Annotated in this window: 47 protein-coding genes and 1 pseudogene (2 of these 48 cut by a window edge); 18 read left to right on the top strand and 30 right to left on the bottom strand. The window is 72.0% G+C overall.

The window, feature by feature from the left end; translation table 11 throughout:
* The 4 genes from ACPXCS_RS19415 to ybaK form a co-directional block, all read left to right on the top strand.
* Window positions 1-315, top strand: the 3' end of a protein-coding gene (locus ACPXCS_RS19415; RefSeq protein WP_425945481.1) for an oxidoreductase. 1,263 nt of this gene lie to the left of the window's left edge; the window shows 315 of its 1,578 coding nt (coding positions 1,264-1,578); the start codon falls outside the window, past its left edge; it ends in the stop codon at window positions 313-315.
* 121 nt (window positions 316-436) lie between these two features.
* On the top strand, window positions 437-1,483 hold the full coding sequence (locus ACPXCS_RS19410) for a hypothetical protein (RefSeq protein ID WP_425945764.1): 1,047 nt from the start codon (window positions 437-439) through the stop codon (window positions 1,481-1,483).
* A gap of 11 nt (window positions 1,484-1,494) precedes the next feature.
* Complete coding sequence (locus tag ACPXCS_RS19405) at window positions 1,495-2,235, top strand: LON peptidase substrate-binding domain-containing protein (protein WP_425945480.1); 741 nt, start codon at window positions 1,495-1,497, stop codon at window positions 2,233-2,235.
* A 22-nt stretch (window positions 2,236-2,257) separates the two neighbouring features.
* Window positions 2,258-2,758, top strand: a complete 501-nt coding sequence (ybaK, locus tag ACPXCS_RS19400) for a Cys-tRNA(Pro) deacylase (RefSeq protein WP_425945479.1) — start codon at window positions 2,258-2,260, stop codon at window positions 2,756-2,758.
* A gap of 214 nt (window positions 2,759-2,972) precedes the next feature.
* Here the strand turns inward: ybaK and ACPXCS_RS19395 are convergent, their stop codons facing one another.
* From ACPXCS_RS19395 to ACPXCS_RS19380, 4 genes and pseudogenes are all read right to left on the bottom strand, one after another.
* A complete protein-coding gene (locus ACPXCS_RS19395; protein WP_425945478.1) occupies window positions 2,973-3,677 on the bottom strand; it encodes an AAA family ATPase in 705 nt (234 codons plus the stop codon).
* Between the two features lie 56 nt (window positions 3,678-3,733).
* Window positions 3,734-4,555, bottom strand: a complete 822-nt coding sequence (locus ACPXCS_RS19390) for an ABC transporter permease (protein WP_425945477.1) — start codon at window positions 4,553-4,555, stop codon at window positions 3,734-3,736.
* 145 nt (window positions 4,556-4,700) lie between these two features.
* Window positions 4,701-5,576: pseudogene (locus ACPXCS_RS19385) on the bottom strand (ABC transporter ATP-binding protein); the annotation flags it as partial.
* 222 nt (window positions 5,577-5,798) lie between these two features.
* Window positions 5,799-7,010, bottom strand: coding sequence for an NYN domain-containing protein (locus ACPXCS_RS19380; RefSeq protein ID WP_425945476.1), 1,212 nt, complete (start codon window positions 7,008-7,010; stop codon window positions 5,799-5,801).
* Between the two features lie 223 nt (window positions 7,011-7,233).
* Between ACPXCS_RS19380 and ACPXCS_RS19375 the strand changes: the two genes are divergently transcribed.
* The gene (locus ACPXCS_RS19375) at window positions 7,234-7,398 is read left to right on the top strand and encodes a hypothetical protein (RefSeq protein ID WP_425945475.1); all 165 of its coding nucleotides are present in this window, start codon (window positions 7,234-7,236) and stop codon (window positions 7,396-7,398) included.
* Window positions 7,399-7,497: 99 nt separating this feature from the next.
* Here the strand turns inward: ACPXCS_RS19375 and dnaE are convergent, their stop codons facing one another.
* The gene (gene dnaE, locus ACPXCS_RS19370) at window positions 7,498-11,037 is read right to left on the bottom strand and encodes a DNA polymerase III subunit alpha (protein WP_425945474.1); all 3,540 of its coding nucleotides are present in this window, start codon (window positions 11,035-11,037) and stop codon (window positions 7,498-7,500) included.
* A 215-nt stretch (window positions 11,038-11,252) separates the two neighbouring features.
* On the opposite strand from dnaE, the gene ACPXCS_RS19365 reads away from it, so the two are divergent.
* The 4 genes from ACPXCS_RS19365 (at window position 11,253) to ACPXCS_RS19350 (ending at window position 16,026) form a co-directional block, all read left to right on the top strand.
* The gene (locus tag ACPXCS_RS19365; protein ID WP_425945473.1) at window positions 11,253-12,581 is read left to right on the top strand and encodes a DUF2252 domain-containing protein; all 1,329 of its coding nucleotides are present in this window, start codon (window positions 11,253-11,255) and stop codon (window positions 12,579-12,581) included.
* A gap of 69 nt (window positions 12,582-12,650) precedes the next feature.
* The gene (locus ACPXCS_RS19360; protein ID WP_425945472.1) at window positions 12,651-13,346 is read left to right on the top strand and encodes a hypothetical protein; all 696 of its coding nucleotides are present in this window, start codon (window positions 12,651-12,653) and stop codon (window positions 13,344-13,346) included.
* 98 nt (window positions 13,347-13,444) lie between these two features.
* Entirely contained in the window at window positions 13,445-14,263 is an 819-nt protein-coding gene (locus ACPXCS_RS19355) for a thioredoxin domain-containing protein (protein WP_425945763.1), read from the top strand.
* Window positions 14,264-14,355: 92 nt separating this feature from the next.
* The gene (locus ACPXCS_RS19350) at window positions 14,356-16,026 is read left to right on the top strand and encodes an alkaline phosphatase D family protein (RefSeq protein ID WP_425945471.1); all 1,671 of its coding nucleotides are present in this window, start codon (window positions 14,356-14,358) and stop codon (window positions 16,024-16,026) included.
* 8 nt (window positions 16,027-16,034) lie between these two features.
* Here the strand turns inward: ACPXCS_RS19350 and ACPXCS_RS19345 are convergent, their stop codons facing one another.
* Window positions 16,035-16,604 carry a dienelactone hydrolase family protein gene (locus ACPXCS_RS19345; protein ID WP_425945470.1) on the bottom strand — a complete coding sequence of 190 codons (570 nt, stop codon included), beginning with the start codon at window positions 16,602-16,604 and terminating at the stop codon, window positions 16,035-16,037.
* 107 nt (window positions 16,605-16,711) lie between these two features.
* Between ACPXCS_RS19345 and ACPXCS_RS19340 the strand changes: the two genes are divergently transcribed.
* Entirely contained in the window at window positions 16,712-17,854 is a 1,143-nt protein-coding gene (locus ACPXCS_RS19340; RefSeq protein ID WP_425945469.1) for a mechanosensitive ion channel family protein, read from the top strand.
* A 124-nt stretch (window positions 17,855-17,978) separates the two neighbouring features.
* Here ACPXCS_RS19340 and ACPXCS_RS19335 read toward each other — a convergent pair whose 3' ends face one another.
* The 5 genes from ACPXCS_RS19335 to ACPXCS_RS19315 form a co-directional block, all read right to left on the bottom strand.
* The gene (locus ACPXCS_RS19335; protein ID WP_425945468.1) at window positions 17,979-19,565 is read right to left on the bottom strand and encodes a Na+/H+ antiporter; all 1,587 of its coding nucleotides are present in this window, start codon (window positions 19,563-19,565) and stop codon (window positions 17,979-17,981) included.
* 73 nt (window positions 19,566-19,638) lie between these two features.
* Window positions 19,639-20,130 (bottom strand): GNAT family N-acetyltransferase, encoded by a 492-nt coding sequence (locus tag ACPXCS_RS19330; RefSeq protein ID WP_425945467.1) that lies wholly within the window; start codon window positions 20,128-20,130, stop codon window positions 19,639-19,641.
* Window positions 20,127-21,071: an RluA family pseudouridine synthase gene (locus ACPXCS_RS19325; RefSeq protein ID WP_425945466.1), complete on the bottom strand. Its 945-nt coding sequence runs from the start codon at window positions 21,069-21,071 to the stop codon at window positions 20,127-20,129. Before ACPXCS_RS19325 ends, ACPXCS_RS19330 begins: the two co-directional genes overlap by 4 nt.
* Window positions 21,072-21,135: 64 nt before the next feature.
* Window positions 21,136-21,807, bottom strand: a complete 672-nt coding sequence (gene lspA, locus ACPXCS_RS19320) for a signal peptidase II (RefSeq protein WP_425945465.1) — start codon at window positions 21,805-21,807, stop codon at window positions 21,136-21,138.
* An 88-nt stretch (window positions 21,808-21,895) separates the two neighbouring features.
* Window positions 21,896-23,143, bottom strand: coding sequence for a TraR/DksA family transcriptional regulator (locus ACPXCS_RS19315; protein WP_425945464.1), 1,248 nt, complete (start codon window positions 23,141-23,143; stop codon window positions 21,896-21,898).
* Window positions 23,144-23,752: 609 nt separating this feature from the next.
* Here ACPXCS_RS19315 and ileS point away from each other — a divergent pair.
* Entirely contained in the window at window positions 23,753-26,896 is a 3,144-nt protein-coding gene (gene ileS, locus ACPXCS_RS19310) for an isoleucine--tRNA ligase (protein WP_425945463.1), read from the top strand.
* 215 nt (window positions 26,897-27,111) lie between these two features.
* Here the strand turns inward: ileS and ACPXCS_RS19305 are convergent, their stop codons facing one another.
* The 16 genes from ACPXCS_RS19305 to rsmH all read right to left on the bottom strand — a co-directional run bounded on the left by ACPXCS_RS19305 (window position 27,112) and on the right by rsmH (window position 45,078).
* The gene (locus tag ACPXCS_RS19305) at window positions 27,112-28,233 is read right to left on the bottom strand and encodes a DivIVA domain-containing protein (RefSeq protein ID WP_344542267.1); all 1,122 of its coding nucleotides are present in this window, start codon (window positions 28,231-28,233) and stop codon (window positions 27,112-27,114) included.
* Between the two features lie 53 nt (window positions 28,234-28,286).
* A complete protein-coding gene (locus tag ACPXCS_RS19300; protein WP_351355446.1) occupies window positions 28,287-28,571 on the bottom strand; it encodes a YggT family protein in 285 nt (94 codons plus the stop codon).
* A 60-nt stretch (window positions 28,572-28,631) separates the two neighbouring features.
* On the bottom strand, window positions 28,632-29,273 hold the full coding sequence (locus ACPXCS_RS19295) for a cell division protein SepF (RefSeq protein ID WP_094052512.1): 642 nt from the start codon (window positions 29,271-29,273) through the stop codon (window positions 28,632-28,634).
* Between the two features lie 129 nt (window positions 29,274-29,402).
* Entirely contained in the window at window positions 29,403-30,122 is a 720-nt protein-coding gene (locus ACPXCS_RS19290; protein WP_425945462.1) for a YggS family pyridoxal phosphate-dependent enzyme, read from the bottom strand.
* A 6-nt stretch (window positions 30,123-30,128) separates the two neighbouring features.
* Complete coding sequence (gene pgeF, locus ACPXCS_RS19285; protein WP_425945461.1) at window positions 30,129-30,860, bottom strand: peptidoglycan editing factor PgeF; 732 nt, start codon at window positions 30,858-30,860, stop codon at window positions 30,129-30,131.
* A 10-nt stretch (window positions 30,861-30,870) separates the two neighbouring features.
* The gene (gene ftsZ / locus ACPXCS_RS19280) at window positions 30,871-32,064 is read right to left on the bottom strand and encodes a cell division protein FtsZ (RefSeq protein ID WP_425945460.1); all 1,194 of its coding nucleotides are present in this window, start codon (window positions 32,062-32,064) and stop codon (window positions 30,871-30,873) included.
* A 288-nt stretch (window positions 32,065-32,352) separates the two neighbouring features.
* A complete protein-coding gene (locus tag ACPXCS_RS19275; RefSeq protein ID WP_425945459.1) occupies window positions 32,353-33,147 on the bottom strand; it encodes a cell division protein FtsQ/DivIB in 795 nt (264 codons plus the stop codon).
* Between the two features lie 26 nt (window positions 33,148-33,173).
* A complete protein-coding gene (gene murG / locus ACPXCS_RS19270) occupies window positions 33,174-34,271 on the bottom strand; it encodes an undecaprenyldiphospho-muramoylpentapeptide beta-N-acetylglucosaminyltransferase (protein WP_010039354.1) in 1,098 nt (365 codons plus the stop codon).
* Window positions 34,272-34,277: 6 nt separating this feature from the next.
* Complete coding sequence (gene ftsW, locus ACPXCS_RS19265; RefSeq protein ID WP_425945458.1) at window positions 34,278-35,642, bottom strand: putative lipid II flippase FtsW; 1,365 nt, start codon at window positions 35,640-35,642, stop codon at window positions 34,278-34,280.
* A gap of 135 nt (window positions 35,643-35,777) precedes the next feature.
* Window positions 35,778-37,220 carry a UDP-N-acetylmuramoyl-L-alanine--D-glutamate ligase gene (murD, locus tag ACPXCS_RS19260; protein WP_425945457.1) on the bottom strand — a complete coding sequence of 481 codons (1,443 nt, stop codon included), beginning with the start codon at window positions 37,218-37,220 and terminating at the stop codon, window positions 35,778-35,780.
* Complete coding sequence (gene mraY / locus ACPXCS_RS19255; RefSeq protein WP_425945762.1) at window positions 37,202-38,293, bottom strand: phospho-N-acetylmuramoyl-pentapeptide-transferase; 1,092 nt, start codon at window positions 38,291-38,293, stop codon at window positions 37,202-37,204. The genes murD and mraY overlap by 19 nt, the downstream gene beginning before the upstream one ends.
* Entirely contained in the window at window positions 38,293-39,708 is a 1,416-nt protein-coding gene (locus ACPXCS_RS19250) for a UDP-N-acetylmuramoyl-tripeptide--D-alanyl-D-alanine ligase (protein WP_425945456.1), read from the bottom strand. The genes mraY and ACPXCS_RS19250 overlap by 1 nt, the downstream gene beginning before the upstream one ends.
* 28 nt (window positions 39,709-39,736) lie before the next feature.
* Window positions 39,737-41,257, bottom strand: coding sequence for a UDP-N-acetylmuramoyl-L-alanyl-D-glutamate--2,6-diaminopimelate ligase (locus ACPXCS_RS19245; RefSeq protein ID WP_425945455.1), 1,521 nt, complete (start codon window positions 41,255-41,257; stop codon window positions 39,737-39,739).
* 180 nt (window positions 41,258-41,437) lie between these two features.
* Window positions 41,438-43,399: a peptidoglycan D,D-transpeptidase FtsI family protein gene (locus tag ACPXCS_RS19240; RefSeq protein WP_425945454.1), complete on the bottom strand. Its 1,962-nt coding sequence runs from the start codon at window positions 43,397-43,399 to the stop codon at window positions 41,438-41,440.
* Window positions 43,400-43,404: 5 nt separating this feature from the next.
* A complete protein-coding gene (locus tag ACPXCS_RS19235; RefSeq protein WP_311687643.1) occupies window positions 43,405-43,854 on the bottom strand; it encodes a septum formation initiator family protein in 450 nt (149 codons plus the stop codon).
* A 267-nt stretch (window positions 43,855-44,121) separates the two neighbouring features.
* A complete protein-coding gene (gene rsmH / locus ACPXCS_RS19230) occupies window positions 44,122-45,078 on the bottom strand; it encodes a 16S rRNA (cytosine(1402)-N(4))-methyltransferase RsmH (RefSeq protein ID WP_425945453.1) in 957 nt (318 codons plus the stop codon).
* A gap of 306 nt (window positions 45,079-45,384) precedes the next feature.
* Here rsmH and ACPXCS_RS19225 point away from each other — a divergent pair, with 306 nt between their 5' ends.
* From ACPXCS_RS19225 to ACPXCS_RS19210, 4 genes are all read left to right on the top strand, one after another.
* Window positions 45,385-45,996 (top strand): beta-class carbonic anhydrase, encoded by a 612-nt coding sequence (locus tag ACPXCS_RS19225; RefSeq protein WP_425945452.1) that lies wholly within the window; start codon window positions 45,385-45,387, stop codon window positions 45,994-45,996.
* A 278-nt stretch (window positions 45,997-46,274) separates the two neighbouring features.
* Window positions 46,275-47,315, top strand: coding sequence for an AAA family ATPase (locus ACPXCS_RS19220; RefSeq protein ID WP_425945451.1), 1,041 nt, complete (start codon window positions 46,275-46,277; stop codon window positions 47,313-47,315).
* Entirely contained in the window at window positions 47,315-48,676 is a 1,362-nt protein-coding gene (locus tag ACPXCS_RS19215; RefSeq protein WP_425945450.1) for a DUF58 domain-containing protein, read from the top strand. Before ACPXCS_RS19220 ends, ACPXCS_RS19215 begins: the two co-directional genes overlap by 1 nt.
* Entirely contained in the window at window positions 48,676-51,069 is a 2,394-nt protein-coding gene (locus ACPXCS_RS19210; RefSeq protein ID WP_425945449.1) for a transglutaminase TgpA family protein, read from the top strand. Before ACPXCS_RS19215 ends, ACPXCS_RS19210 begins: the two co-directional genes overlap by 1 nt.
* Window positions 51,070-51,740: 671 nt before the next feature.
* On the opposite strand, the gene ACPXCS_RS19205 is transcribed toward ACPXCS_RS19210, so the two are convergent.
* From ACPXCS_RS19205 to ACPXCS_RS19195, 3 genes are all read right to left on the bottom strand, one after another.
* Window positions 51,741-52,142, bottom strand: a complete 402-nt coding sequence (locus ACPXCS_RS19205; protein ID WP_094052497.1) for a DUF3040 domain-containing protein — start codon at window positions 52,140-52,142, stop codon at window positions 51,741-51,743.
* 279 nt (window positions 52,143-52,421) lie between these two features.
* Window positions 52,422-53,237, bottom strand: coding sequence for a methyltransferase (locus ACPXCS_RS19200; protein ID WP_425945448.1), 816 nt, complete (start codon window positions 53,235-53,237; stop codon window positions 52,422-52,424).
* A gap of 160 nt (window positions 53,238-53,397) precedes the next feature.
* On the bottom strand, window positions 53,398-53,961 hold the full coding sequence (locus tag ACPXCS_RS19195; protein ID WP_425945447.1) for an SAV_6107 family HEPN domain-containing protein: 564 nt from the start codon (window positions 53,959-53,961) through the stop codon (window positions 53,398-53,400).
* Window positions 53,962-54,113: 152 nt separating this feature from the next.
* Here ACPXCS_RS19195 and ACPXCS_RS19190 point away from each other — a divergent pair, with 152 nt between their 5' ends.
* The 3 genes in view from ACPXCS_RS19190 to ACPXCS_RS19180 are tightly spaced (at most 47 nt apart) and all read left to right on the top strand, a layout consistent with a single transcriptional unit that may run on beyond the window.
* Window positions 54,114-55,034, top strand: a complete 921-nt coding sequence (locus ACPXCS_RS19190; RefSeq protein ID WP_425945446.1) for an ATP-binding cassette domain-containing protein — start codon at window positions 54,114-54,116, stop codon at window positions 55,032-55,034.
* Window positions 55,006-57,090: a YhgE/Pip family protein gene (locus ACPXCS_RS19185; RefSeq protein WP_425945445.1), complete on the top strand. Its 2,085-nt coding sequence runs from the start codon at window positions 55,006-55,008 to the stop codon at window positions 57,088-57,090. The genes ACPXCS_RS19190 and ACPXCS_RS19185 overlap by 29 nt, the downstream gene beginning before the upstream one ends.
* Window positions 57,091-57,137: 47 nt before the next feature.
* On the top strand, window positions 57,138-57,671 hold the 5' portion of the coding sequence (locus ACPXCS_RS19180; protein ID WP_311687616.1) for a TetR/AcrR family transcriptional regulator. It continues 96 nt past the right edge of the window; the window shows 534 of its 630 coding nt (coding positions 1-534); its start codon is at window positions 57,138-57,140; the stop codon falls past the right edge of the window.

Here is a 57,671-nt window from a genome sequence, read left to right as displayed (position 1 = left end):
TACGCGCAGGACTGGACGGTCGCCTACGGGTACCGGCCGGGGCGGGCCGCGGTGTGGATGGCGGTGCTGTGGGCGGCGGGCTCGTTCGCCTTCGCCCAGGCGGGCCATCCGCCGATGAAGCGCGGCGAGCACCCGGAGTGGGACCCCGTCCTGTTCTCCCTCGATCTGCTGCTGCCGGTCATCGACCTGGGCCAGGTGGGCTTCTGGCAGCTGCGCGGGGGCTGGCAGTGGCTGGCGGCGGCGATGATCCTGCTGGGCTGGGTCCTGGCGACGACGGTGGCGGCGGGAGCGACCCGGCTGTTGCGGCGTAACTGATGGTGCGGATGTGACCCCCGTGACTGAACTGTCACGCCTTTACCTTCTCTTGACCGACCGCCGTACAACTTTCCGCGACTTCCCGGAACGATCTGGCGCCGTCATGACCAGCGGACTTTCAATGGTCGGCACCATGGCCATGCAGCTGCCGTTCATCCGCCCGGGCCGGATGACAAGGACCGCCCCCCACTCCGTCGCCGGGCCCCACCCCGACGACGAGGTGCTGCTCGACGCGCCCGACGCACGGCTGAGCCCGGCGCTGGTCGCCGCCGCCCGGGGCGATCACGGACCCGCCGCCGGGCTGCTCCTGGCCACGCGCGCGGCCGCCGAGTGGGAGCGGCGCGACCGGTACGTGACCCGGCTGGCCGCCTTCGCGCGCTCGCGCCCCGAGTGGCTGGACGCCTGGCTCGCCACCGCCCCGCAGGACCCCGACGCGCTGCTGGTGGGGGCCCAGCTGGCGGTGGACCGCGCCTGGCAGTCGCCGGCCCGGGCCGAGCTGCTGCGCGAGGTGAGCCCGCTGATCACGGCGGCGGCCCGGGGCGACCAGCGGGACCCGGTGCCGTGGCGGCTCGCGCTCGACCACGCGCGGGGCGCCCAGGCCGGGCACAAGTACTTCGAGGAGCTGTGGGCGGCGGCCGTCCGCCGCGCCCCGCACCACTACGGCTGCCATGTGGCGGCCCTGCGCTACCTGGCCACCTCCTGGCACGGCTCCCACCACGAGTGCTTCGACTTCGCCGACCGGGCCGCGCAGGACGCGCCCGCCGGCGCGCTCGTGCAGGCGCTGCCGCTGCGGGCGGCCTTCGGCTACCTCACCGACGACTGCGGGCCCGCCGACTGCGGACCCGAGGTGCCGCGCGAGCGGCTGGACGCGGCCGCCGACCGGGCCATCGCGCTGTCCCCGCTGCTGCCGGCCGCCGACCCCTGGCCCGCCCGGATGCGCAACCTGCTCATCTACGTCCTGGTGCGCCTGGAACGCTGGCCGGACGCCGCCGAACAGCTGCGTCTGAACGGCCCCTACGCCACCTCGTTCCCCTGGGAGCGGGTGTCGGACGACCCGCTCGGGCACTTCCTGCGGATCCGGGACGACATCCGGTCCGCGGCGGCCGCGGAGCCGTCCCGGCATCCACGGAGTGAACGCGGCGGACGAGACCGCACCGGCGACCATTAGGCTTTTGCGTCGTGACCACCGTCCGGCTCCCCCTCTTCCCCCTGAACTCGGTGCTGTTCCCGGGGCTCGTGCTCCCGCTCAACGTCTTCGAGGAGCGGTACCGCGCCATGATGCGCGAACTGCTGAAGACCCCGGAGGACGAACCGCGCCGGTTCGCCGTCGTGGCGATCCGCGACGGCCACGAGGTGGCCCCGAGCGCGCCTGGCATGCCCGACCCGACCGCCCTGCCCGAGCGGGGGCCCGCTGCCGGCTTCGGCACGGACCCGGCCAACGCCTTCCACAAGGTGGGCTGCATCGCGGACGCGGCCACGATCCGGGAGCGCACCGACGGCTCCTTCGAGGTGCTGGCGACGGGCACGACCCGGGTGAGGCTGCTGTCGGTCGAGGCGTCCGGCCCGTTCCTGACGGCGGAGCTGGAGACGCTGACGGAGGAGCCCGGCGACGAGGCCGCGCCCCTGGCCGAGGGGGTGCTGCGGTCCTTCCGGCAGTACCAGAAGCGGCTGGCCGGGGCGCGGGAACGCTCCCTGACGACCGGCGCCGAGCTGCCCGACGAGCCGGGCGTGGTGTCGTACCTGGTGGCCGCGGCGATGATGCTGGACACCCCGACCAAGCAGCGCCTGCTCCAGGCCCTCGACACCGCCTCCCGGCTGCGCGACGAGCTGAAACTCCTTCGCTCCGAGACGGCGATCATCCGTAGTCTGCCGTCGTTGCCGGCGTCGGACCTGACGCGCGGCACGACCAGTCTCAACTGAACGTCCCGAGCGAGCGGATCGCATGGCGAAGAAGTCGAAGAAGCAGCAGTCCGGCGGCACCCCCGCGACGGTGGCCCTCACGGCGGCGGGAGCGGAGTACACGGTCCACGCCTACGAGCACGATCCCGCGCACCCCTCCTACGGCGAGGAGGCGGCCGAGGCGATGGGCGTCTCGCCCGACCGCGTCTTCAAGACCCTGGTCGCGGACGTCGACGGCGCGCTGACGGTCGCGGTGGTGCCGGTGGCGGGCCAGCTGGACCTGAAGGCCCTGGCGGCGGCGGTGGGCGGCAAGCGCGCGACCATGGCCGACCCGGCCCTGGCGGAGCGCACGACGGGCTACGTCCGGGGCGGCATCTCGCCGCTCGGCCAGCGCAAGAAGCTCCCGACGGTCCTGGACGCGTCGGCATCGGCCCACGCCACGATCTGCGTGTCGGCGGGACGGAGGGGCCTGGAGGTGGAGCTGGCTCCGCGGACCCTGGCGAAACTGACGGACGCGGTACTGGCGCCGATCGGACGCGCCTAGGTCCTGTCCGCACCGGCCCTTCGTCCGCCCGGAGAGCGGGCCGCGCGGCGTCCGGTGCGCGCCCACGGCGTGCCGGGCGCAGTCCCTCGTACGGGGCCGTACTCGGGACCGAGCCCGGTGCGGCGGGAGTGCGTGCCGGGCGTCGCGGGGCAGGAGGGGCGTTGCGGACCCGGTCCGGCCCGCGGGCCGTGCCGGGCGCTGCCGGGGTGGGTGCTCAGGCAGCCGGCTTGGTCGGATAGGCCTCGTGCGCGAACTCCGGCTCGGGATCCCGCGGCCCGAACAGTGCCGTGAGCCCCAGATGCACCACCAGCGCGGCGAGCGGCCAGGCCAGCAACGCCCCCTTGGCCCCGAGCTTCAGCGGCGCGGAGAACGTCACGCCCCGCCCCACCTCGCGCGCCTGCGCGACGACGTCCTCCGCGGGCCCGAGCCACACCCCGATCCGCCAGGCCAGCAGCGACCCGAGCAGTCCTCCGACGGCGAGGCCCACCACGAGCGGCACACCGCCGCGCCGCCGCAGCAGGAACACCACGAGCGCGCTCACGAGCCCGAAGCCCAGCCCGAGCAGCGTGAACGTCCCGTCCACCCCGACGGCCTGCTCCCCCTCGGTGTCCTTGAGGTAGACGACCCAGTTCCCGTCCGTCACGTCCCCGACGAGCGGCACGTGCGGCGCGAGCCACCACCACAGCACGCCCAGCAGCACCCCGCCGAGCGCCACGGCCACGGCGACCAGCCCGGCCTCCCGCACCTCGGTCTTCATCCCGGGGCCGTCCTGTCCGTACGAGCCGTGCCCGGTGTACTCGGCGTACTGAGAGCCGGGAGCCGGAGCCCCGGAGGCGCCGGGCGCCCCGGACGGCGGCTGCCACGAACCCTGTGCGGAATGCTCATGCGGTGGCGGCGGCGGAGTCAGCGGTGCGGTCACCCTGCCATCGTGCCAGGCCCGCCTGTGCGCCGCGTCACCGGACGACGCCTCCCCGCTCACCGGACGGCCGCCCGCCGGTACGCCCAGGTCGCCACGGCCAGCGAGACGACACCCACCAGACCGCACACGGCGAGGTCGCCGAGCACGAACGCCCAGTCCGGGTCAGGCCCGAACGTGCGCGCGAAGGCCTCGACACCGTACGTCGACGGCAGCAGGTCCCGCGCGAAGCGCACGGCCTCGGGCATCCGGTCCGCGGGCAGCACGCCCAGCAGCAGCGCGGCCGACATGCCCAGCTGTCCGAGCAGCGTGGCCAGCTCCGGCCGGGGCGCGAGCAGCCCCAGCGCGGCCCCGAGCCCGGCGAGCGCGGCGCCCGCCAGCGGGATCACGGCCAGGAGGATCCACAGGTGGGCCAGCGGCAGCCCGAACAGCACACAGCCGAACACCGCCGTCACGACGGTCCCGGGCACGGTGAAGGACGCGTAGGCGCCCGCCGCGCCCAGCACCACCGCCGCGGGCGGCACGGGCAGGGTCGCGTAGTGGTCGAGCCCGCCGCTGGCGCGCAGCTGCCCGAAGTACTGCGCGAGCAGGTTCAGCGCGACGAAGGCCACCACGAGCACCGACGACCCGGCGACGACCGCCTGCGCCTCGGCCCCGTCGTCCACGACCCCGCGCATCAGGATCATGATCCCGACGGACTGGAAGGTCGCCACGAACAGCAGCGGGATCCGCGCGACCCGCGCCCGGGACAGCTGGGCCCGGTACACGGCCGCCAGCGACGGCCACAGCCGCGCCCGGGGCCCGAGCTCGGCCGCGCCCGCGGCGGGCTCCTCCACGGCCAGGGCACTGCCCGGCAGGACATCGGCGGGTACGACACTCACGTCGCGCTGCTCCCCTTCGTCGGGTCCACTGCGGCAGTCGCCCTGTTCGGTACGTACGCGGCGGCCCGCACGCTCACCACCACCGCGTACCGGGCCTCCGCCTTCCGGGCCCCCGCACTCGGGGCCTCGGGATTGCTCACGTGCCTCACGCCTTCACCAGCCCTTGCTGTGCGGCACCGCCCAGCGCCAGGTAGACGTCCTCCAGGCTCGGCGTGGCCAGCGTGAAGTCGTCCAGGGCGGCGAACGCGGCCCCTCCGGTGACGGTCGCGACGACCGCCCGGGCCTCCTCGGGCCCGAGCCGCAGCGTCCAGCGGCGGCCCGACTCCACGGCCCGGTCGCGCAGGGCGGCCACCTCGGGCACGTGCAGCGGGGCCACGTCCCGCCACACCAGGTCGACCCGCACCTCACCGGCGACCTGCTCCTTGAGCCCGGCGGGCGTGTCACAGGCGATCACCCGCCCCCGGTCCAGGACGGCCACCCGGTCCAGTACGGTCTCGGCCTCGATGACGTTGTGGGTGACGAGCAGCACGGTCGTCCCGCGCTCGGCCCGCCGCCGGTCGACCGCGGACCACACGGCCCGCCGCGCCACCGGGTCCATACCGGTGGTCGGCTCGTCGAGCACCAGCAGCGGCCGCTCCCCCACCAGGGCGGCGGCGAAGCACGCCAGCCGCCGCTGACCGCCGGAGAGTTTCTTCAGCGGCCGCCCCGCGAGCGGGGTGAGGCCCAGCTCGTCGAGGACGGCGTCGCGCTCGGCGCGCGCCCGCCGGACGTCCAGGCCGCGCAGCCGTCCGGTGGTCTCGGCGGCGAGCGACACGGTCAGTTCGTCCAGCGCGGTCGACTCCTGGCCGAGATAGGCGAGGATCCGCGCGGCCCGCTCGGGGTGGCGCACGATGTCGTGCCCGAGGATCTCCACGCTGCCGCCGTCGGGCCGCATCAGCCCGGTGAGCTGGCGCACGAGGGTGGACTTGCCGGCCCCGTTCGGGCCCAGCAGGCCGAAGATCTCGCCGCGGCGGATCTCCAGCCGTACGTCGTCGGTGGCCCGGACCTCGGGAGTGGCGGGCGCACCGCGCCGGCCCCGGACGGCCGGGTAGGTCTTGGTCAGCCCGCGCACCGCGCACACGATGTCGCCATCGTGCCGAAATGCCTGTGCCGCGCGCGTACTCACAAGGGACGAGACTACGGGGTCGGCGGCCCCGGTCCGCCCTCGGGTCGGCCGACGGCGGGAAATCCGCCGGCGAAGTCGTCAGTCGCCGACGGGGGTGTGCTCCACGCCCGTGCGCACACCGATCTCCTTCCAGAAGCCGGCCCGGATGGCGTAGCGGTCGCGCTCGTCGATCTGGTCGTCCTTGTGGGCGAGCAGCCCGAACCGGGCGGCGTAGCGCAGCAGCTCGCCGTCGACCCGGTGCGGGATGCGCGGGTACATCCCGGACAGTTTCTGCAGGTGACCCTGGTCACCGAGGCGTTCCACCCAGCGCCGGGCGAAGACCTGGCCCACCTCGAAAGGGTCGCCGCCGACCGTGGTGATGTCCTCCTCGCGGTCGGCCCAGCGCTGCTCGGCGGTGGTCAGCTGGGCGAGCGTCGGCATCGAGGCGGCCTCGGGGGGCTCGGCCGCGGGCCGGTCGACCCAGCCTTTGTCGGAGGACCAGCGGAGGGTGGCGGAGGCGGGGGGCTGGGCGGGCTGGGGGCCGGGGGCGCGCAGGGCTGCCAGGTCCTTGGGCGTGGGGACCCCTTTGGCGGCGGGCACCCGTTCCTCGCTGCCGTTCTGCTCGGGGCCGGGCCCGGGGTGCGGGGGCTGCGGGGCGGGCCGCTCGGGCGGGGCGGCGAGGGCCGAGTCGGGCAGCGGCGCGGAGAGGATCGCGGCGATCTCGGGCCGGGGCGCGGGCTGCGGGGCGCACACCCCCGTGAAGTCCTTGGCCCGGACGGCCTTGGTGATCCACGTACGGTCCAGGACGCGCCGCTCGTCGGCCTCGGCGACCAGGTCCTCGGACTGGTTGTAGTCGCCGTCGGCGGCCTGGACGGCCCACAGGTGGACGGCGACGCCGTGCTCCTTGGCGGCCATCATGCCGGGCAGCAGGTCACCGTCGCCGGTGACCAGGACGACGTCGGAGCAGGCGCGGTTGCGTGCCAGTTCGGTCAGCTCGGCGTGCATGGCGGCGTCCACGCCCTTCTGCGCCCAGCGGCCGTCGCTGCGGGTCAGGGCGCCGAGCCGGACGGTGACCCGGGGCATCACGCGCAGCCTGCGGTGCTCGGGCTGCGGGACGCGGTCGGGGGCGCCGTCGAACCAGTAGATGCGCAACAGCGGCTGCTGTGTGTCGGACTCGGCGCGCTCACGCAACCCCTGGATGAGGGCTGTGTGGTCGACCGTGATGCGGGACCGCGAAGGCTCCCCGGCGAGGAGACTCGCCGCGGCTCCCAGCAGATACCCGGCGTCCACCAGGACGATGCAGCGGTCCACGCGACTCACCCTCTTCCCAGGCGGTTTGCTTCGGGGCTCGCTTCGAGTCTGCCCGACGGCGCGGAGGTTAACGGCCGGAACTCGATCTTCGGCGTGGCGTTTCGCCCCGTCCTGCTCCGACTCCCCCTGTCACGCAGGGTAATTGTCCGACATGCGATCGTTGTCCGTCTGTGTGAATCTGGTCCCGGCCCTGGCCCCTAGATCCCCCACAGGAGGCATCACCATGGCCAAGAACAAGAACCGTGACCGTAAGCAGCAGCGTCCGACCGAGCGCGGGCAGCGGGCGGACCGCAGCCCCGCCGCGGAGGCGGAGCCCCAGACCGAGGTCGAGCTGACCCCCGGCGACGTGGCGACCCGCAAGCGGAAGCGCAGCTTCGGCCACAACTGACATCTGGGTGACGGGTTTTGAGACCCACGCACCTGCGTGAGGGGCGTACCAGGTACCGGGTACGCCCCTCAGGCGCGTCGAGAGCCGCCGCGGCCCCGGTCAGCCCGCCAGGCAGGACGGGCCGAGCAGCACCTTCAGGTCGCCGAAGAGCGCCGGGTCGGGCTTCACCCGGTGCCGGTCCAGGCGCAGCACGGTCGTCTTGGTCGGCCCCTGCAGCCTGATCCGGACCTCGCTGTCGCCCTTGTGGTGGCTGAGCACCTCGCCGAGGCGGCTGACCAGCGGCGGGGTGACCCGGGTGGCCGGGATGGTGAGGACCACGGGCGCGTTGGTGCCCGCGTTGGACAGGTCCGGGACCATCAGCTCCATCGCGACCAGCCGCGGCACGTCCTCGCGCTTGTCCAGGCGGCCCTTGACGAACACCACGGCGTCCTCGACCAGTTGGGTCGACACGAGCTGGTAGGTCGCGGGGAAGAACATGCACTCGATCGAGCCGGCCAGGTCCTCGACGGTGGCGATCGCCCAGGCGTTGCCCTGCTTGGTCATCTTGCGCTGCAGGCCCGAGATGATGCCGCCGATGGTGACGACCGCGCCGTCCGCGTGCTCACCGCCGGTCAGCTGGGAGATGCCCGCGTCGGCCTTGTCGGACAGGATGTGCTCCAGGCCGAACAGCGGGTGGTCGGAGACGTACAGACCGAGCATCTCCCGCTCCTGGGCGAGCAGATAGGTCTTGTCCCACTCGTCGGTGGAGAACTCCACGTCGAGCCCGAAGCCCGGCTCGCTGGTCTCGGCCTCGCCCATGCCGCCGAAGAGGTCGAACTGTCCCTCGGCCTCCTTGCGCTTGACCGCGACCACGTTGTCGATCATCGGCTCGTACTGGGCGGTGAGGCCCTTGCGGGTGTGGCCCAGGGAGTCGAAGGCACCGGCCTTGATCAGCGATTCGGTGGTGCGCTTGTTGCAGACCACCGCCTCCACCTTGTCCAGGTAGTCCGGGAAGGACGTGTACTTCCCCTTCGCCTTGCGGCACCTGATGATCGACTCGACCACGTTCGTGCCGACGTTGCGGACGGCGGACAGGCCGAAGAGGATCACGTCGTCGCCCTGGGCCGCGAAGTTGGACATCGACTCGTTGACGTTCGGCGGGAGCACCCGGATGCCCATGCGGCGGCACTCGTTGAGGTAGACGGCCGACTTGTCCTTGTCGTCCTTCACGGACGTCAGGAGCGCGGCCATGTACTCGGCGGGGTGGTTCGCCTTGAGGTAGGCCGTCCAGTACGAGACGAGTCCGTACGCGGCGGAGTGCGCCTTGTTGAACGCGTAGCCGGCGAAGGGGACCAGCACGTCCCACAGGGCCTGGATGGCCTCGTCGCTGAAGCCCTTCTTGCGGGCGCCCTCCTGGAACAGGACGAAGTTCTTCGCCAGTTCCTCGGGCTTCTTCTTGCCCATCACGCGGCGGAGGATGTCGGCCTCGCCGAGCGAGTAGCCGGCGATGATCTGGGCGGCCTTCTGCACCTGCTCCTGGTAGACGATCAGGCCGTAGGTGACGTCCAGGACCTCCTTGAGCGGCTCCTCCAGCTCGGGGTGGATGGGCGTGATCTCCTGCTGGCCGTTCTTGCGCAGCGCGTAGTTCGTGTGGGAGTTCATGCCCATGGGGCCCGGGCGGTACAGGGCCGACACGGCGGAGATGTCTTCGAAGTTGTCCGGCTTCATCAGCCGGAGCAGGGAGCGCATGGGGCCGCCGTCGAACTGGAAGACGCCGAGGGTGTCGCCGCGCTGGAGCAGTTCGAAGGTCGTGGGATCGTCGAGCGGGAGGCTCAACAGATCGATGTCGATCCCCTTGTTGGACTTCACCATCTTGACGGCGTCGTCCATGATCGTCAGGTTGCGCAGGCCCAGGAAGTCCATCTTCAGCAGGCCGAGCGACTCGCAGCTCGGGTAGTCCCACTGCGTGATGGTCACGCCGTCGGTGTGCCGGACCCAGACGGGCACGTGGTCGGTGATGGTCTCGCTGGACATGATCACGCCGGCGGCGTGCACGCCCATCTGCCGCACCAGGCCCTCGACGCCCTTGGCGGTGTCGATGACCTTCTTCACGTCCGGCTCGTTCTCGTACATCGCCCGGACCTCGCCCGCCTCCGAGTAGCGCGGGTGGTTCGGGTCGGTGATGCCGTCCAGGTTGATGCCCTTGCCGAGGACGTCGGCGGGCATGGCCTTGGTGATGCGGTCGCCCATCGCGTACGGGTAGCCCAGCACGCGCGCGGAGTCCTTGATCGCGTTCTTGGCCTTGATGGTGCCGTACGTGCCGATCATGGCGACCTTGTCGGCGCCGTACTTCTCCGTCACGTACCGGATCACCTCCACGCGCCGGCGCTCGTCGAAGTCGATGTCGACGTCGGGCATGGAGATGCGCTCGGGGTTGAGGAACCGCTCGAAGATCAGACCGTGCGGGATGGGGTCGAGGTCGGTGATGCCGAGGGCGTAGGCGACGATCGAGCCGGCCGCCGAGCCCCGGCCGGGGCCGACCGCGATGCCCTGCTTCTTGGCCCACATGATGAAGTCGGCGACCACGAGGAAGTAGCCCGGGAAGCCCATCGAGATGATGGTGTCCATCTCGTACTCGACCTGCTTCATGCGGTCGTCCGGGATGCCGTCCGGGAAGCGGCGGTGCATGCCGCGCAGGGTCTCCTCGCGGAACCAGCTGACCTCGGTGTACCCCTCCGGGATGTCGAACTTGGGCATGAGGTCGCGCTTTTCGAACATGCCCGTGGTGTCGACCATCTCGGCGATCAGCCGGGTGTTGGCGCAGCCCTCCTGCCAGGCGTCCGAGGAGTCAATGGCGTACATCTCGTCCGTGGACTTCAGGTAGTAGCCGGTGCCGTCGAACTTGAAGCGGTCCGGGTCGGAGAGGTTCTTGCCGGTCTGGATGCACAGCAGCGCGTCGTGGGCGGTCGCCTCGTGCGCGTAGGTGTAGTGCGAGTCGTTGGTGACCAGCGGGGGGATGCCGAGCTTCCTGCCGATCTCCAGCAGGCCGTCGCGGACCCGGTGCTCGATCTCGATGCCGTGGTCCATCAGCTCCAGGAAGTAGCGGTCCTTGCCGAAGATGTCCTGGTAGTCGGCGGCGGCCTTCAGGGCCTCGTCGAAGTGGCCGAGGCGCAGCCGGGTCTGGACCTCGCCGGAGGGGCAGCCGGTGGAGGCGACGATGCCCTCGGACCACTGGGCGATGGTCTCCTTGTCCATCCGGGGCCACTTCTGCAGCCAGCCCTCCGCGTAGGCGTCGGAGGACAGCCGGAAGAGGTTGTGCAGGCCGGTCCTGTTCACCGCCCACATCGTCTTGTGGGTGTAACCACCGGAACCGGAGACGTCGTCCCGCTTCTGGTGCGGCTGGCCCCACTGGATCTTGCGCTTGTTGCGGCGCGACTCGGGCGCGACATACGCCTCGATCCCGATGATCGGGGTGATCCCGGCCTTCTGCGCGGAGTGGTAGAAGTCGTACGCCCCGTGGAGGTTGCCGTGGTCGGACATGGCGATGTGCGTCATGCCCATCTCGTTGCACGCGTCGAACATGTCCTTCAGCCGCGCGGCACCGTCCAGCAGCGAGTACTGGGTGTGGACGTGCAGGTGCGTGAACGGCGGCTTTGACACGGCTGCGGCCTCCAGGAGAAACACGGGTCGAATGGGGTCCGACAGGCTGCGGACAGTCTGGGGGACAGCGTCGAAGTCTATGCCTCTGCAGTGACACGCGGAGGCCTGACCCGCGTACCTTCGTGCGGGGGCCGCGGGCACTCGCGCACACCCCCGCACGTTAGGCAGAGGGCGGACCTGCCGCCCGAGACGCATGCACCAGGAGGCACCCAGCGATGTCGTTCCCGCAGCTCGACGACGAGCACCGCGGTGAGGAGATCCTCGCCGTCTTCGACACCGCCTTCGGCCAGCTGCTGGCCGCCGACCCGGCCGCGTTCCGCGTGAAGTTCCGGAAGATGGCGGCCTCGGCCTTCGCCTTCTACCGGGGCACGGCGTGCCTCTTCTACCACGACCTCGACCGCCACGGGATCCTGAGCGGCCCCTACCTCGACGAGCGGACCTCGCGCGTGTGGATCCACGGCGACCTGCACGCCGAGAACTTCGGCACCTACATGGACGCCAACGGCCGCCTGATCTTCAACGTCAACGACTTCGACGAGGCCTACGTGGGCCCCTTCACGTGGGACCTGGCCCGCTTCGCGGCGTCCATCGCGCTGATCGGGTACGCCAAGGCGCTCAGCGACGAGCAGATCACCGAGCTGGTGGGGGTGTACGCGGCCGCCTACCGGGAGCGGATCCACGCGCTGGCCACGGGAGCCAAGAGCGACGAGGTGCCGCCGTTCACGCTGGACACCGCGCAGGGCCCGCTGCTGGACGTGCTGCGCGACGCCCGCTCGCTGACCCGCTTCGGGCTGCTGGAGTCGATGACGGAGATCCGCGACTTCGAGCGCCGCTTCGCGCCGGGCGGCGGCTCGGTCGAGCTGGACGCGGCCACGCGCTACAAGGTCCTCGCGGCCTTCGACGGCTATCTGGAGACGCTTCCCGACAGCTCCCTGGCCCGCCCCGACTCCTACCGCGTGAAGGACGTCGTCGGCCGTCGCGGCATCGGCATCGGGTCGGCGGGGCTGCCGTCGTACAACATCCTCCTGGAGGGCCACAGCGACGCCCTGGAGAACGATGTCGTGATCTACATCAAGCAGGCCCAGACCCCGGCCGTCTCCCGGCACATCACGGACCGGGCGATCCGCGACTACTTCCAGCACGAGGGGCACCGCACGGTCATCTCCCAGCGCGCCCTCCAGGCGCACGCCGACCCGTGGCTGGGCTGGACCGAGCTGGACGGCGCGGGCCAGCTGGTCGCCGAGGTCTCGCCGTACGCGGTGGACCTCGACTGGGGCGACATCGACGACCCGGAGGAGATCGCCCAGGTGGTGGCCGACCTCGGCCGGGCGACGGCCACGATGCACGCGGCGGCGGACGACCAGTCCGGCGAGTCCCTGGTGCCGTTCTCCACGGAGCGGGCCATCGACGCGGCGATCGCGGCCGACGAGGAGGGCTTCGCGCCCCTGCTGGTCGACTTCGCCCACGGCTACGGCGCACGCGCGCGTGCCGACCACCAGACCTTCGTGGACCTGTTCCGCAACGGCCGGATCCCGGGTCTGTGACGGGAACGGCTCACACAGGCATCCTTTAGGGGTCCCTTACAGGGCCCCGTGACAGACTCTTCTCTCGCTATGGACATATCCGGGATCCCGCTCAGAGCCGTACGCGCGGCGCTGTTCACGGCCGTGGTCGTGACGCTCAGCACCGCGTCGCACGTCCTGCTGTCGCGGGTCCCGCTGCCGGTGGGCACGGTGGCGGCGGTCGCCGCCGCGGTGTTCGTCCCGGCGTACGCCCTGGCGGGCCGCGAGCGCTCCTTCGGGCGGATCGCCGCCCTGCTGATCCCGCTGGAGCTGGCCGCCGACACGGTGTTCACCACGGGACAGCACGCCTGCTACGGCCGCGCGGGCGGCCCGGTCGCGGGCCCGCTGCGCTCGGTCGGCCTGGACGTCCTCTGCGGCGGCGGCGAGGTCGGCACACCGCTCGCCCGGATGGCCGGGGCCACCGGCACGGACCGGCTCGCGGCCGTGGTCGCCCACGCCGACCCGGCCACCGCCTGGGTGCTGCTCGGGGCGCACCTCGGCGTCGGCCTCACCGCCGCCGTCTGGCTGCGCCGCGGCGAGCGGGCCCTGGCCCAGCTGCTGCGGGCGGTGACGGCGACGACGTTCCGGCCGCTGCTGCTGGCCGTCGCCGCGGTGACGGTACGGCGGCGGCCGGCCGGCCACCGGCTGCCCGCGCGCCCCGCCGGCCGCACCTCCACCGCCCGCGACCTGGTTCTCGCGTACTCCCTGGGACGGCGTGGACCGCCGTGCTCCCCCGCCCACGCCTGAGGCACCCGCCGTCCCGCACGGCACGTACGAGCACGAACAGTCCCCTTTCACGCATGTCCGCACACGACGTGTGCGCGTCCCCCACGGAGAACATCACCATGAGCAAGCGGAACAGCCAGGTGGCGAAGACGGCGGCCCGCGAGCGGCTGCGCATCGAGCGCGAGCGCGAGGCGAAGCGGGCGAAGGCCAAGCGGCAGATCGTCGTGGCCTGCTCCATCGTCGGCGTCCTGGCGATAGCCGGCGGCATCGGCTATGCGGTCGTGCAGGGCAACAAGCCCACCTACTGGGAAGCCCAGAAGGACGCCAAGGTCGTCGCCCCCGCCAACACCACGGGCACCGACGGCACCACGGTCGTCATCGGCAAGGACTCGGCGAAGAAGACCCTCAAGATCTACGAGGACCCGCGCTGCCCGGTGTGCGCCCAGTTCGAGCAGACCGTCGGTCCGACCGTGAAGAAGGACATCGACGACGGCAAGTACAAGATGCAGTTCATCGGCGCCACCTTCATCGACGACAAGGACAACGGCGAGGGCTCCAAGAACGCGCTCAGCGCCCTGGGCGCCGCGCTCGACGTCAGCGACCAGGCCTTCCTCGACTACAAGGCCGCGCTGTACTCCGCGAAGTACCACCCGGAGGAGACGACCGACGAGTTCAAGAAGGACAGCTACCTGATCAAGGTCGCGAACAGCGTCCCGGAGCTGAAGGACAACAAGAAGTTCCAGGACGCGGTCGAGAAGGGCACCTACGACGCCTGGGCGATGGCCATGTCGAAGACCTTCGACGACAACAAGGACGGCGTCACGGGCACGCCGGGCTTCGTCATGGACGGCAAGCAGCTCACCGCCGACGGCCAGGGCACGCCGCTGATGACGGTGGCCGACTTCAACCGGGTCGTGGGCGAGGCCCTGAAGAAGTGACGGCGGGCCGGGGACCGGCCGGCATGTGAAGAGCGGGCGAACTTCCGGAGTTCGCCCGCTCCCTCGCATACCGACCAGTAACCTGATCGCTCGTGACCAGTCGATACAGATCATCGAACACGTCCGAGGGCCTCAACTCCCTCACCCCGCGCCGCCGTACGGTCGTCAAGGCCGCGGCGGCGACTGCTGTCCTGGCCGGGCCGCTGGCGGCAACCCTGCCCGCGCGCGCCGTCGACCAGGCCCCCGCCTTCCTGCACGGCGTGGCCTCCGGTGACCCGCTCCCGGACGGCGTCCTGCTGTGGACCCGTGTCACGCCCGTGCCGGAGGCGATACCCGGCTCCGGGACCGGCCCGGACACCGAGGTGAGCTGGACGGTCGCCCTGGACAGGGCGTTCACCGACGTCGTCGCCAAGGGCTCCACCCTGGCCACCGCCGCCTCCGACCACACCGTGAAGGCCGACATCCGCGGCCTGCGGCCGGGCACGGACTACTGGTTCCGCTTCTCCGCCGGCGGCACCGACTCCCCCGCCGGCCGCACCCGCACCGCCCCCGCGCCCGACGCGGCCGTCACGGGCCTGCGCTTCGGCGTGGTCTCCTGCGCCAACTGGGAGGCCGGCTACTTCTCCCCGTACCGCCATCTCGCCTCCCGCGGCGACCTGGACGCCTGGCTGCACCTCGGCGACTACATCTACGAGTACGGCACCGGCGAGTACGGCACCCGCGGCACGGTCGTCCGCCCGCACACCCCCGCCCACGAGATCGTCACGCTCGCCGACTACCGCGCCCGGCACGCCCGTTACAAGACGGACCCGGACCTCCAGGCGCTGCACGCGGCGGCCCCGGTCGTGGCGATCTGGGACGACCACGAGTTCGCCAACGACACCTGGTCGGGCGGCGCCGAGAACCACACGGAGGGCGCCGAGGGCACCTGGTCAGCCCGTCAGGCCGCGGCCAGGCAGGCCTACTTCGAGTGGATGCCGGTACGGCCCGCGATCGCCGGCACCACCTACCGCCGGCTGCGCTTCGGCAAGCTGGCCGACCTCTCGCTGCTGGACCTGCGCTCCTTCCGCTCGCAGCAGGTCAAGGTCGGCGACGGCGAGGTCGACGACCCGGAGCGCACCCTCACCGGCCGCGCCCAGCTCGACTGGCTCAAGGCGGGCCTGAAGGCGTCCGACACCACGTGGCGGCTGGTCGGCAACTCCGTGATGATCTCGCCGTTCGCCATCGGCTCGCTCTCCGCCGACCTGCTCAAGCCGCTGGCCAAGCTGCTGGGCCTGCCGCAGGAGGGCCTTGCGCTCAACACCGACCAGTGGGACGGCTACACCGACGATCGCCGCGAGATCCTGGCGCACCTGCGCGCCCACGCGATCCGCAACACGGTCTTCCTCACCGGCGACATCCACATGGCGTGGGCCAACGACGTGCCGGTCGACGCCGGCACGTATCCGCTCTCCCCGTCGGCCGCCACGGAGTTCGTCGTCACCTCGGTCACCTCCGACAACCTCGACGACATCGTCAAGGTCCCGGAGGGCACCGTCTCCGCGGTCGCCGCGCCGGTCATCCGCGCGGCCAACCGCCATGTCCACTGGGTCGACACCGACCGCCACGGCTTCGGCGTCCTGGACCTCACGGCCGAGCGCGCGCAGATGGACTACTACGTCGTCTCCGACCGCGCCCGGCGCGACGCGACGGCCACGTGGTCCCGCTCCTACCGCACGCGCAGCGGCACGCAGAAGATGGAGCGCGTGTACAAGCCGGTCTGAGCCGCCTCTCAGAGACTGTCGAGGAAGCCGAGGGCCACCCGCCAGGTGGCCTCGGCCGCCTCGGCGTCGAAGTCCGGCAGGTCGGGGTCGGTGTAGAGGTGGCCCGCCCCGGCGTACCGGTACACCTCGACGTCGGCGCCCGTGCGGCCCATCTGGAGGTACCAGGCGCTCAGCCAGTCGTCCGTCTCGAACGGGTCCGGCTCGGCCACGTGCAGCTGGACCGGCAGCCCGTCCGCCGTGGCGCCCGGCGCGATGTCCGACGTGCCGTGCAGGAGCAGCAGGCCGCGGGCCTTGTCGTCGCCGAGGGCGAGGGTCTGGGCGACGGAGGCGCCGAGCGAGAACCCGGCGTACACCAGCCCGCGCTCGGAGTAGGGCGCGGCGGCCAGCACGGCCCGCTTCAGCAGCTCCTCCTTGCCGACGTTCTCCTTGTGCTCCATGCCCTCCTCGACCGTCTCGAACGTACGGCCCTCGAAGAGGTCGGGCGTCCACACTTCGTGACCGGCCGAGCGCAGCCGGTCAGCGGCCTGGTGCACGGCGGGACGCAGGCCGAAGGTCGAGTGAAAGAGCATGATGTTCATGAGGCCATGGTGCCAGCCGGGTGTGACGGGCCGGGATCGCGGCAGTACCCAGGACGCCGCGGAAGTCACATGTTCATGCACCCGGCGAGCCGGTTAGGTTCGGGGGCATGGAGAACCTGCTACGACCGCTGATCGTGGTCGGTGGCTCGGTCGTGCTCACGCTGGTGATCGGCTGGGCCACCGACTTCCTGCTGCGCAAGGCCGACCAACGGCATCACGAGACCCCGCTGTGGGGTCTGCTCCGCCGTGCCCGCATCCCGTACCAGCTCGTGCTGTGCGCCGCCCTGCTGAGAGGGTCCTACCACGAGGCGGACCTGCTGCGAAGCAACGAGGAGGCCGTCGGCCGGGTGCTGACCCTGGTGCTGATCGGGTCGACCGCGTGGCTGATCATCCGGATCGCGGCGGCGATCGTCGAGACGTCCTACAGCCGCTACGCCCACGCCCGGGCCCACCGGGACCCGGCCCGGGTCCGCCGGGTGCGCACCCAGGTGACGCTCATCATGCGGGTGGTGTCCGCGATCGTCGGCGTGGTGGCGGCGGCGAGCATGCTGCTGACCTTCCCGGCGTTCAAGGCGGCCGGCGCCTCGCTGCTGGCCTCGGCCGGCATCCTCGGCATCGTCGCCGGTGTCGCCGCGCAGTCCACGCTGAGCAACATGTTCGCGGGCTTCCAGATCGCCTTCGGCGACATGGTGCGCATCGGGGACACCGTGGTCGTGGACGGCGAGTGGGGCACGGTCGAGGAGATCACGCTGACGTTCCTGACCGTGCGCACCTGGGACGAGCGCCGGATCACCATGCCGGTGTCGTACTTCACGTCCAAGCCGTTCGAGAACTGGTCGCGTGGGACGCCGCAGATGACCGGCATCGTCTTCTGGCACGTCGACCACTCGGCGCCCGTGGACGGCATGCGCGAGAAGCTCCGCGACATCCTGCGCGAGTGCCCGGCCTGGGACGGCCGCGCCTACGACCTGTCGGTCACGGACACCACCCCGAGCACGATGCAGGTGCGCGCCCTGGTGACGGCCAAGGACGCCGACGACATCTGGACGGTGCGGGTCGCCGTCCGCGAGCAGATGATCCGCTGGCTGGCCGACGAGCACCCGTACGCCCTGCCCAGGGTCAACACGGCGGACGCGGCCCTGCCGCCGTCCCGGAACGGCCACCAGCCCTCCCGCAACGGCGACCGCGCGTCCTCGGACGGCGTCCCGGTCCAGCGCCGCTACCACGGCTCACCCCGATCTGACCGCTGATCGGACCGCTGAAGACACCCGGACGGCTGCCCGCGACGGCGGGCAGCCGTCCCTCGTCATCACGCCACCCGGCCGCCGACGGGGCGACCGGGAGCCCGGCCCCGCCGCACGGACGGGGGGAGTCTCACCGCAGACTCCGCACGTCGAGGTGGCGCAGCACCCGGTCCACCACCTCCGGATCCGCCCCCGGCTCGCTCCGCGCCGCCAGCACCTCGTGCCGCGCCGCGCTCAGCATCTCCTGCTGGATCCGCCGCATCCGCTTCAGCTGCCGGGCCCGTTCCCGATGCGCCTCACGCCGTTCGTCCTCCGCCACGTCCGGGCTGATCCGCACCCCGATGTCGAAGGCGCGCCGCAGCATCTGCTCGGACAGCTCCTCCGGCAGTTCCTCGGTCTCCTCGATCTCCCGCAGGCGCCGCTTGGCCGCCTGCGCCGCCCGGATCGCCAGGGCCTTGGCGAACTCCTTCTCCGCGTCCGTGTCGGCCTTCACCCCGAGCCGCCGCACCAGCCACGGCAACGTCAGCCCCTGCACCACCAGCGTGACCATGATCACCCCGAAGGCGATGAAGATGATCTCGTCGCGGTTGGGGAACGGCGCCCCGGAGTCCGTCTCCAGCGGGATCGCCAGCACCAGCGCGACCGAGGCCACACCCCGCATCCCGGACCACCACATCACCACGGTCTCGCGCCAGCTGACGGGGATGTCCTCGTCGTAGTCCCGCCGCGCGTGCAGCCGTTTGGTCAGCCAGGTCGCCGGCAGCAGCCACAGCAGCCGTACGAACACGACCACGCACACCACCAGCGCCGCCCACCCGAGCAACTGGCCCCACCGCCCGGCCGCGGTGCGGAGGGCGTTGTGCAGCTCCAGCCCGACCAGCCCGAAGGCGACCCCGGTGACGAGCGTGTCGACGATGTTCCAGAACGTGTGCCCGGCCAGCCGCGTCATGACGTCGTCGGCGTCGGAGCCGTACTCCGCCAGGAACAGCGCGGTGGTGAGCACGGCGAGCACCCCCGAGCCGTGCAGCTCCTCGGCCATCACGTAGGAGGCGTACGGCACCAGCAGGGTCAGCCCGATCTGCAGGGTCGCGTCGTCCAGCCGCTCCATGAGCTTGTTCGCGCCCCAGCCCAGCGCGAGCCCCACCGCGATCGCCACGACGGCCGACAGCACCAGGTCGAGCCCGGCCTGCCAGGGCGAGAACGTCCCGCTCACGGCGGCGGCGATCGCCACGTGGTACAGGACGATGGCCGTCACGTCGTTGAAGAGCCCCTCGCCCTCCAGGATCGACACCAGCCGGCGCGGCAGCCCCAGCTGCCCGGCGACGGCGGTCGCGGCGACCGGGTCCGGCGGGGCCACCAGCGCACCGAGCGCGAACGCCGCCGCGAGCGGCAGCCCCGGCACGATCGCGTCGGCCGCGGCGGCCACACAGGCCATGGTGACGAAGACCAGCGCCACGGCCAGCAGGAAGATGGGTCTCTTGTTCGCCGCGAACTGCCGCCAGGAGGTGCGCCGCACGGCGGCGTACAGCAGGGGCGGCAGCAGCAGCGGCAGGATCAGGTCCGGCGGGATGTCGACGTTCGGGACGAAGTCGAGCAGCGCGAGGACCACGCCCAGCAGCGTCATCAGCACCGGCGCGGGCACCTGCAGCCGGTCCCCGAGCGGGACGCTGATCACGGCCCCGAGCAGCAGCACGAACAACAGGGCCAACTGATCCAAGGTCAGCGCTCCGGGAGGTCAGACGGTCACACGGCTGATCTCAAGCCTGCCACGCCACTGCCGCCACAAACCGTTAGGCGCTCGCCGCGGCGGGCCGGAGCGCACGCCGCATCCCCTGGTGCGGAATCCCGGCCTCCAGGTATTCCGGCCCGTAGGCCGCGTAGCCGAGCCGCTCGTAGAAACCGAGCGCGTGCGTCTGGGCGTGCAGGTCCACGGCCGCGAGCCCGCGCGCGCGTGCCGCGTCCTCGATGGCCCGCACCAGCGCGGCCCCGACCCCCAGCCCGCGCGCGTGGGCGGCCACGGCGAGCCGGCCGAGGGAGCCCACGGACGCGTCGGCCCCCGTCTGCGCCACGGCCGCCTCCCCGACCAGCAGCCGCCCGGTCCCGAGCGGCACACCGTCCTCCCGGACCGCCAGCACGTGGACGGCCCCGGCGTCGTACACGTCGTACTCCAGGTCCTCCGGCACGCCCTGCTCGCCGACGAAGACCTCCTTGCGCACCGCGAAGCACGCCTCGCGGTCGGCCGGGTCCTCGGCGACCCGCACCGCGTATCCGGGCCCGCTCACGCGTACGTCTCCTCCCGCACCTGGTCCAGGGCCTGCTGCAGGTCCTCCGGGTAGTCGCAGGAGAACTCCACCCACTGCCCGTCCCCGGGGTGCTCGAAGCCGAGCCGCACCGCGTGCAGCCACTGGCGGGTCAGGCGCAGCCGCTTGGCGAGCGTCGGGTCGGCGCCGTACGTCAGGTCGCCGACGCAGGGGTGCCGGTGGGCGGCCATGTGGACGCGGATCTGGTGGGTGCGGCCGGTCTCCAGCTTCACGTCCAGCAGGGACGCGGCGCGGAACGCCTCGATGAGGTCGTAGTGCGTGACCGACGGCTTGCCCTCGGCGGTGACGGCCCACTTGTAGTCGTGCTGCGGGTGCCGTCCGATGGGCGCGTCGATGGTGCCGCTGGTCGGGTCCGGGTGGCCCTGGACGAGCGTGTGGTAACGCTTGTCGACCGTGCGCTCCTTGAACTGGCGCTTGAGCGAGGTGTACGCGTACTCCGACTTGGCCACGACCATCAGCCCCGAGGTGCCCACGTCGAGCCGGTGCACGATGCCCTGGCGCTCCGCGGCCCCGGACGTCGAGATCCGGTACCCGGCGGCGGCCAGGCCGCCGATCACGGTCGGCCCGGTCCAGCCCGGCGACGGGTGCGCGGCCACGCCGACCGGCTTGACGATGACGACCACGTCATCGTCGTCGTGCACGATCTCCATGCCCTCGACCGGCTCGGCCACCACCTGCACCGGCGCGGGCGCCTGCGGCATCTCGACCTCCAGCCAGGCCCCGCCGTGCACCCGCTCCGACTTGCCGACCACCGACCCGTCGACCGTGACCTTCCCCGCGGCGGCGAGCTCGGCCGCCTTGGTACGGGAGAAGCCGAACATGCGGGAGATGGCGGCGTCGACGCGCTCGCCCTCCAGGCCGTCGGGCACGGGCAGGGTACGGATCTCGGGAAGCGTGCTCACCCGTCGAGTATGCCGGACGGGCCCGGCACCCCCGTACGGCGCCTGTGGACAACCGCCCGCGCGCTCAGTCCTTGTGGACGGTGCCGTCCGGGTCGAGCCCCTTGAAGGACAGCAGCACGATCAGGATGCCGCCGCACACGATCGCCGAGTCGGCCAGGTTGAACACCGCGAAGTGCTTGGGCGCGATGAAGTCCACGACCGCGCCCTCGAAGACGCCCGGCGCCCGGAAGATCCGGTCGGTGAGGTTGCCCAGCGCACCGCCGAGCAGCAGGCCGAGCGCGATCGCCCAGGGCAGGCTGTAGAGCTTGCGGGCGAGACGGGCGATCACCACGATCACCGCCGCCGCGATCACGGTGAAGATCACCGTGAAGGCCTCGCCGAAGCCGAAGGCCGCGCCCGCGTTGCGGATCGCCTCGAACCTCAGCCAGTCCCCGATGATCTCGACCGGCGGGTGGTGCTCCAGCTTGGCCACCACGATCAGCTTGCTGATCAGGTCCAGGGCGTAGGCGAACAGGGCCACCGCGAACAGCACCGCGATCCGGCGCCTGCCCCGGGCCGGCCCGGCCGCGGTCTCCGGCTCGCCGGTGCCGGACGCCCCGGCGGCCGCCGCGCCCGTCGGATCGGTACCGGACTCGCCGGCCCGCGCGCCGGTGCCCTCGGCACCGGGCCGCTCCCGTCCGTCCCCGGCCGCGTCCGGTGTGTCCGGCGTACCGATGATGCGCTCCGCCTCTGCCACGTGAGTCCCTCAACCTAGGTGCCTGACTGAGCACGAGGGTACGTCACGCCCTCCACGGCGCACGTGCTCAGGAGGCATTCGGCGCGGGTCAGTACCGGCGTTCCTGCTTCTGCTTGCACTCCACGCACAGCGTGGCCCGCGGGAAGGCCTGCATCCGCGCCTTGCCGATGGGGTTGCCGCAGTTCTCGCACAGGCCGTAGGTGCCGGAGTCGAGGCGGTCCAGGGCGCGCTCGGTCTGGTCGAGCATCTCGCGCGCGTTGGCGGCCAGGGCCAGCTCGTGCTCGCGCGTGATGTTCTTGCTGCCGGTGTCCGCCTCGTCGTGGCCCGCGCCGTCCCCGGAGTCCCGCATCAGGCCGGCGAGCGACCGCTCCGAGGAGCTGATCTCCTCCCGCAGCCGCGCCTCCTCGGACATCAGCTCCGACCTGGCCTCCTCGACCTCCTCGACCGTCCAGGGGTCCTCGCCGGGGCGTACCGCGAGCTCACCGGGGTCCGCCACGCCCGCCCGTGCCTTTGGAACGGCGGTTTTCGCCGCCGTGGCCGCGCCAGGGGTCTTCTTCGCACCCACCGTCGTCGCTCCCGTCTGCGGTGCGGCCTCGGCCGCACCCGCCTTCTTGGCCGTGCTGCTCCCGGCCGTGTCCTGTGTGACCGCGCCGGTCCGGGCGGTGCCCGCCCCGGCCGCGCTCCTCGTGGTGGTGCTCCCGCCTCCGGCGCCCTGCCCGGCGACGCCTTCGACGCCCTTCCTCACGGCCGCGCCCCCACCGGCCCTCCCCGTGCCGCCCGCGGCCTTCCCGCCTTCCGCCTCCTCGGCCGGAGCCTTCCCCGCCACGGCCTTCTTCGCGCCTGCTTTCCCACCGGGCACCTTCTCGGCCGCCGCTTTCCTGGAGCCGGCCTTCTTGGAGGCAGCCTTCTTAGCGGGCGCCTTCCCGGCCGCCGCTCTCTCCGCGGCCACCTTCCCGGCCGTCGCCTTCTTCGCGGCCGCCTTCCCGGCAGCCGCCTCCTTGGCAGGGGCTTTCCCGGCGGCAGCCTTCTTGGCGGAGGTCTTCGCGGCCGACGCCCGACCGGCCGGAGCCTTCCCGGCCGGAGGTGCCGCCGCCGGAGGCGTGGCCGCCGGGGCCTTCTTCGCCGGTGCCTTCCTGACGTTCCCGACGGCCGCCTTGGTCTTCTCGACCGCGGCCTTCGTCCCCCCGGCCGCCTTCTTCACCGCCCCCTTCACCGCCCGCCCCGCCGAGCCGGCCTGCGTGGACTTCTTCGCGCCCACGTCCTTGGCCGCACCGCCGGAGGCGTCCGTCGGCCTGCCGGACGCCGGCTGCTGTACGGCGGTCTTCTTCGCCACCATGGCCGCGGCCCCTTCACATATTGTGATCTTGCTCGCGCATCGTGCTGGGACGATAAATCGACTCGAGTCCCGCGGCAACGGGGCACACCGCCCGATTCGCCCGCCTCGCGCACGCCGCGCGGCGAACATGCATCGGTTGTGCCCCGCTCCCCGTCCGGTAATCCGCCGGGCCGGACGTCCCAGGATCCGAACACCCATACCACCCGATTGAGGTCATCAAACCCATAAGCCGCCTCACCGACCCCGCCCCCCGGCGGCCCCGAAAAGCGGTCGGCCGCTGTCCGCGCGGCGCCGTACACTGGGCGGAGCGAAAAGCGTGGATGGGGACGAGTAGCGGCGTACGCAGCCCAGAGCGACCCGGGGACGGTGGAAGCCCGGGGGCGAGCGCGACGTGAAGATCACCCCGGAGCCGCCGGAAGAACACCGCAGCCCAGGCAGCGGCCAGTAGACCCGGCATCGCGACCCCAATGAGGGGGCTCGCCGGCGCACACCCCGTGCCGGAGGGCCAAGGAGGGTGGTACCGCGGGAGCGCGCCGAAGGCGGCGCAGGCAGACGTAGCTCTCGTCCCTCCGGACGGAAGGCAGCAAGTCCGCCGGAGGAAGCCCGCTGATGACATCGCCGACGTATCGCCAGGTACCCGCCCAGGTCGACCTGCCCGCCCTCGAGCACGCCGTGCTCGACTTCTGGCGCGAGCAGAAGATCTTCGCCAAGAGCCTGGAGCAGTCCGAGGGCCGCCCGGAATGGGTGTTCTACGAGGGCCCGCCCACCGCCAACGGCATGCCGGGCGCCCACCACATCGAGGCCCGCGTCTTCAAGGACGTCTTCCCCCGCTTCCGCACCATGCGCGGCTACCACGTGGCCCGCAAGGCCGGCTGGGACTGCCACGGCCTCCCCGTGGAGCTCGCCGTCGAGAAGGAGCTCGGCTTCTCCGGCAAGCAGGACATCGAGGCGTACGGCATCGCGGAGTTCAACGCGAAGTGCCGCGAGTCGGTGACCCGGCACACGGACGCGTTCGAAGAGCTCACGACCCGCATGGGTTACTGGACCGACCTCAACGACCCGTACCGCACGATGGACCCCGAGTACATCGAGTCGGTCTGGTGGTCGCTGAAGGAGATCTTCAACAAGGGCCTGCTGGTCCAGGACCACCGCGTCGCCCCCTGGTGCCCCCGCTGCGGCACCGGCCTGTCCGACCACGAGCTGGCGCAGGGCTACGAGACGGTCGTCGACCCGTCCGTCTACGTCCGCTTCCCGCTGACCTCCGGCCCGCTCGCCGGCGAGGCCGCCCTGCTGGTGTGGACGACGACCCCGTGGACCCTGGTGTCCAACACCGCCGTCGCCGCCCACCCCGAGGTCACCTACGTCGTCGCCACCGACGGCCAGGAGAAGCTCGTCGTCGCCGAGCCGCTCGTCGCCAAGGCCCTCGGCGAGGGCTGGGAGACCACCGGCCAGAGCTTCACCGGCGCCGAGATGGAGCGCTGGACCTACCAGCGCCCCTTCGAGCTGGTGGAGTTCCCGGAGCCGGCGCACTTCGTCGTCAACGCCGAGTACGTCACCACCGAGGACGGCACGGGTCTGGTCCACCAGTCCCCCGCCTTCGGTGAGGACGACCTCAAGGTCTGCCGCTCCTACGGCCTGCCGGTGGTGAACCCGGTCCGCCCGGACGGCACGTTCGAGGAGGACGTCCCGCTCGTCGGCGGCGTCTTCTTCAAGAAGGCCGACGAGAAGCTCACCGCCGACCTCGACGGCCGCGGCCTGCTCTTCAGGCACATCCCGTACGAGCACAGCTACCCGCACTGCTGGCGCTGCCACACCGCGCTGCTCTACTACGCCCAGCCGTCCTGGTACATCCGCACCACCGCGATCAAGGACCGCCTCCTCGCGGAGAACGAGGGCACCAACTGGTTCCCGGAGACGGTCAAGAACGGCCGGTACGGCGACTGGCTGAACAACAACATCGACTGGGCGCTCTCCCGCAACCGCTACTGGGGCACGCCGCTGCCGATCTGGCGCTGCGAGGACGACCACCTCACCTGCGCCGGCTCCCTCGCGGAGCTCACCGAGCTGACCGGCACCGACCAGTCGGGCCTGGACCCGCACCGCCCGTTCATCGACGAGGTCACCTTCGCCTGCCCGCAGGACGGCTGCGGCAAGACCGCCACGCGCGTGCCCGAGGTGATCGACGCCTGGTACGACTCGGGCTCGATGCCGTTCGCGCAGTGGGGCTACCCGTACAAGAACAAGGAACTGTTCGAGTCCCGCTACCCGGCGCAGTTCATCTGCGAGGCCATCGACCAGACCCGCGGCTGGTTCTACACGCTGATGGCGGTCGGCACGCTCGTCTTCGACAAGTCGTCGTACGAGAACGTGGTCTGCCTCGGTCACATCCTCGCCGAGGACGGCCGCAAGATGTCCAAGCACCTGGGCAACACCCTGGAGCCGATCCCGCTCATGGACCGGCACGGCGCCGACGCGGTCCGCTGGTTCATGGCGGCCGGCGGCTCCCCGTGGGCGGCCCGCCGCGTGGGCCACGGCACCATCCAGGAGGTCGTCCGCAAGACCCTCCTGACGTACTGGAACACGGTCGCCTTCCAGGCCCTGTACGCCCGTACGACGGGCTGGGCCCCGTCCGAGGCCGACCCGGCCCCGGCCGACCGCCCGGTCCTGGACCGCTGGCTGCTGTCCGAACTGCACGCGCTCACCGACCAGGTCACCCAGGCCCTGGACGCCTACGACACCCAGCGCGCCGGCAAGCTGCTGTCCGCCTTCGTCGACGACCTGTCGAACTGGTACGTGCGCCGCTCCCGCCGCCGCTTCTGGCAGGGCGACAAGGCGGCGCTGCGCACACTGCACGAGGTCGTCGGGACGGTCACGCAGCTGATGGCCCCGCTGACCCCGTTCATCACCGAGCGGGTCTGGCAGGACCTGATCGTCCCGGTCACCCCGGGCGCTCCGGAGTCGGTCCACCTCTCCTCCTGGCCGGAGGCGGACCTCACCGCCATCGACCCGGAGCTGTCGAAGCAGATGGTGCTGGTGCGCCGGCTGGTGGAGCTCGGCCGGGCCACGCGCGCGGAGTCGGGCGTCAAGACCCGCCAGCCGCTGTCCCGCGCCCTGATCGCGGCCACCGGCTTCGAGACGCTGGACTCCGAACTGCGCGCGCAGATCACGGAGGAGCTGAACGTCGAGTCCCTGGCGACGCTCAGCGAGGTCGGCGGCTCCCTGGTCGACACCACCGCGAAGGCCAACTTCCGCGCCCTGGGCAAGCGGTTCGGCAAGCGCGTCCAGGACGTGGCGAAGGCCGTCGCGCACGCGGACGCGGCCGCGCTGTCCCTGGCCCTGCGCGAGGGTACGGCGTCGGTGGAGGTCGACGGCGAGACCATCACGCTCGCTCCCGACGAGGTCATCATCACGGAGACCCCGCGTGAGGGCTGGTCGGTGGCGTCCGACGCGGGCGCGACGGTCGCCCTGGACCTGGAGATCACGGAGGAGCTGCGCCGTGCGGGCCTCGCCCGTGACGCGATCCGCCTGATCCAGGAGGCCCGCAAGAACAGCGGCCTCGACGTGGCCGACCGCATCGCACTGCGCTGGACGGCGACGGACGCGGCGACGGTCGCGGCCCTCACCGACCACGCCGGCCTGATCGCCGACGAGGTCCTCGCCACGGACTTCGCCCAGGGCGAGGCCGGCGACGGCTACGGCGAACCGTTCACCGACGAGGGCCTGACCCTGACGTTCCGCCTCCGCAAGGCGTAACCACCCAGGCCGGCCACCCCGAAGGCCCGGACCCGCCAAAGATCTTGGTGGTTCCGGGCCTTCGGCGTTGCGTACGCACGACCGCGGTTGCGTTCGCACGAACACCGTTGCGCCGCTGCGAACGCGCATGGCAAAGGGCGAGGCCCCGGGGGTGAACCCGGGGCCTCGCCCTGAACGCTGCCGACGTCTATGCCGTACTCCTGGCCATCAGGCCGTCAGTTGTCGTCCTCGTCGATCAGGAAGCCCCGCATGGGCGAGGGAGCCTGACCCATCGGCGACGGACCCTGCGGACGCACCGGCGCCATCGGCTGGGTCATCGCCGGGGACATCTGCTGCTGGCCACCGTAGGACGGAGCGGACGGCGAGGGGGGGCCGCCCATCGTCTGGTTGCCACCGTAGGACGGGGCGCTCGCGCCGGCCGGTGCCATGGAAGGCGCCGGGGACGGCGGGAGGGACGCGGTCGCGGGAGTACGCGGCGGAGCCAGCGAGTCGTCGGCCTGGGTCTCCAGCTGGCGCAGCTGCGACTCCAGGTACGACTTCAGGCGCGTGCGGTACTCGCGCTCGAAGCCGCGCAGGTCCTCGACCTTGCGCTCCAGCGTGGCGCGGGCGGACTCCAGGGAGCCCATCGCGACGCGGTGCTTCTCCTGCGCGTCCCGCTCCAGGGCGTCGGCCTTGGCACGGGCGTCACGCTCCAGACCCTCGGCACGCGAACGCGCCTCGCCGACGATCTTGTTGGCTTCGGAACGGGCCTCGGCGATCGCCTGGTCGGCGGTCTGCTGGGCCAGCGAGAGGACACGCGCGGCGCTGTCGCCGCCGGGGCCTCCCTGACCGGGGCCGCCCATCGGACCGCCCATGGGGCCGCCCATCGGACCACCCATCTGCTGCTGCATCGGGGGCTGACCCATCGGACCCGGACCCTGGCCCATCGGACCGGGACCACCAGGACCCTGGGGACCACCCTGACCGCCGGGACCGGCGGGCAGCTGCGGGGCACCGCTCGGCAGCTGGGGCGGACCACCCATGGGGCCACCCATCTGCTGCTGCGGCGGGCCCGATATGCCGGCGGGTACGGGACCACCCGGACCTCGCATGCCCTGCTGCTGCTGTTGCTGCTGCTGGTCCTGCTCCGGCGGCTTGCGCATGTTCTGCTGGTTCTGCGCAGCAGCGCGCGTGGCCGCGGCCAGTTTGGCGCGCAGGTCCTCGTTCTCGCGGAGCAGGCGGGTCAGTTCGGCTTCGACCTCATCGAGGAAGGCATCGACCTCGTCCTCGTCATAGCCTTCTCGGAGGCGGACGGTCGTGAACTGCTTGTTCCGCACGTCCTCGGGGGTCAACGGCATCTCTTCACCTCAACGTAGTCGTCGGCATTCGGCAAGACCGTAGTTCACATCGCTCACAGCCGGCTCACGATCGAGATCAGGATGTAGACGATGATCATCAGTACGAAGAAGGACAGGTCGAGCGCCACGCCCCCGAGACGCAGCGGCGGAATGAACCGCCGCAGAAGCTTGAGCGGTGGATCAGTGACAGTGTAGGTGGCCTCCAGAACGACCACCATCGCCTTGCCGGGTTGCCATGAGCGGGCGAACTGGAAGACGTAGTCCATGACCAACCGGAAGATGAGCACGATGAGGAAGCACATCAGCGCGATGTAGACAACGTCGAAAACCACGCTCATGACCTGTTGCTTCCCTCTCCCCTGTGCCCTGCTGTGTACTGATGTTTCCGGTGGTGCGTCTCAGCTCTGGTTGAAGAACCCGCCCTCTGCGATGCGGGCCTTGTCCTCCGCCGTGACATCGACGTTAGCAGGCGACAACAGGAACACCTTCTGCGTCACCCGCTCGATACTGCCGTGAAGACCAAACACCAAACCGGCCGCAAAGTCGACAAGTCGCTTCGCATCTGTGTCATCCATCTCAGTCAGATTCATGATCACCGGGGTGCCCTCACGGAAGTGTTCCCCGATGGTACGGGCCTCGTTGTAGGTCCGCGGGTGGAGCGTGGTGATCCGGTAAGGCTCTCGTTCGGACACGACCTTGGGCATGATCACCGGTGCGTTCTTCTCCAGACTTGCGCGTTCTTGTGTGATGGATGCCACGGGCGCGATGCGCGCCGGGCGGCTGGATTCCGCGGGGAGCGAAGCGGAGCGGGGGGCAGGCTCGCGAGGTGCGGGCGGCTGTACGACTCGTACCTCTTCGTCCCTTTGGGGCTGATGTGAGACATGCGGCTGGTGGGACGGTTCGTGCCGACGGTGGTCCCGCTCGGGTTCCGGGTCCAGTTCCGGTTCGAAGTCGTCGTCGGGGTCGAATCCGCGGCCGTCGTACCCATCGTCCTCCACGAGGCCGAGGTAGACCGCCATCTTGCGCATCGCGCCGGCCATTCTCTGAGTCCTCCGCTCTGTGGTGGATCGGCTGACGACTGCCAAGTGCCCGCGATCCACGTGGTCCTTGAATCCGCCTTTCGGCGGCAATGACCATATTTTCTGCTGTGGTCCGACTTCTTGGCGACGTTACCCGAGCCTGGGGCGGACTCCGAGTACCGCGCTGCCGACGCGCACATGTGTCGCTCCGGCCGCCACGGCCTGTTCGAGGTCCGCGCTCATCCCTGCCGAGACCATGGTGGCAGCCGGATGACTCCGGCGCAGGTCCGTCGACAAATCCTTCAACCGCTCGAACGCGGCCTGTTCGCGACCCGCGTACTCCCCGGTGAGCGGGGCGACGGTCATCAGACCGGCGAGCCGCAGACCCGGTGCGCCGGCGACCAGTCCGGCCAACTCCTCGACGCCCTCGGGCGCCACGCCGCCGCGCTCGCCCCGCCCGCTCTCACCGGCGTCGAGCGCGACCTGCAGCAGGCACCCCAGTTCGCGCCCGGTCCGCTCGGCCTCCTTCGACAGGGCGGTGACCAGCCGGGAACGGTCGACGGACTGCACGAAATCCGCGTAATTGACTACGGATCGCACCTTGTTGGTCTGGAGTTGACCCACGAAGTGCCATGTCAGGGGCAGATCCGAGCACGCGGCGGCCTTGGGCGCCGCGTCCTGGTCGCGGTTCTCGGCGACATGGCGCACGCCGAGTTCCGCGAGGGCCCGCACATCGTCGGCGGGATAGGTCTTGGTGACCACGATCAGGGTCACCTCCTCGCGCGGGCGTCCCGCCGCCGCGCACGCGTTCGCGATGCGCCGCTCCACTTTCGCCAGGTTCGCGGCGAGTTCGTCCTTACGGTCCGTCATGTCCTGTCAGTCCAGCCACACATAGCCCGCGAGCCGCCCGGTGGTGCGGTCGCGCCGGTACGAGAAGTGATCACGTGACTCCAACGTGCACACCGGCGACTGCTCCCGGTCGCGCACCCCGAGCCGTTCCAGCTGAGCGTGCACCCCGGCGCTCACGTCGACCGCCGGCGTGCCCCAGCTCGTTTCGGCGTAGGCCGCCGGCTCGACGGCGGACACCTCGGCGCGCATCGCCTCGGGCACCTCGTAACACCGGCCGCAGACGGTGGGTCCGGTGCGGGCGACGATCCGGGAGGGGTCGGCGCCCAGGTCCGTCATCGCGCGTAGCGCGGCCGGGACGACACCGGCGATCATGCCGGGGCGGCCCGCGTGGGCCGCTGCGGCGATGCCGGCGACGGGGTCGGCCAGCAGCACCGGCACGCAGTCGGCGGTGAGCACCGCCAAGGCGAGCCCGCGCCGCACCGTGACGATCGCGTCGACCGACGGGATCCCGGGTGAGGATCCCCACGGCTCGTCCACGACCACCACGTCCGCCCCGTGCACCTGGTTCATCCAGACCACCCGGTCCGGTTCGACACCGAGGGACTTGGCGGCCAGCTCCCGGTTGGTGCGCACGGCGTCGGGGTCGTCCCCGACCGCTCCGCCGAGGTTGAGCTCCTCATACGGAGCGGCGCTCACCCCGCCCCACCGGTCGGTGAAGGCGAAGTGGGCGCCGCTCACGCTTTCGCGCTGTCCTATCACGTCAGAAGGATCACTTGAGGAAGTCCGGTACGTCCAGTTCCTCGGCCGCGCTGTCCGAGTAGGTGCGCGGCGCCGGCGGGACCGGCGGGGCGACCGGGATGTCCTCGACCGGCTTCGGAGCCGGCTCCGGGTCCTCCTTCGGCGTCACGCTGCCGAGCGAGCCGAAGGTCGGGCGGCTCTCGGCCTGCCGGGACGGGGCCGGCTCCTCGCGCTTGGCCGAGGCCGAGCCGATCACGTTCTCCCGGCGGGCGGGGGGCTGGCCCCCGTCGAAGCCGGCGGCGATCACCGTGACCCGGACCTCGTCGCCGAGGGCGTCGTCGATGACGGCGCCGAAGATGATGTTGGCCTCGGGGTGGGCGGCCTCGCTGACCAGCTGGGCGGCCTCGTTGATCTCGAACAGGCCGAGGTCGGAACCGCCGGAGATGGAGAGCAGCACGCCGCGGGCGCCGTCGATGGACGCCTCCAGCAGCGGCGAGGAGATCGCCATCTCGGCGGCGGCCACGGCGCGGTCGTCGCCGCGGGCGGAGCCGATGCCCATCAGGGCCGAACCGGCCTCGGACATGACCGACTTGACGTCGGCGAAGTCGAGGTTGATCAGGCCCGGGGTGGTGATGAGGTCGGTGATGCCCTGCACACCGGAGAGCAGGACCTGGTCGGCCGACTTGAAGGCGTCGAGCACCGAGACCTGGCGGTCCGAGATGGACAGCAGCCGGTCGTTCGGGATGACGATGAGGGTGTCGACCTCTTCGCGGAGCTCGGCGATGCCGTCCTCGGCCTGGTTCGCGCGGCGCCGCCCCTCGAAGGTGAACGGTCGCGTGACCACACCGATGGTGAGGGCACCGAGCGAGCGGGCGATGTTGGCCACGACGGGCGCGCCGCCGGTGCCGGTGCCGCCGCCTTCACCGGCTGTCACGAAGACCATGTCGGCCCCCTTGAGGACCTCCTCGATCTCCTCGCGGTGGTCCTCGGCGGCCTTGCGGCCCACGGCCGGGTTGGCTCCGGCGCCGAGTCCGCGGGTGAGTTCACGGCCGACGTCCAGCTTGACGTCGGCGTCGCTCATCAACAGGGCTTGCGCGTCGGTGTTGATGGCGATGAACTCGACGCCCTTGAGACCGACCTCGATCATCCGGTTGATGGCATTGACACCACCGCCGCCGACACCGATGACTTTGATGACTGCGAGGTAGTTCTGCGGTGCTGCCACGTCGAAGGCCTCTCGCCTCGAGTTACGTGTCGCCGAATCCCCGGGACGCCCTGCGCCCCGCGACCCGACGACTGATGCCGAATGGGACGGTCCGTATCGCCGACCCGAACCCTAACCCTGAAGTTTAGGGTTACCAGTGTGTCCGTTCCTTGGAGTCTTCTGAACAGGACACTAAGTCGACAAGTGGCGCACGTTCAACGAACACGCCGAACCTCCCGTTTTTCTTTTCACCCTATGTGATCAGCCGTAGCGCTGCCCAACCAGGGTGCTGGCCTGCGCGGATGTGCGTCAACTCCCTGATGACGCGGGCGCGGTGGGGACGCTCACGTCGAAGTGCCGCGCATCGCGCGAGGCTTTCATCAGGGCGGTCAGCGCGCGGGCCTTGGCAGCCCCCTTCTCGCTGCTCCCCCATACCACGGTGCGGCCGTCCCGCAGCTGGAGCGAGATGTCGTCGTAGGAACGGACCTTGACGGTCCGTGTGTCGCGGGCGACCGCGGCCGGAACGGCACGGGCGACGCCGACCGCCTCGCGCACCAGCCGGGGTTCGCCGAAGCGGCGCAGGCTGGCGGCGGCCGAGCCGGAGCGCGCCAGCGTCAATTCCAGTGCGGGCACGCCTTTCGGCGCCTCGGGAACCGTGGCGAAACGGACACCTTCATCGTCCACTTCGATGAACTTTCCGCCCTTTTGGACAATCAGAACCGGAGTCCGCTCGACCACTTTCAGCTCGATTCCACGAGGCCAGGAGCGGACCACGTCAACCGCGTCGATCCGGGGCAATGTCCGGCGCAGCCGCGTCTCGATCGCGTTCGTGTCGACGGAAATCAGCGGCTTGCCGAGGGGCACCTCGGCGGCCGCCCGGACCTGAGCCGGCGTCAGGACCCGGGTGCCCGACACGGAGACCTGCTCGGCCCGCAGCCAGTCGGACCCGTAGAACAGCCACAGCGTCGGTGTGCCGAGGAAGAGCAGGACCAGGCCCAGGATGACCATCACACGAACGTGGCGCCGCCTCAGACGCCTGACGGGCGGCGGGCCGGACGACTTCTGCTGGCGTTCACCGCGCTCGGCGGTGGTCGATCCGGCCACGCTCCCCTGCCTTCCGTCATACGTGCCTAGCGGTGTGCACGAGCGGCGGCGATCGCCTCGTACACCATGCCGACGAGCAGGTCGTCGGCGTCCCGGCGGCCGAACTCGGCGGCGGCGCGGGACATCTGGTACAGCCGGTGCGGGTCGGCGAGCACGGGCAGGACGTTCTGCTGGACCCACTCGGGGGTCAGCTCCGCGTCGTCGACCAGCAGGCCGCCGCCGGCCTTCACCACCGGCTGGGCGTTGAGCCGCTGTTCGCCGTTGCCGATGGGCAGCGGGACGTAGGCGGCCGGGAGCCCGACGGCGGAGAGTTCGGCGACGGTCATCGCACCCGCGCGGCAGAGCATCATGTCGGCCGCCGCGTACGCGAGGTCCATCCGGTCCAGGTAACTTACCGGGATGTAGGGGGGCATCCCCGGCATCTGCTGGACCTGCGGCAGTTCGTTCTTCGGGCCGACCGCGTGCAGGATCTGGATGCCGGCCTGCTGGAGCCAGGGCGCGACCGTCTGCACGACCTCGTTGAGGCGGCGGGCGCCCTGGGAGCCGCCGGAGACCAGCAGCGTGGGCAGGTTCGGGTCGAGCCCGAAGGCGGCCCGGGCCTCGGGGCGTACGGCGGCGCGGTCCAGGGTGGCGATGGAGCGGCGCAGCGGGATGCCGATGTAGCGGGCGCCGCGCAGCTTGCTGTCCGGCGTGGAGACCGCGACCTGGCTGGCGTAGCGCGAGCCGATCTTGTTGGCCAGGCCCGGGCGGGCGTTGGCCTCGTGGATGACGATCGGCACACCGAGGCGCTTGGCCGCCAGGTAGCCGGGCAGGGCGACGTAGCCGCCGAAGCCGACCACGGCGTCCGCCTTGGTGCGCTCCAGGATCTGCTCGGTCGCCTTGATGGTGCCGCGCAGCCGGCCCGGGACGGTGATCAGCTCGGGGGTGGGCTTGCGCGGCAGCGGTACGGCGGGGATCAGCGCCAGTTCGTAGCCGCGCTCGGGTACGAGACGTGTCTCCAGACCTCGCTCCGTGCCCAGGGCCGTGATGCCCACGGTCGGGTCCTGCCTGCGCAGGGCGTCCGCGAGGGCGAGCGCGGGCTCGATGTGGCCCGCGGTTCCTCCGCCGGCGAGTACGACATGCACCGAAATTCACCGCTCTCCGGACGGACGCGCCGCCGTGGCGCGCCGTCGCATCGTGTTCCATCTCCGGGGACTCCGACCCGAACCGGTTCCCCCGGCCCCCCGCTTTCTACCAAAGCGAGGTTGCCGCATCGCAAGCGCTGCCCGCGCAGCGGGCTCGTCGCGTGCGAAGGCGATCAGCAGCCCGATGGCGAACATGGTCGGCAGCAGGGCGGATCCTCCGTAGGAGAACAGCGGGAGAGGCACACCGGCGATCGGCAGCAGACCGAGCACCGCACCGATGTTGATCACGGCCTGGGCCGTGATCCAGGTGGTCACGCCTCCCGCGGCATACCTCACGAACGGGTCCTCCGTGCGTCCGGCCACGCGGATACCCGCATAGCCTAGAGCCGCGAAGAGGGCGAGGACCGACAGCGTCCCCGCCAGGCCCAGTTCCTCACCGGTGACGGCGAAGATGAAGTCGGTGTGGGCTTCGGGGAGTTGGCCCCATTTCTCCACACTCGCGCCCAGCCCCGAGCCGAAGATCCCGCCGGAGGCGAGGGCGTAGATGCCGTGTACGGCCTGCCAGCAGTCGACGGGTCCGGACTGGGGTTCGGTGGCGCCGAGGCACTGCAGGCGGGCCATGCGGTTGGGGCTGGTCTTGATGAGGATCAGGCCGAGCACGGCGGCGACCGACAGGACGCCGGCGAACAGCCGCGTGGGCGCGCCGGCCAGCCAGAGCAGGCCGAACAGGATGGCCGTGAGGATGATCGCGGTGCCCATGTCGCCGCCGATCATGATGAGCCCGAGCAGCATGAAGGCGGCCGGGACCAGCGGCACGAGCATGTGCTTCCACTGGGTCAGCAGCCTCTTGTCCTGCTTGCGCGCGAGCAGATCGGCGCCCCACAGCACCAGCGCGAGCTTGCCGAACTCGCTGGGCTGGAGCTGGAAGGAGCCGCCGACGGCGATCCAGTTCTGGTTGCCGTTGACCGAGACTCCTATCCCGGGGACCTGCACCAGGGCCATGAGGAAGACGGCGCCCGCCAGGATGGGGTAGGCCAGCGCCCGGTGGAGTTTCACCGGCATGCGTGAGGCGGCGAACAGCAGACCGGCGCCGATGACCGCCGCGAGCAGCTGCTTGCGGAAGAAGTACGAGCCGGGCAGCGACATCTGCAGCGCGGTGATCTGGGAGGCCGAGTAGACCATCACCAGGCCCAGCACGGTGATCAGCGCGCTGCCGCCGAAGATCAGGTAGTAGGCGGTCAGCGGCCGGTCCCAGCCGCGCCGGGCGCGGGTGTACAGGCCGAGGACGCCGTTCTCGCGCGGCGGCCGCGGGGCGACGGGGCGCTTCGGGGCGCGCGGGGACGGGGGCCGTCCGGTGCGGCTGGTGGGCATCGCCGCTCACCCCGCCTTGCCGGTGGGGGACGTCGTGCCGCGCACGCTCCCCGGCCGCTCGGGCACCAGCCACATCCGTGTCACGCGTCCCTCCCAGGTACGCCCGGCGTCACCGCCGGGCGAGGCGGACCCGGGTCAGCCCTCGACGGAGCCGAGCTCGCGAACCGCGTCCGCGAAAGCGTCCCCGCGCTTGTTGTAGTTGGCGAACATGTCCATGGAGGCGCAGGCCGGGGCCAGCAGCACCGTGTCGCCCGCCTGAGCGAGCCTGTGCGCCTCGTGGACCGCCGCGCGCATCGCCCCAGTGTCGGTCCGGTCGAGGTCGACGACGGGTACCTCCGGGGCGTGTCGCGCCAGGGCTTCGCGGATGAGCGCGCGGTCCGCGCCGATCAGCACCGCCCCGCGCAGCCGCTTCGCCGACTTGGCGACCAGCTCGTCGAAGGTCGCGCCCTTGGCGAGCCCGCCCGCGATCCACACGATCGACTCGTAGGCCGCCAACGAGGCTTCCGCGGCGTGGGTGTTGGTCGCCTTGGAGTCGTCGACGTAGGCGACCCCGTCCACGTCGGCGACGTGCGCGATGCGGTGGGCGTCCGGGGTGAAGGCCCGCAGCCCGTCCCGGACGGCCCTGGCGGGCACGCCGTAGGCGCGGGCCAGGGCCGCCGCCGCGAGGGCGTTGGCGATGTTGTGCGGGGCCGGCGGGTCGATGTCGGCGACCTCGGCGAGCTCCTGGGCGTTCTTCTGCCGGTTCTCGACGAAGGCGCGGTCGACGAGGATGCCCTCCACGACGCCCAGTTGGGAGGGCGCCGGGGTGCCGAGGGTGAAGCCGACGGCGCGGCAGCCCTCCTCCACGTCGGCCTCGCGGACCAGGTCCTCGGTGGCCCTGTCGGCCACGTTGTAGACGCAGGCGACGCGATTGCCCTCGTAGATGCGGCCCTTGTCGGCGGCGTACGCCTCCATGGAGCCGTGCCAGTCGAGGTGGTCGGGGGCGAGGTTGAGCACCGCGGCCGAGTGGGCGCGCAGGGACGGCGCCCAGTGGAGCTGGTAGCTGGACAGCTCCACGGCCAGGACGTCGTAGCGCTCCTCGCCGAGGACCGCGTCCAGCAGGGAGACGCCGATGTTGCCGACGGCGGCGGTGCGCAGGCCCGCCGCCTTCAGGATCGAGGCGAGCATCTGGACGGTGGTGGTCTTGCCGTTGGTGCCCGTGACGGCGAGCCAGGGCGCGGCGTCGGGGCCGCGCAGGCGCCAGGCCAGTTCGACGTCGCCCCAGACCGGGACGCCCGCCTGTGCCGCCGCCGTGAACAGCGGCTTGTCCGGCTTCCAGCCGGGTGCGGTGACGATCAGCTCGGTGCCCTCCGGCAGGGAGTCGCCGTCGCCCAGGCGCACGGTGATCCCGAGCGCCTCCAACTCGGCCGCCTGCGCCCGCGCGCGCTCGTCGGCGCCGTCGTTGACGACGGTGACGGTCGCGCCCAGACCGTGCAGCACCTTGGCCGCCGGGACGCCCGAGACGCCGAGTCCGGCGACGGTGACGTGCTTGCCCTGAAAGTCGAAAGGCTCCGAGGAGGTCACTTGTCCGCTGCCCATCCTGCGTAGAAGAGGCCGAGTCCGACGATCACACAAATGCCCTGGATGATCCAGAAACGGACCACGACGAGCACTTCGGACCAGCCCTTGAGTTCGAAGTGGTGCTGCAGTGGCGCCATCCGGAAGACGCGCTTGCCGGTGAGCCGGAACGAACCGACCTGGATCACCACGGACATGGTGATCAGGACGAACAAGCCGCCCAGGATGGCGAGGAGCAGCTCGGTGCGCGAGCAGATCGCGAGGCCGGCGAGCACACCGCCGAGCGCCAGCGAACCGGTGTCGCCCATGAAGATCTTGGCCGGCGAGGTGTTCCACCACAGGAAGCCCAGGCAGGCGCCCATCAGCGCGGAGGCGACCACCGCGAGGTCGAGCGGGTCGCGGACCTCGTAACAGGCTCCGGGGTTGGTCAGGGTGCCCGCGTTGGCGCAGGACTCCTGGAACTGCCAGACGCCGATGAAGGTGTAGGCGCCGAAGACGAGCACCGAGGCACCGGTGGCGAGTCCGTCCAGACCGTCGGTCAGGTTCACGCCGTTGGACATCGCGAGGATCATGAACAGCGCCCAGACCACGAACAGCACCGGGCCGATCGTCCAGCCGAAGTCCGTGATGAACGACAGCTTCGTGGAGGCGGGGGTGTTGCCGCGGTTGTCCGCGAACTGCAGGGACAGCACCGCGAATCCGATGCCGACGATCAGCTGGCCGGCCATCTTCGCCTTGGCCCGCAGACCCAGCGAACGCCGCTTGACGATCTTGATGTAGTCGTCGAGGAAGCCGACCAGACCCATGCCGACCATCAGGCCGAGCACCAGCAGACCCGAGAAGGTCGGCGCCGCGTCGGTCTTCGGGTCCACATAGCCCGTGATGACCTTGGCCAGGAAGTACGCGGCCACCGTCGCCAGGATGAACGCGATGCCGCCCATGGTCGGCGTACCGCGCTTGCTGGCGTGCTCGCGCGGGCCGTCGTCGCGGATGTACTGGCCGTAGCCCTTGCGCGCGAGCAGCTTGATCAGCAGCGGGGTGCCGACCAGTGTGAGGAAGAGACCAATGACTCCTGCGAACAGGATCTGCTTCATCATCGGGCGGCAACCTCACCCTCGGCACCGGACTCCAGCAGCGCCTGGGCAACGCTCTCGAGCCCGACCGAACGGGACGCCTTCACGAGCACGACGTCCCCCGGGCGCAACTCGCTGCGCAACAGGTCGACCGCCGCCTGTGCGTCGGACACGTGCACCGACTCCTCACCCCACGAACCCTCGTTATATGCGCCCAGTTGCAGCCAGGCGGCTTCCCTGCCACCGACCGCGACGAGCTTGCTGACGTTGAGCCGGACGGCGAGCCGCCCGACCGCGTCGTGCTCGGCGAGAGCCTCGTCCCCGAGCTCGGCCATCTTGCCGAGCACCGCCCACGTCCGGCGTCCCTTGCCCATGGCCGCCAGCGCGCGCAGCGCGGCCTTCATGGACTCGGGGTTCGCGTTGTAGGCGTCGTTGACGACCGTCACGCCGTCCGGGCGCTCGGTGACCTCCATGCGCCAGCGGGAGAGGGAGCCCGCCTCGGAGAGCGCGAGGGCGATCTCGTCTGCGGACATGCCCAACTCGTGGGCGACGGCGGCCGCGGCGAGCGCGTTCGACACGTGGTGCTCACCGTACAGGCGCATGGTCACATCGCTTGCACCGGAGGGTGTGTGAAGCCTGAACGAGGGCTGTCCGGTGTCCGTGAGTCGCACGTTCTCGGCGGACACGTCCGCTTCGTCGGACTCTCCGAAAAAGAGCACCTTCGCCTTCGTACGGGAGGCCATGGCCCGTACGTAGGGGTCGTCCGCGTTGAGGACGGCCGTGCCGCCGTCGGCCTCGGAGGGCAGGGACTCCACGAGTTCGCCCTTGGCCTGGGCGATCTGCTCGCGGCCGCCGAACTCGCCGATGTGGGCGGATCCGACGTTGAGCACCAGGCCGATCTTCGGCGGGGTCAGTTCCGTGAGGTAGCGGATGTGCCCGATGCCGCGGGCGCCCATCTCCAGGACGAGGAACCTGGTCTCCTCGGTGGCACTGAGCGCGGTCAGCGGCAGCCCGATCTCGTTGTTGAGGGAGCCGGGCGTGAACACCGTGGGCGCCTTGCGCTGGAGCACCTGCGCGATGAGGTCCTTGGTGCTGGTCTTGCCCGCCGAGCCGGTGAGGGCGACGAGGGTGGCGCCGAGGCGGGCCACGACGTGCCGCGCGAGGGCGGCGAGAGCGGTCTGCACGTCGTCCACGACGATCGCGGGGACGCCGACGGGACGGGTGCCGAGCACGGCCACCGCTCCCGCCTCGACGACCGCCGCCGCGAAGTCGTGGCCGTCCACGCGCTCACCGGCGAAGGCCACGAACAGGCTGCCCGGCCCCGCCTCGCGGGAGTCCCGGACCACCGGGCCGGTGACCTGGACGGACGGATCCGGTATGTCGTGCGTCTGCCCGCCGACGACTTCTGCGATCTCGGCGAGGGAGAGGGCGATCACAAGTTCATCCCCTGGGTCTTCTGGATTTTCATCCCTGGGTCTTCTGGATGGCTTCGCGGAGCACCTGGCGGTCGTCGAAGGGACGGACCACCCCGGCGATGTCCTGGCCCTGCTCGTGGCCCTTGCCCGCGACCAGCACGGTGTCGCCGGGCTCGGCACGCGCCACGGCGGCGGCGATCGCGGCGGCCCGGTCCTCGAAGACCTGCACCTCGCCGCGCTCGTGCGCGGGCACGGAGGCCGCGCCCTGCAGCATCGTGGCGAGGATCGCGAGCGGGTCCTCGCCACGGGGGTTGTCGGAGGTCAGGACGGCGGTGTCGGCGAGCCGCGCCGCGGCGGCGCCCATCGGCTCCCGCTTGGTCCTGTCCCGGTCGCCGCCGCAGCCGAGGACGATGTGCAGCCTGCCCTCGGTGACCTTGCGCAGGGCGCGCAGCACGGACTCGACGGCGTCGGTCTTGTGCGCGTAGTCGACGACCGCGAGGTACGGCTGCCCGGCGTCCACGCGCTCCAGTCGGCCCGGCACGCCCGGGACGGCGGCGACGCCGTCGGCGGCGGCCTGCGGATCGAGCCCGGCGACGGCGAGGGCGACGATCGCGGCCAGGGTGTTGGCCACGTTGAACGGGCCCGGCAGCGGCGACGTGGCGCTGATCCGCTCGCCCTTGGGCCCGACGACGGTGAACGTCGAGTCCAGCCGGCCGACCTGGACGTCCTCGGCGCGCCAGTCGGCGTCGGGGTGGCCCTCGGCGGAGTAGGTGACGACCGGGACGCCGGCTTCCTTCACCAGCCTGCGGCCGTACTCGTCGTCGACGTTGACCACGCCGAGCCTGCTCCGTTTCGGGGTGAACAGCTGCGCCTTCGCCTGGAAGTAGTCCTCCATGTCGGAGTGGAACTCCATGTGCTCCGGGCTGAGGTTGGTGAAGACGCCGATGTCGAAGACGCAGCCGTCGACGCGGCCCAGCACCAGGGCGTGGCTGGAGACCTCCATGGCGACCGCCTCGACGCCGCGTTCGCGCATCACGGCGAACAGGGCCTGCAGGTCGGTGGCCTCGGGCGTGGTCCGCTCGGACTTGATGCGCTCGTCGCCGATGCGCATCTCGACCGTGCCGATCAGGCCGGTGGACCTGACGGTCTTCAGGCCGCCCTCGACGAGGTAGGCGGTGGTGGTCTTGCCGGAGGTGCCGGTGATGCCGATCTGCAGCAGGTCCCGGCCGGGGTGGCCGTAGATCGTGGCGGCCAGCTCGCCCATCTGCCCGCGCGGGTCGTCGACGACCAGGACGGGCAGGCCGGACGCGGCGGCGCGGTCGGCGCCGGTCGGGTCGGTCAGCACGGCGGCGGCGCCGAGGCCCGCGGCCTGGTCGACGAAGTCGGCGCCGTGCAGGCGGGCGCCCGGGAGGGCGGCGTACAGGTCGCCGGGGCGCACGGCCCGCGAGTCATGGGTGATGCCCGTGACCTCGGCGGCGTCCCGGGGCGCGGGAGCACCCAGCTGATCGGCGAGTTCCGCGAGGGATGTGGCGGAGACCTGCACCGGCCTGGGCGGCCCGGGGTATGTCACGGGATGGCCCTTCTGGGTGGTTTGGGACTGATCAGCGTGTGGCACGGCGGTGAGCGTACCGGGAGTACCCGCCCGGGGGCGAAGTGAGGGGCCGGGGGTGTGCTGGTTCCCGGGATCCGGGGTGATCGTCGTCACGAGGTGGTTCCTGGCTGTTCGGTGCTGACCGGCGTATGTGGCCGGTCAGCGCTGGAAGGTGACCGGGAGCTTGGCGGGCTTGGCCCCGGTCGGCGGGACCTGGAGGGACTTCAGTGCGAACTCCATGACCTTCTTGTAGACGGGGCCGCAGATCTGCCCGCCGAAGTAGCTGCCCTGGGTGGCGTTCTGGATGGCGCAGTAGACGGTGATGCGGGGCTTGTCGGCGGGTGCGAACCCGGCGAACGAGGAGGTGTAGCCGTGGTACTTGCCGGTGGCCGGATCCACGCGGTTGGCGGTGCCCGTCTTGCCCGCGACGCGGTAGCCGGGGATGCGCGCCTTGGTGCCGGTGCCCTCCTCGTCGTCCACGACGGACTCCAGCATCCGGGCGAGGGTCTTCGCCGTCTGCGCGCTCACGACCCGCGTCTTCTCGGGCTCGGGGGCGGGAGTGAAGCGGCCGTCGGGGCCCTTGGTGCCGCGTACGAGCGTGGGTTCGACGCGTACGCCGCCGTTGGCGATGGTCGAGTACACGGAGGCGGCCTGCATGGCGTTGATGGAGACGCCCTGGCCGAAAGGGATCGTGTACTGCTGCGAGGTCGACCACTTGTCGGGCGGGGCGAGGATGCCCTTGGTCTCGCCGGGGAAGCCCAGGCCGGTGTAGCTGCCGAGGCCGAACTTGCGCAGGTAGTCGTAGAGGACCTTGTTGGACTGCGCCTGGGTCCTGCCGAGCTGGCCGGTGGCGAGGATGGTGCCGATGTTGCTGGACTTGGCGAGGACGCCGTTGAGCGTCAGGTACCAGGTCGGGTGGTCGACGTCGTCCTTGAAGAGGCGGTCGCCGCGGTGCAGCCGGTTGGGCACCACCACGTGGGTCATGGGGGTGGCTGCCTGTTCCTGGAGGACGGCGGCCATCGACATGACCTTGGCGGTCGAGCCGGGCTCGAAGGCGTCCTGCAGGGCCGCGTTGCCGAGGGCGGACGGGTCGGCGTCGGACAGGTCGTTGGGGTCGAAGCCGGGCGCGTTGGCCATGGCCAGGATCTGCCCGGTGCGGGTGTCCTGGACGATGACGTAGCCGCGATCGGCTGCGGACTCCTTCACCTGCTCCGAGATGGCGTTCTGCGCGGCCCACTGGATGTCGCGGTCGATGGTGAGCTCGATGTCGCTGCCCGGTACGGCGGGCGTCTCGGTGGCGCCCCCCGCGGTCGGGACCAGGCGGCCGCCGGACTGGGCGTAGCGGATCTTGCCGTCCTTGCCGGCCAGTTGCCTGTTCAGCTGGAGCTCGATGCCGCCGCCCGGATTGCCCTCGCCGTTGACCCAGCCCAGTATCCCGGCGGCGAGCTCGCCGTTGGGGTACACGCGCTTGCTGGTGGCGACGGAGAAGACGCCCGCGAGCACGTTGTGCACGGACTTGTCCGTCTCCTCCTTCTTGGCGAGCGCGGACTTCAGGTCCTTGATCTGCTTCCAGACCTGCGGGGTCTGGCGGGAGGCCAGCTTCACGTAGCGCAGGGCCTTGTTCTTCGGCCGCAGCTTGCCGACCAGGGTCTCCTGGTCCTGCCCGAGGATCGGCGCGAGCAGGGCGGCCGCCTGCTCGGGGCCGTCGGCGATCTTCAGCATGTCCGGCGCGAACATCGTGGGGTCGGCCGTGATGTCGTAGGCGTCCTCGCTGGTGGCGAGGGCGACGCCGGAGCGGTCGGTGATCTCGCCGCGGTCGGCGGCCAGCACCTGCCCGACGTAGCGGTTCTGCTCGGCCTTCGCGGCGTAGGTGCTCGCGTCGACGGCCTGCACCTGGAAGAGCCGTACGACGAAGGCGGTCAGCACGAGGGTGAGCGCGAGCCCGATCAGGCGCAGCCGGGGGCGCGGGCTGCCCAGCCGGAGCGGCTTGGGCGGGGCCGTGCGTCCCGGTCCGGGCCGCCGGGCCGGCCGGGCACCGGGCCCGGGCCGGCGCCGGGCCTCGGGGCGTGCGGGCCTGGCGGGGCCGGGCACACGGCGGCGTGGCGGTTCCCTGTCGGACACTTCCGTCACCTGCCGGGGGTCGATGCGGTGCCGTCGGGCATGGCCTCGGGGGCGAGGACCAGGGGGACGTGGGCGGCGGCCGGACGGACGCCGGGGGCGGGGCTGGGGACGCCCTTGACCGTGCCGTCGGGGCCCAGGAAGGCGGGGTCGCCGCCGGGGACCATGCCGAGCTCGCGGGCGCGGCGCTGGAGGGCCTCGGGGGCGGAGTAGGCGTCGATGTCCCGCTGGAGGGCCTGCTCCTCGTCGGTGAGGTTCTTCGTCTCGCGCTGGAGGTCGTCGAGCTGGAACGCGCCCTCGCTGACGGCCGAGTTCAGCACGAGCAGGCCGATGAGGCCGCCGCCGAGGAGGAGGACGACCAGGAGGACGAAGGGGGTGCGGGCGGCCTGCCCGGGTCCGGTGGGGAAGAGCCGCGCGAGACGTGCCGCCCTGCCCGTCAGTTCGGGTCTACTGCTCACGCGCGCTCCCTCGGGCCGGGCGGGGGCGTCGCCGGCCGGCGCGCGCTGCGCGCGCCCGGGACGGCCGCCCGTCGCGCGGTGACGCTCCACCGGCCCGTGGCAGCCCTGCGTCGCCCACTCGCGCTCCACCGGCCCGGCACGGCCGCCCGTCGCGGGCCGGCGCTCCACCGGCCCGCGGCGACCGTCCCTCGCCCGCTCGCGCTCCGCGGACCGGCGACAGCCACCCGTCGCCCACTCGCGCTCCATCGGTCCCGGACCACCCCTGGCTCACTCGACGTCCTCCCTGATGCGCTGGGCGCCGCGCAGCCGCGCCGGTGCCGCTCGCCGGTTCTCGGCGATCTCCTCCTCCGTGGGGAGTTCGGCACCGCGGGTGAGCAGCTTGAGCCGCGGCTGGTAGCGCTCCGGCACGACCGGCAGCCCGGGCGGCGCGGTGGTGGCGGCGCCCGCCGCGAACACCTGCTTGACCAGCCGGTCCTCCAGCGAGTGGTACGACAGCACGGCGATCCGCCCGCCCACGTCCAGCGCCTTCACGGCGGCCGGGATCGCCCGTTCCAGGACGGCGAGTTCACCGTTGACCTCGATGCGCAGGGCCTGGAAGGTGCGCTTGGCCGGGTTGCCGCCGGTGCGCTTGGCGGCCTGCGGCAGGGCGTCGCGGATCAGCTCGACCAGCCGCGCGCTGGTGGTGAACGGCTCCTTCTCCCGCTCGCGCACGATCGCGCCGACGATCCGCTTGGCCTGCTTCTCCTCGCCGTAGGCCCGCAGGATCCGGACCAGTTCGCCCGGCGGGTACGTGTTGAGGACCTCCGCGGCGCTGACCCCGGTCGTCTGGTCCATCCGCATGTCGAGCGGGGCGTCCTGGGCGTAGGCGAAACCGCGGTCGGCCTCGTCGAGCTGCATGGAGGAGACACCGAGGTCGAACAGGACGCCCTGCACGCGCGCGAGGCCGAGCCGGCGCAGCACGTCGGGGAGTTCGTCGTAGACGGCGTGGACGAGGGTGGCGCGCTCCCCGTACGGCGCGAGGCGCTCGCCGGACAGGCGCAGGGCCTCCTTGTCGCGGTCCAGGGCGACGAGGCGGACGTCCGGGAACCGCTCCAGGAGCGCCTCGCTGTGGCCGCCGAGGCCGAGGGTGCAGTCGACGACCACGGCGTCCGGGCCCTCGAGGGCGGGTGCCAGCAGGTCCAGGCACCGCTGGAGCATCACCGGGACGTGTCGACTCTCGCTCAAGGGGCCCTCTCAGATCCGGCGGGCCCGTGCGCACCGCCGGGTCACCGCCCGCTCGTGAGGAGGCCTGCCGGCGCCGGAAGCGTCAGTCGACCGGGAGCGGGAGGAGGCCGAGCCGTACGTACGCGCCGCGCACGCGGGGAGATCTCCGGTCAGCGCCGGGGTCTCCGGGAATTCAGTCCAGCGGGGAGAGTCTCGCCTCCCGCTTCGCGTCACTTTAGTCCACCCTGTCTCGCGGTCAATCAACCGGCCTGCGCGTCGCAGGCCCACGGCACATCGCCCCTGTGGGTTACCTCACTACAAGGCCCGATGGCGTTCTTTGTCCCCTCTCACAGCGGGACGAGGACACGGGTGACCAGTAACGTCATGGTTATGACGACTTCTGCATCGGTTCCCACTGGCCCCCACGCCGCGACCACCGGCGGCACCGTCACCGACCGGCTCGTCGAGGCCAATGAGCGCTACGCCGAGGCCTTCACCGATCCCGGCATGGACGCCCGCCCCGTCCTGCAGGTCGCCGTGGTGGCCTGCATGGACGCCCGTCTCGACCTGCACGCGGCGCTCGGTCTCGAGCTGGGTGACTGCCACACCATCCGCAACGCGGGCGGCGTCGTCACCGACGACGTGATCCGCTCCCTCACCATCAGCCAGCGCAAGCTGGGCACGCGCAGCGTGGTCCTCATCCACCACACCGGCTGCGGCCTGGAGAGCCTGACCGAGGACTTCCGCAACGAGCTGGAGGTGGAGGTCGGGCAGCGTCCGGCGTGGGCCGTGGAGTCCTTCCGGGACGTCGACCAGGACGTCCGGCAGTCGATGCAGCGCGTGCGCACCTCCCCGTTCCTGCTGCACACCGACGACGTGCGCGGATTCGTCTTCGACGTGCGGACCGGCCTGCTGCGCGAGGTCGACCCCGCCGCCTGACCTGGTCGCCCACCCCGTCCGGCAACCCCTGGTAGCTGTCGGAAACCTGTCAGTCACGCGTTCGAATGGCCGTAAGGCCGACATATCGCGGCCAGTTGTCCACAGTCGAGTGACACGAATCGGTAACGGCAGCAAGAATGCGGGAGTGGCGTCGCGCGGAACTTTTCCCGCATGGTGTCCGTGTTCGGGGTGGGCCGGCCCGCGTCATGCGGCGTCGGTCCGGGAAAATGGGGTATCCCGTGCTCCCTGGGAGAGCGGGAAAGGCCGAGGAGGGCCGGGTGACGACCTATGACGATCGAGCGAGCCTCACTGATCTGACCGCCGTGGTGGAACGCGTGCGGGAGTCGGTGGAAGGCGTGATCGAGGGCAAGCCCGAGGTCGTACGGCTCTCGCTGACCGTCTTGCTCGCCGAGGGGCATCTGCTGATCGAGGATGTCCCGGGCGTCGGCAAGACGATGCTGGCCAAGGCACTGGCGCGGTCCATCGACTGCTCGGTGCGGCGCATCCAGTTCACGCCCGACCTGCTGCCGTCGGACATCACCGGTGTGTCCATCTGGGACCAGCAGCGCCGCGACTTCGAGTTCAAGCCGGGCGCGATCTTCGCGCAGGTGGTGATCGGCGACGAGATCAACCGCGCCTCGCCCAAGACGCAGTCCGCGCTCCTGGAGTCGATGGAGGAACGCCAGGTCACCATCGACGGCAAGACCTACGAGCTGCCCAGCCCCTTCATGGTGGTGGCGACGCAGAACCCGGTCGAGATGGAGGGCACCTACCCGCTGCCGGAGGCCCAGCGCGACCGCTTCATGGCCCGCGTCTCGGTCGGTTATCCCAGCGCGGAGGCCGAGCTGCAGATGCTGGACGTGCACGGCGGCGTCTCCCCGCTGGAGGACCTCCAGCCGGTGGCGCACGCGCACGAGATCCTCAAGCTGATCGAGGCGGTGCGCGGCGTGCACGTGGCCGAGCCGGTCCGGCGCTACGCGGTCGACCTGGTCGGCGCCACGCGCACGCATCCCGACCTCAGACTGGGCGCCTCCCCGCGCGCGACGCTGCACCTGCTGCGCGCGGCGAAGGCGTCCGCGGCCCTGAGCGGCCGGGAGTACGCGCTGCCGGACGACGTGCAGGCCCTCGCCGTCGCCGTCCTGGCCCACCGCCTGCTGCCCACCGCCCAGGCCCAGCTCAATCGCCGCACGGCCGAGCAGGTCGTCGAGGACATCCTGCAGCGCACCCCGGTGCCGGCCTCGCCCCACCAGCAGAGCGGCTTCGGAGCCGTGGGCCGCGCCGCGCCGACCTATCCCTCGCACCCGCCGCGGAGGCTGTGATGACCACCGCGGGGACGGGGCAGGCGGAGGCCGACCGGGGCGAGAAGGGCGGCGTCCGCACCGCCCTGGCCGGTCTGACCACCCGCGGACGCTCCTTCCTGGCCGCCGGCGTCGCGGCGGCCGTCTGCTCGTACGTGCTCGGGCAGGCCGACCTGCTGCGCGTCGGCCTGCTGCTGGCGGTGCTGCCACTGGTGTGCGCGACGGTGCTGTACCGCACGCGGTACCGGGTCGCGGGCAGCCGCCGGCTCTCCCCCGCCCGTGTGCCCGCCGGCAGCGAGGCGCGGGTCCACCTGCGGATGGACAACGTCTCGCGGCTGCCCACGGGCCTGCTGATGCTCCAGGACCGGGTGCCGTACGTGCTGGGCCCCCGGCCCCGCTTCGTGCTGGACCGGGTGGAGGCGGGCGGGCGGCGCGAGGTGTCCTACCGGGTCCGCTCCGACCTGCGCGGCCGCTATCCCCTGGGCCCGCTCCAGCTGCGCCTGACCGACCCCTTCGGCATGTGCGAGCTGACCCGGTCCTTCTCCACCTACGACACCCTGACCGTGATCCCGCGCGTGGAGCCGCTGGCGCCGGTGCGCCTGAGCGGCGAGGCGAAGGGGTACGGCGACGGGCGGCAGCGTTCGCTCGCGCTGGCCGGCGAGGACGACGTGATCCCGCGCGGCTACCGCCACGGCGACGACCTGCGCCGTGTGCACTGGCGCTCGACCGCCCGCTACGGGGAGCTGATGGTGCGCCGCGAGGAGCAGCCGCAGCGGGCCCGCTGCACGGTGCTCCTCGACACCCGGGGCATCGCCTACGAGGGCGCCGGCCCGGACTCGGCCTTCGAGTGGGCCGTGGGGGGCGCCGCCTCGGTGCTGGTGCACATGCTGGAACGGGGCTTCTCCGTACGGCTGCTGACGGACACCGGCAACGCGGTGCCCGGTGAGGGCGGCGACGGCTTCGCGGGCGCGAGCCAGGAGTCGGCGGACGCGGCCGGTCTGATGATGGACACCCTCGCGGTGATCGACCACTCCGACGGCGCGGGCCTGTCCCGGGCCTTCGACGTGATCCGCGGGGGGAACGAGGGGCTGCTGGTGGCCTTCCTCGGCGACCTGGACGAGGAGCAGGCGGCCGTGGTGGCCCGGATGCGGCAGCGCAGCGGGGGCGCGGTGGCCTTCGTGCTGGACAGCGACACCTGGACCCGGGAACCGGGCGACGTGCCCGGTCCGTTGGACGGGAGCGGGGAGCGGCTGCGCATGCTGCGCGAGGCGGGCTGGACGGTCCTCGGTGTGCCGCGGGGCGCCTCGCTGGACGCGCTGTGGCGGCAGGCCGACCGGGAACGCCGGGGCGTGGCCGCCGCGAGCGGCGGGGAGGGACGTTGATGAGCGGGCGGGTACGACTGACGCTGGGCGCGTGGGCGGCCACGCTGATGGCCGCGTGCGCCCTGCTGCCCCTCGTCGAGCCGGCCACCTGGATCGTGCAGGCGGCGTTCCTGCTGGCCGTGCAGGCGGGCGTGGGTGCCGCCGCCCGCCGGGTGCCGCTGGCCCGGCCGCTCACGGTGGCGGCCCAGGCCCTGGTGACCCTGGTCCTGCTGACCTTCGTCTTCGCCCGCGAGCAGGCTCTGGCCGGGCTGGTCCCCGGGCCGCAGGCCTTCGAGCGCTTCGCGCTGCTGCTCGAGCAGGGCGGGCAGGACATCGCGCGGTACGCGATCCCGGCGCCCCTGGAGTCCGACGGCATCCGGCTGATGCTCATCGGCGGGGTCCTGATCATCGGGCTGCTGGTGGACACCCTCGCGGTGACCCTCCGCAGCGCCGCCCCGGCCGGGCTGCCGCTGCTCGCGCTGTACTCGGTCGCCGCCGGGCTGTCCGAGGGCGGCACCGACTGGCTGTGGTTCCTCGTGGCGGCGGCCGGCTACCTGATGCTGCTGCTGGCCGAGGGCCGGGACCGGCTCTCCCAGTGGGGCCGCGTCTTCGGCGCGGCCGGGCGCCCGGGAGCCGTCGAGTCGGACGGCCCGGTCGCCCCGGTCCGCACCGGCCGGCGCATCGGCGTGGTCGCGCTGGGCATCGCCCTGGTGGTGCCGCTCGTCCTGCCCACGATGAACGGCGGACTGCTGGACTCGGTGGGAGCGGGCGCGGGCGCCGGCGCGGGCGGTGGCGGCACCATCTCGGCGGTGAACCCCCTGGTGTCGCTGCGGGACAGCCTGAACGCGGACGAGGACCGGCAGGTCCTGTCCGTGAAGACCGAGATGGAGGACGTCTCGGACCTGTACCTGCGGATCGTGTCCCTGGACGACTTCGACGGCACCACCTGGAAGCCGTCGAGACGGTCCATCACCGCCGTGCCCGACGGCACGTTCCCGGCCCCGATCGGCCTCTCCCCCGACGTCAAGCGCACCGAGGTCGACACCTCGATCTCGGCGGCCGACTGGTACGCCCAGGACTGGCTGCCGATGCCGTACCCGCCGAGCGGGGTGCGCATCAGCGGCAACTGGCGCTACGAGCCGCTGGGCATGACGCTGGTCGGCGACCACGGCCAGAACACGCGCGGCCTGACCTACCAGGTCACAAGCCTGGACGTGCAGCCGACGGCGGAGCAGCTGGCCTCCGCCGGACCGGCGCCCCAGGCCATCCGGCGCGACTTCACCGAACTGCCCGACTCGCTCCCGTCCGTGGTGGGCCGCACCGCCCGCCAGGTCACCGCGGGCGCCGCCGACCCGTACGACCAGGCGGTGAAGCTGCAGGACTGGTTCGCCGTGAACGGCGGCTTCGAGTACGACACGCAGGTGCAGGTCGGCAGCGGCTCGGAGGCGATCGCCCGGTTCCTGCGGGACAAGCAGGGCTTCTGTGTGCACTTCTCCTTCTCGATGGCGGCGATGGCCCGCTCCCTGGGCATCCCGGCCCGGGTCGCGGTGGGCTTCGCGCCCGGTTCCCCGCAGGCGGACGGCTCGGTGTCGGTGGGGCTGCGCGACGCGCACGCCTGGCCCGAGCTGTACTTCGAGGGCGTGGGCTGGACCCGCTTCGAGCCGACTCCCAACCGCGGCTCGATCCCGCCGTACACCGTGCCGGACACGCCGGGCAGTTCGGTGCCGGACGACGTGAGCCCGACCCGGTCGACGTCCGCCGCGCCGTCCACCGCGCCCTCCACGAGCGAGAGTTGCACGGCGGAGCAGAAGAAGCTGGACGGCGGGTGCGGCAGCGAGACGCCCCAGGCGGCGCTGCCCACCGGCGGCGACGGACCCAAGTGGTACGCGTTCCTGGCCTGGGCCCTGGCCGGCCTCGCCGTGGTGGCACTCCCCCTGGCACCGATGCTGTGGCGCCTGCGCACCCGCTCGGTACGGCTGGGGGCGCACGGCCGCGGTGAGGCGGACGCCGCGCCGCACACCCTGGCGGTCTGGCAGGAGCTGACCGACACGGCGTGGGACTTCGGCATCCCGCCGGACGAGTCGCTGACCCCGCGCAAGGCGGCCGCCCGCATCGTGCGGCTGGGCGGTCTCGACGAGACGGCGGCGGCTTCGGTGCACCGGGTGGCGGACGCGGTGGAGCAGGTCCTGTACGCACCGCACCCCCGCCTCACCGCGGGCCTGACGGGCGACGTCCGCCGGGTGACAGCGGGCCTGAGCGCCACGGGCGGCCGCGCCAGGCGACTCCGCGCGGTCCTCGCGCCGCGTTCCACGGCGCGGGTGGTGTGGGCGGTCTCGGACCGGTGGTCCGGCCTCCGGCAGCGGGCCCTGACCCTGCGCCCGAGCTGGGCCAAGGCGTCGGGCCAGCAGGGCTGAGGACCGTCCGGCGTACGGCTGCGGCGGGCCAGGCCCCGCCGCAGCGCCGCCGCGGCTTCGCCCCCGGCTGTACCGGGACTCGCCGGCCGGACGCGGTGACGCCCGACCGGCTTCGCCCTGCGGGCGCGGGCTCGGGCACGGGCTCCGGCTGGGCGGGGAGGGACGCCCGGGGCTCCTGCCTGCCCGTGCGGTGCCCCGGCCCGATTGAGGGCACGGCTTCTGCCTGTGGTGCCCTGGCCCTGTCGACGGCACAGCTCCTGCCCAAGCGGTGCCCCCGGCCCGGTTGACGGCACCGCTCTTGCCCTGTGGTGCCCAGGCCCGATTACAGCTCCTGCTTGTGGTGCCCGGGCCGGTTGAGGGCGCGGCTCCAGTCTGTGGGTGCCCCGGCCCGGCTGACGGCACAGCTCCTGCCCAAGCGGTGCCCCCGGCCCGGCTCACGGCACGGCTCCTGCCCAAGCGGTGCCCCGGGTCTCGTTGAGGGCAGAGCACCGTTCCGTGTGGTGCTCCGGCCCTGCCGGGCATGAGGGGAGCCCGCGGTCCACAGCGGGCGTGCGTGTCGCCGGGCCCGCCCCGGGCGCGTCCTGGTCCCGGGCATGCGTCAGGGGTGACCACGACTCGGTGGTCACCCCTGACGACGTGTTCATGGGATGGCGGAGAGGCTCGGCGTGGGGCTAATGGCCGCCCTGCTCGTCGCGGCGCTTCTGCCAGCGCTGCTCGATGCGGTCCATCATGGAGCGCCGTTGCCGGCCCTGGCGGCGGCCCTGCGGGCCCGCGGCGGCACCGGCGGCCTGTTCACCCGGCTTGGGGGCCTTGCGCCAGCCGGTCACGGCGAGCACCGCGCATCCCAGCATGACGAGGAAGCCCACGACGCTGAGCCAGACCTGCTTGGCGACCATACCGGCCATGAGGAGCGCAATACCTACGAGGAAGCCCGCGACCGCCTGGTAGACCCGCCGCCGGGTGTACGTACGCAGCCCGCTTCCCTCGAGCGCCGACGCGAACTTGGGATCTTCGGCGTACAGCGCTCGCTCCATCTGCTCGAGCATGCGCTGCTCGTGCTCCGAGAGCGGCACGGAGTCCTCCTCATCGTGCAGTCGCCGGGGCGACCCGGGGGGTCCCTTCAGGATAGGCAGGGAATCGCCCCCGTGAAACCCGCCCCTCTACGCCAATTGGCCAACCAGGATCCGCCATGGGCGACCCGGCTCGCTGAGGCTTCCATTCCCCGGCGGCCGACCCGTCATGCCGGAACGGTCTCCCTCGATCATACGGCGCCAAGCCCCCATTCGGGGGGCCTGTGGCGTACTCCATCCCCAGCCGAGCCGCTGATCAGCGGCGGTGCCTCACGAGGTGGCTCAGGCCCCGTCGGACCCAGGCGTCTCGTTGACCCCACCGGTCCCAGAGGTCTCACCGGACTCACCGGACTCACCGAGCACGTGGAGCTGTGTGGCCACCGAGTGGAAGGCCGGCAGCTCCGCCGCCGCCTCCTCCAGCTTCAGCAGCGCCTCCAGGGCCCCGGGCTCGGTGTCCACGAGGACGCCCGGCACGAGGTCGGCGAAGACCCGCACGCCGTGCACCGCGCCGACCCTGAGGCCCGCGCCCTCGACCAGTGCGGTGAGCTGCTCGGCGGTGAAGCGGCGCGGCACGGGGTCACCCGAGCCCCATCGGCCGTTCGGGTCGTCGAGCGCCTGCCGGGCCTCCTTGAAGTGCCCGGCGAGGGCCCGGGCGAGCACGGCACCGCCGAGCCCGGCCGCGAGCAGGCTGAGGACGCCCTCCGGGCGCAGCGCGGCCACCGCGTTGCGGACGCCCTCGGCCGGGTCGTCCACGTACTCCAGGACGCCGTGGCACAGCACCGCGTCGTAGCTCCCGCGCTCGGCGACGTCGAAGAGGCCGTGGGCGTCGCCCTGCACGCCCTTGACCCGGTCGGCGACGCCGGCCTCGGCGGCGCGGCGCTCCAGTGCGAACAGCGCGTTGGGGCTGGGGTCGACGACCGTGACCCGGTGGCCGAGGCGGGCGACGGGCACGGCGAAGTTGCCGCTGCCGCCTCCGGTGTCGAGGACGTCCAGCGACTCCCGGCCCGTGGCCTTGACCCGGCGGTCCAGGGCGTCCTGGAGGACCTCCCAGACCACGGCGGTACGGAGTGAGGCGCGGGGGCGCATCGGGTCCGACACGGCAGTTGACTCCTCGGCGCGGCACCGCCTCTTGCGCGGCGGAGCGAACGGGCTGCCTTCCCCGGCCCCGGCCGGGGAAGGGAAGACTTCGAGCGTCCCCCACCCTATTGCCTCGCACGCGGCGCCCGGCATGACCCGGTGCCGGGACTCCCCCGGCCGCTCAGCCCGCGTCCGGCATGTCCGCCCCCGCCCCCGGGCCCTCGGGCCGGTCCTGGTCCGGCCGGGGCTGCGGGAGGACCGGCTGGAGGACCAGCATGCGCTCGACGAGGCGCAGGAACATCGACACGTCGCGTATGAGGTCGTCGGCGTCCCGGCCGCTGGCCGCGCCCTGGATGCCCGCCTCGGCCCGGGCGCGGCGCCGGGCGCCGGAGGCGAACAGCGCGCTCCACTCGCTCAGTTCGGGCGCGATCTCGGGAAGCACTTCCCAGGCGCTTCGGATCTTGGCCCGGGCCCGGGGCGAGGTCTCCGGCCTGCCCCGGGCGGCGAGCACGGCGGCGGCGGTGCGCAGGGCGGCGAGGTGCGCCGTCGCGTAGCGCTCGTTGGGGGTCTCCAGGACGGCGGCCTCGTCGAGGCCGGCGCGGGCCTGGGCGAGCAGGTCGAGGGCGGCGGGCGGGGCCGAGGCCCGGCGCAGCACGGGGTGCACGTCGCTCGCCGGGCCGGTCAGTGAGGGGGCAGGGCCGGTGGCGCGGCGCCGGCGGGCGGCTGCTGCGTGGTAGCTGGCCATGACGAACCTCCTGTCGTCTGTGTGACGGCGCGTCCGTTACGGCGTGCCGTATGTGACCCATCGTGAGGTATGGCACTGACAATCCGATCTGACCTGCTGTTTTGCCTCGCTCGTAGGTTCGGAGTAGTTTTTGCACTGACCAGTCAGTTCAAATGGTGGGGAGTCTCGTGGGGGAACCGACGGGAGGGGTGCGGATCACCGCCGAGGGCCTCGGGATCAAGGGGCCCAGAGGGTGGGTGGTCCGCGGGATCTCCTTGGACGCCGAGCCGGGGTCGCTCGTCGCGGTGGAGGGCCCGTCCGGGTCCGGCCGGACGTGTCTGCTGCTCGCGCTGACGGGGCGGATGAAGGTCACGGAGGGCACGGCGGAGGTGGGCGGCGCGCGGCTGCCGAAGCAGCTCTCGGTGGTGCGGCGGGTCAGCGCCCTGGCGCACGTTCCGGGGGTCACCGACCTCGACCCGGCGCTCACCGTCGGCGAGCACCTGCGGGAGCGGGCCCTGCTGCAGCGGCGCTTCGGCGACTCGCTGCGTGCCCTGCTGCGGCCCCGCGGCGAGCGGGCGGCCGAGGCCGGGCGGCGCGTCGGCGAGGCGCTGGCCGCCGCCGGTCTCGACCTGGCGGCCCTGCCCAAGGGGCCGCGCACCGCCGTACGGGACCTGGAGCGTCTGGAGGCGCTGCGGCTGTCCGTGGCGCTCGCGCTGATCGGCCGGCCGCGGCTGCTCGGCGTCGACGACGCCGACCTCAAGCTCTCGGACGACGAGCGGAAGGAGGCCTGGGCCCTGCTCAGGTCCCTCGCGGACGCCGGGACGACGGTCGTGGCGGTGTGCAGCGAGGCCCCCGCGGACGCGGTGCGGGTCTTCACCCGGGAGACCGCGGACGAGCGGGCAGCCGGGGACGGCCCCGACGCCGAGGAGCAGCGGACCACCACCGCCGAGGACGAGCAGGACACCGCGGACGACCGGGGCGCCGAAGAGGCCGAAGAGGCCTCAGCCGCCGGGGACGCCGGTGCCCCCACCGACCGGACCGCACACCAGGGAGAGGGGAAGGCCGATGCGATCGCCGAGACTGGCCGCGCTTGAGCTCCGCCGCTTCGGCCGGGGGAAGCTGCCGCGCGCCGCGCTCGTCGCGCTGCTGGTGCTGCCGCTGCTGTACGGCGCGCTGTACCTGTGGTCGTTCTGGGACCCGTACGGCAGGCTCGACCGCATCCCGGTGGCGCTGGTGAACGACGACAAGGGCGCGACCGCCGACGGCAAGAGGATCACGGCGGGCGACGACATCACGAAGGGCCTGCGCGACAGCAGGACCTTCGACTGGCGGGAGGTCGACGCCGCCGAGGCACGCAGGGGCGTCGAGGACGGCACGTACTACCTGTCGCTCACCATGCCCGCCGACTTCAGCGAGCGGATCGCCTCCAGTTCCGGGAACACCCCGGAGACCGGCGCCCTCGAGGTGCACACCAACGACGCCAACAACTACATCGTCGGGCAGATCTCCCGGACGGTGTTCGGCGAGGTGCGGCAGGCCGCGTCCACGAAGACCTCGCGCTCCTTCCTGGACAAGATCTTCGTGTCGTTCTCCGACATCCACGGCAAGACCGTGCAGGCGGCCAAGGGCGCCGACAAGCTCAAGGGCGGCATCGGCAAGGCCGAGAAGGGCTCCAAGGACCTCGCCGACGGCCTGAAGGACGCCAAGGACGGCAGTGGCAGGCTCTCGAAGGCGCTGACGAAGCTCACCAAGGGCGCCGGCGCCCTCCCGGACGGCTCGCAGGGCGTCGCGGACGGCACGCAGACACTCGCCGACAAGGTCAACGGCACCGCCGGCAAGGTCCGCCCCTTCCTGAAGGGCAACGAGCAGACCATCGGCGACACGGCCCAGCTCGTCGCCGACTCCTCCGGGGTGATCCGCAAGCACCTGGACACCCTGGTGAAGACGGCCCCGGCCGCCGCCAAGGGCGCCCGCGCGGCGTCCGGCACGCTGACCGACGTCTACGCCCGCCGCTGCGAGGACCCGGCCCTGCCCGACGCCGCCTGTGCCGACCTGAAGAAGGCCAAGGAAGCGGCGGCCGACGTGACCCTCGTCGCCGACGACCTCAACACCCTGATCGCGGACCAGGACGGCGACCTGGACCGGCTCGACAAGAACCTGGCCACCCTCCAGAAGCAGTCCCAGGCGCTGGCCGACCGCGCGCCGCACCTCTCCGAGGACCTCGACGACGCCGTCAAGAAGATCAACAAGCTGAACGACGGGGCGGCCCGGGTCGCCGCGGGGGCGAAGAAGCTGCACACGGGGCTCGGCAAGGCCAAGACCGGCGCCGTCGACCTGGACAAGGGCGTCGGTGAGCTGAAGACCGGTGCCGACGACCTCAACGGCGGCATCTTCAAGCTCGTCGACGGCTCCGGCAAGCTCGCCGGCGGGCTGCACGACGGGGCGGAGCGGATCCCCGATTACGACCAGCAGGACCGCGAGCGGCGCACCGAGGTCATGGCCGACCCCGTGCGGCTCGCCTCCCAGGACCTGCACAAGGCGCCCAACTACGGCACCGGGTTCGCCCCGTACTTCATCCCGCTGTCGCTGTGGGTGGGCGCGATGGTGGCGTACATGCTGATCACGCCGATGAACCGGCGCGCGCTCGCCGCGGGCGCCCCGGCGTGGCGGATCGCGCTGGCGGGCTGGCTGCCGGTGGTGGCGATCGGGGTGCTGCAGACGGTGGCCCTGATGTCGGTGCTGCACTGGGCGGTCGGCCTGGAGATGGTGCGGGCGGCCGGGACGGTGGCCTTCCTGTTCCTGGTGACGGCGTGCTTCGCGGCGATCGTGCAGTGGCTGAACGCGCGCTTCGGGGCGGCGGGCCGGATCCTCGTCCTCGCCCTGCTGATGCTCCAGCTGACCTCGGCGGGCGGCACCTACCCCGTGCAGACCAGCCCGGGCTTCTTCAACGCGCTGCACCCGTTCCTGCCGATGAGCTACGTCGTCGAGGCGCTGCGGCGGCTCATCACCGGCGGGGGTCTCGAACCGGTGTGGCACGCGTGCGTGGTGCTGACGGCGTTCACCGCCGGTGCCCTCGCGCTGACCGCCGTGGCGGCCCGCCGGCGCCAGGTGTGGACGCTGGACCGGCTGCACCCGGAGCTGAGCCTGTGAGCCCCACCGGCACATCTTCCGGAAAGGTTCCTGTGACAATCAGGGCCATGGAAAGCAGCAGTGCCGCGTCGGGCGGCAGCACGCGCCGCGAGGCCACCCGGCAGAAGCTCTACGAGGCGGCCGTCACGCTCATCGCCGAGCAGGGGTTCTCCGCCACGACCGTGGACGAGATCGCCGAGCGTGCCGGGGTCGCCAAGGGCACCGTCTACTACAACTTCGCGAGCAAGTCCGTCCTCTTCGAGGAGCTGCTGCGGCACGGGGTGGGGCTCCTCACCGCCTCCCTCAGGGAAGCGGCCGAGCGCACCGCCCGGGACGGCGGCGGCAAGGTCGACGCCCTGGACGCGATGATCCGCGCGGGTCTGGTCTTCATCGACCGCTACCCGGCCTTCACGCAGCTCTACGTGGCCGAGCTGTGGCGCACCAACCGGGCCTGGCAGTCGACGCTGATGGTGGTGCGGCAGGAGGCCGTCGCGGTCGTGGAGGGCGTCCTGCGCGAGGGCGTCGGCAACGGCGAGTTCAGCGAGGAGATCGATGTGCCGCTGACGGCGGCGGCGCTGGTCGGCATGGTCCTGGTGGCCGCG

This window comes from Streptomyces sp. DT190, from assembly GCF_049846985.1.
Lineage (GTDB): Bacteria > Actinomycetota > Actinomycetes > Streptomycetales > Streptomycetaceae > Streptomyces.
Note: the sequence above shows the minus strand (reverse complement) of the source record. Positions and strands in the feature narration are given on the sequence as shown.

Coding starts and splice junctions, on each gene's coding strand:
- ACPXCS_RS19410 (WP_425945764.1), top strand. CDS start 437: ATGGTCGGCACCATGGCCATGCAGCTGCCGTTCATCCGCCCGGGCCGG.
- ybaK (WP_425945479.1), top strand. CDS start 2,258: ATGGCGAAGAAGTCGAAGAAGCAGCAGTCCGGCGGCACCCCCGCGACG.
- ACPXCS_RS19375 (WP_425945475.1), top strand. CDS start 7,234: ATGGCCAAGAACAAGAACCGTGACCGTAAGCAGCAGCGTCCGACCGAG.
- ACPXCS_RS19365 (WP_425945473.1), top strand. CDS start 11,253: ATGTCGTTCCCGCAGCTCGACGACGAGCACCGCGGTGAGGAGATCCTC.
- ACPXCS_RS19360 (WP_425945472.1), top strand. CDS start 12,651: ATGGACATATCCGGGATCCCGCTCAGAGCCGTACGCGCGGCGCTGTTC.
- ACPXCS_RS19355 (WP_425945763.1), top strand. CDS start 13,445: ATGAGCAAGCGGAACAGCCAGGTGGCGAAGACGGCGGCCCGCGAGCGG.
- ACPXCS_RS19345 (WP_425945470.1), bottom strand. CDS start 16,604: ATGAACATCATGCTCTTTCACTCGACCTTCGGCCTGCGTCCCGCCGTG.
- ACPXCS_RS19340 (WP_425945469.1), top strand. CDS start 16,712: ATGGAGAACCTGCTACGACCGCTGATCGTGGTCGGTGGCTCGGTCGTG.
- ACPXCS_RS19315 (WP_425945464.1), bottom strand. CDS start 23,143: ATGGTGGCGAAGAAGACCGCCGTACAGCAGCCGGCGTCCGGCAGGCCG.
- ileS (WP_425945463.1), top strand. CDS start 23,753: ATGACATCGCCGACGTATCGCCAGGTACCCGCCCAGGTCGACCTGCCC.
- ACPXCS_RS19305 (WP_344542267.1), bottom strand. CDS start 28,233: ATGCCGTTGACCCCCGAGGACGTGCGGAACAAGCAGTTCACGACCGTC.
- ACPXCS_RS19300 (WP_351355446.1), bottom strand. CDS start 28,571: ATGAGCGTGGTTTTCGACGTTGTCTACATCGCGCTGATGTGCTTCCTC.
- ACPXCS_RS19295 (WP_094052512.1), bottom strand. CDS start 29,273: ATGGCCGGCGCGATGCGCAAGATGGCGGTCTACCTCGGCCTCGTGGAG.
- ACPXCS_RS19290 (WP_425945462.1), bottom strand. CDS start 30,122: ATGACGGACCGTAAGGACGAACTCGCCGCGAACCTGGCGAAAGTGGAG.
- ftsW (WP_425945458.1), bottom strand. CDS start 35,642: ATGCCCACCAGCCGCACCGGACGGCCCCCGTCCCCGCGCGCCCCGAAG.
- murD (WP_425945457.1), bottom strand. CDS start 37,220: ATGGGCAGCGGACAAGTGACCTCCTCGGAGCCTTTCGACTTTCAGGGC.
- mraY (WP_425945762.1), bottom strand. CDS start 38,293: ATGAAGCAGATCCTGTTCGCAGGAGTCATTGGTCTCTTCCTCACACTG.
- ACPXCS_RS19225 (WP_425945452.1), top strand. CDS start 45,385: ATGGCGTTCTTTGTCCCCTCTCACAGCGGGACGAGGACACGGGTGACC.
- ACPXCS_RS19215 (WP_425945450.1), top strand. CDS start 47,315: ATGACCACCGCGGGGACGGGGCAGGCGGAGGCCGACCGGGGCGAGAAG.
- ACPXCS_RS19210 (WP_425945449.1), top strand. CDS start 48,676: ATGAGCGGGCGGGTACGACTGACGCTGGGCGCGTGGGCGGCCACGCTG.
- ACPXCS_RS19195 (WP_425945447.1), bottom strand. CDS start 53,961: ATGGCCAGCTACCACGCAGCAGCCGCCCGCCGGCGCCGCGCCACCGGC.
- ACPXCS_RS19190 (WP_425945446.1), top strand. CDS start 54,114: ATGGTGGGGAGTCTCGTGGGGGAACCGACGGGAGGGGTGCGGATCACC.
- ACPXCS_RS19185 (WP_425945445.1), top strand. CDS start 55,006: ATGCGATCGCCGAGACTGGCCGCGCTTGAGCTCCGCCGCTTCGGCCGG.